At 65.0% G+C, this 56,235-nt stretch carries 53 protein-coding genes, 1 tRNA gene and 2 pseudogenes (1 of these 56 only partly in view); 13 read left to right on the top strand and 43 right to left on the bottom strand.

The genetic code is table 11. The features are described 5' to 3' along the window. The 5 genes from HUX88_RS11450 to HUX88_RS11430 form a co-directional block, all read right to left on the bottom strand. Window positions 1-640: the beginning of a GGDEF domain-containing protein gene (locus HUX88_RS11450; protein ID WP_176361871.1), read on the bottom strand. The gene continues 653 nt to the left of window position 1, outside the view; only the first 640 of its 1,293 coding nucleotides appear in the window; the start codon lies at window positions 638-640; its stop codon lies off the left edge, out of view. Beyond that, window positions 630-2,015: an AAA family ATPase gene (locus HUX88_RS11445; protein WP_176361870.1), complete on the bottom strand. Its 1,386-nt coding sequence runs from the start codon at window positions 2,013-2,015 to the stop codon at window positions 630-632. Before HUX88_RS11445 ends, HUX88_RS11450 begins: the two co-directional genes overlap by 11 nt. Before the next feature lie 542 nt (window positions 2,016-2,557). Beyond that, the gene (locus tag HUX88_RS11440) at window positions 2,558-2,827 is read right to left on the bottom strand and encodes a hypothetical protein (protein WP_217916301.1); all 270 of its coding nucleotides are present in this window, start codon (window positions 2,825-2,827) and stop codon (window positions 2,558-2,560) included. A 47-nt stretch (window positions 2,828-2,874) separates the two neighbouring features. Next, window positions 2,875-3,105: a hypothetical protein gene (locus HUX88_RS11435; RefSeq protein WP_176361868.1), complete on the bottom strand. Its 231-nt coding sequence runs from the start codon at window positions 3,103-3,105 to the stop codon at window positions 2,875-2,877. 157 nt (window positions 3,106-3,262) lie between these two features. Beyond that, a complete protein-coding gene (locus tag HUX88_RS11430; protein ID WP_176361867.1) occupies window positions 3,263-4,129 on the bottom strand; it encodes a phage integrase N-terminal domain-containing protein in 867 nt (288 codons plus the stop codon). Between the two features lie 607 nt (window positions 4,130-4,736). On the opposite strand from HUX88_RS11430, the gene HUX88_RS33085 reads away from it, so the two are divergent. Continuing rightward, window positions 4,737-5,222: a helix-turn-helix transcriptional regulator gene (locus HUX88_RS33085; protein ID WP_373886781.1), complete on the top strand. Its 486-nt coding sequence runs from the start codon at window positions 4,737-4,739 to the stop codon at window positions 5,220-5,222. 95 nt (window positions 5,223-5,317) lie between these two features. On the opposite strand, the gene HUX88_RS11420 is transcribed toward HUX88_RS33085, so the two are convergent. After that, a tRNA-Pro gene (locus tag HUX88_RS11420) sits at window positions 5,318-5,394 on the bottom strand. Between the two features lie 117 nt (window positions 5,395-5,511). On the opposite strand from HUX88_RS11420, the gene HUX88_RS11415 reads away from it, so the two are divergent. Continuing rightward, entirely contained in the window at window positions 5,512-6,348 is an 837-nt protein-coding gene (locus tag HUX88_RS11415) for a Sir2 family NAD-dependent protein deacetylase (RefSeq protein ID WP_176361866.1), read from the top strand. Window positions 6,349-6,353: 5 nt separating this feature from the next. Here HUX88_RS11415 and HUX88_RS11410 read toward each other — a convergent pair whose 3' ends face one another. The 5 genes from HUX88_RS11410 to HUX88_RS11390 form a co-directional block, all read right to left on the bottom strand. Continuing rightward, window positions 6,354-7,061, bottom strand: coding sequence for a fumarylacetoacetate hydrolase family protein (locus tag HUX88_RS11410; RefSeq protein WP_117014993.1), 708 nt, complete (start codon window positions 7,059-7,061; stop codon window positions 6,354-6,356). A gap of 85 nt (window positions 7,062-7,146) precedes the next feature. Further along, entirely contained in the window at window positions 7,147-7,761 is a 615-nt protein-coding gene (locus HUX88_RS11405) for a TetR/AcrR family transcriptional regulator (protein ID WP_176361865.1), read from the bottom strand. 125 nt (window positions 7,762-7,886) lie between these two features. Beyond that, the gene (adeC, locus tag HUX88_RS11400) at window positions 7,887-9,323 is read right to left on the bottom strand and encodes an AdeC/AdeK/OprM family multidrug efflux complex outer membrane factor (RefSeq protein WP_176361864.1); all 1,437 of its coding nucleotides are present in this window, start codon (window positions 9,321-9,323) and stop codon (window positions 7,887-7,889) included. 2 nt (window positions 9,324-9,325) lie between these two features. Next, the gene (locus HUX88_RS11395; protein ID WP_176361863.1) at window positions 9,326-12,460 is read right to left on the bottom strand and encodes an efflux RND transporter permease subunit; all 3,135 of its coding nucleotides are present in this window, start codon (window positions 12,458-12,460) and stop codon (window positions 9,326-9,328) included. Between the two features lie 12 nt (window positions 12,461-12,472). Further along, window positions 12,473-13,660 (bottom strand): efflux RND transporter periplasmic adaptor subunit, encoded by a 1,188-nt coding sequence (locus HUX88_RS11390; protein WP_176361862.1) that lies wholly within the window; start codon window positions 13,658-13,660, stop codon window positions 12,473-12,475. 198 nt (window positions 13,661-13,858) lie between these two features. Here HUX88_RS11390 and HUX88_RS11385 point away from each other — a divergent pair, with 198 nt between their 5' ends. From HUX88_RS11385 to HUX88_RS32210, 4 genes and pseudogenes are all read left to right on the top strand, one after another. After that, window positions 13,859-16,015 carry a diguanylate cyclase domain-containing protein gene (locus tag HUX88_RS11385; protein ID WP_217916300.1) on the top strand — a complete coding sequence of 719 codons (2,157 nt, stop codon included), beginning with the start codon at window positions 13,859-13,861 and terminating at the stop codon, window positions 16,013-16,015. A gap of 132 nt (window positions 16,016-16,147) precedes the next feature. Beyond that, a complete protein-coding gene (locus tag HUX88_RS11380) occupies window positions 16,148-17,635 on the top strand; it encodes an ATPase domain-containing protein (protein WP_176361861.1) in 1,488 nt (495 codons plus the stop codon). A gap of 5 nt (window positions 17,636-17,640) precedes the next feature. Further along, window positions 17,641-18,660, top strand: a pseudogene (locus HUX88_RS33080) (sensor histidine kinase); the annotation flags it as partial. Continuing rightward, window positions 18,650-19,168 (top strand): response regulator, encoded by a 519-nt coding sequence (locus HUX88_RS32210; protein WP_308937123.1) that lies wholly within the window; start codon window positions 18,650-18,652, stop codon window positions 19,166-19,168. The pseudogene HUX88_RS33080 and the gene HUX88_RS32210, both read left to right, overlap by 11 nt. A 6-nt stretch (window positions 19,169-19,174) precedes the next feature. Here HUX88_RS32210 and HUX88_RS11370 read toward each other — a convergent pair whose 3' ends face one another. The 3 genes from HUX88_RS11370 to HUX88_RS11360 all read right to left on the bottom strand — a co-directional run bounded on the left by HUX88_RS11370 (window position 19,175) and on the right by HUX88_RS11360 (window position 23,116). Then, window positions 19,175-21,067 carry an MFS transporter gene (locus HUX88_RS11370; protein WP_176361860.1) on the bottom strand — a complete coding sequence of 631 codons (1,893 nt, stop codon included), beginning with the start codon at window positions 21,065-21,067 and terminating at the stop codon, window positions 19,175-19,177. 120 nt (window positions 21,068-21,187) lie between these two features. Next, window positions 21,188-22,474, bottom strand: a complete 1,287-nt coding sequence (locus tag HUX88_RS11365; protein ID WP_176361859.1) for an ATP-binding protein — start codon at window positions 22,472-22,474, stop codon at window positions 21,188-21,190. Window positions 22,475-22,477: 3 nt separating this feature from the next. Further along, the gene (locus HUX88_RS11360; protein ID WP_373886780.1) at window positions 22,478-23,116 is read right to left on the bottom strand and encodes a response regulator; all 639 of its coding nucleotides are present in this window, start codon (window positions 23,114-23,116) and stop codon (window positions 22,478-22,480) included. 152 nt (window positions 23,117-23,268) lie between these two features. Here HUX88_RS11360 and HUX88_RS11355 point away from each other — a divergent pair, with 152 nt between their 5' ends. Further along, complete coding sequence (locus HUX88_RS11355) at window positions 23,269-23,898, top strand: energy transducer TonB (protein WP_176361858.1); 630 nt, start codon at window positions 23,269-23,271, stop codon at window positions 23,896-23,898. Between the two features lie 8 nt (window positions 23,899-23,906). Here the strand turns inward: HUX88_RS11355 and HUX88_RS11350 are convergent, their stop codons facing one another. After that, window positions 23,907-24,641 carry a class I SAM-dependent methyltransferase gene (locus tag HUX88_RS11350; RefSeq protein ID WP_117014981.1) on the bottom strand — a complete coding sequence of 245 codons (735 nt, stop codon included), beginning with the start codon at window positions 24,639-24,641 and terminating at the stop codon, window positions 23,907-23,909. 105 nt (window positions 24,642-24,746) lie between these two features. On the opposite strand from HUX88_RS11350, the gene HUX88_RS11345 reads away from it, so the two are divergent. Continuing rightward, window positions 24,747-25,604 carry a polysaccharide deacetylase family protein gene (locus tag HUX88_RS11345; RefSeq protein WP_373886779.1) on the top strand — a complete coding sequence of 286 codons (858 nt, stop codon included), beginning with the start codon at window positions 24,747-24,749 and terminating at the stop codon, window positions 25,602-25,604. Here HUX88_RS11345 and HUX88_RS11340 read toward each other — a convergent pair whose 3' ends face one another. From HUX88_RS11340 to HUX88_RS11240, 21 genes are read right to left on the bottom strand one after another with little or no spacing between them, the layout of a single operon-like run. Continuing rightward, window positions 25,605-26,219: a 4'-phosphopantetheinyl transferase superfamily protein gene (locus HUX88_RS11340; protein ID WP_176361857.1), complete on the bottom strand. Its 615-nt coding sequence runs from the start codon at window positions 26,217-26,219 to the stop codon at window positions 25,605-25,607. It abuts the gene before it with no gap. After that, window positions 26,219-26,803, bottom strand: a complete 585-nt coding sequence (locus tag HUX88_RS11335) for a hypothetical protein (protein ID WP_176361856.1) — start codon at window positions 26,801-26,803, stop codon at window positions 26,219-26,221. Before HUX88_RS11335 ends, HUX88_RS11340 begins: the two co-directional genes overlap by 1 nt. 49 nt (window positions 26,804-26,852) lie before the next feature. Continuing rightward, window positions 26,853-27,296, bottom strand: coding sequence for an excinuclease ATPase subunit (locus HUX88_RS11330; protein ID WP_176361855.1), 444 nt, complete (start codon window positions 27,294-27,296; stop codon window positions 26,853-26,855). Between the two features lie 10 nt (window positions 27,297-27,306). Next, on the bottom strand, window positions 27,307-28,539 hold the full coding sequence (locus HUX88_RS11325) for a beta-ketoacyl-ACP synthase (RefSeq protein WP_117014976.1): 1,233 nt from the start codon (window positions 28,537-28,539) through the stop codon (window positions 27,307-27,309). Further along, on the bottom strand, window positions 28,536-29,273 hold the full coding sequence (fabG, locus tag HUX88_RS11320) for a 3-oxoacyl-ACP reductase FabG (RefSeq protein ID WP_117014975.1): 738 nt from the start codon (window positions 29,271-29,273) through the stop codon (window positions 28,536-28,538). Before fabG ends, HUX88_RS11325 begins: the two co-directional genes overlap by 4 nt. After that, window positions 29,270-29,731 (bottom strand): hotdog family protein, encoded by a 462-nt coding sequence (locus tag HUX88_RS11315; protein WP_176361854.1) that lies wholly within the window; start codon window positions 29,729-29,731, stop codon window positions 29,270-29,272. Before HUX88_RS11315 ends, fabG begins: the two co-directional genes overlap by 4 nt. Beyond that, window positions 29,728-30,912, bottom strand: a complete 1,185-nt coding sequence (locus HUX88_RS11310; protein ID WP_176361853.1) for a beta-ketoacyl-ACP synthase — start codon at window positions 30,910-30,912, stop codon at window positions 29,728-29,730. Before HUX88_RS11310 ends, HUX88_RS11315 begins: the two co-directional genes overlap by 4 nt. A 9-nt stretch (window positions 30,913-30,921) precedes the next feature. Then, window positions 30,922-31,461 carry a DUF3261 domain-containing protein gene (locus HUX88_RS11305; RefSeq protein ID WP_176361985.1) on the bottom strand — a complete coding sequence of 180 codons (540 nt, stop codon included), beginning with the start codon at window positions 31,459-31,461 and terminating at the stop codon, window positions 30,922-30,924. Then, window positions 31,461-32,699, bottom strand: a complete 1,239-nt coding sequence (locus HUX88_RS11300) for an NAD(P)/FAD-dependent oxidoreductase (RefSeq protein WP_176361984.1) — start codon at window positions 32,697-32,699, stop codon at window positions 31,461-31,463. Before HUX88_RS11300 ends, HUX88_RS11305 begins: the two co-directional genes overlap by 1 nt. A gap of 4 nt (window positions 32,700-32,703) precedes the next feature. Beyond that, window positions 32,704-35,055 (bottom strand): MMPL family transporter, encoded by a 2,352-nt coding sequence (locus tag HUX88_RS11295; RefSeq protein WP_176361852.1) that lies wholly within the window; start codon window positions 35,053-35,055, stop codon window positions 32,704-32,706. Next, window positions 35,052-35,660, bottom strand: coding sequence for an outer membrane lipoprotein carrier protein LolA (locus tag HUX88_RS11290; RefSeq protein ID WP_176361851.1), 609 nt, complete (start codon window positions 35,658-35,660; stop codon window positions 35,052-35,054). The genes HUX88_RS11295 and HUX88_RS11290 overlap by 4 nt, the downstream gene beginning before the upstream one ends. Further along, on the bottom strand, window positions 35,657-36,091 hold the full coding sequence (locus HUX88_RS11285; protein WP_176361850.1) for a thioesterase family protein: 435 nt from the start codon (window positions 36,089-36,091) through the stop codon (window positions 35,657-35,659). Before HUX88_RS11285 ends, HUX88_RS11290 begins: the two co-directional genes overlap by 4 nt. Beyond that, window positions 36,078-37,649, bottom strand: coding sequence for a histidine ammonia-lyase (gene hutH / locus HUX88_RS11280; RefSeq protein WP_176361849.1), 1,572 nt, complete (start codon window positions 37,647-37,649; stop codon window positions 36,078-36,080). The genes HUX88_RS11285 and hutH overlap by 14 nt, the downstream gene beginning before the upstream one ends. Continuing rightward, on the bottom strand, window positions 37,636-38,577 hold the full coding sequence (locus HUX88_RS11275) for an acyltransferase (RefSeq protein ID WP_176361848.1): 942 nt from the start codon (window positions 38,575-38,577) through the stop codon (window positions 37,636-37,638). Before HUX88_RS11275 ends, hutH begins: the two co-directional genes overlap by 14 nt. Further along, window positions 38,574-39,323 (bottom strand): glycosyltransferase family 2 protein, encoded by a 750-nt coding sequence (locus HUX88_RS11270; RefSeq protein ID WP_176361847.1) that lies wholly within the window; start codon window positions 39,321-39,323, stop codon window positions 38,574-38,576. The genes HUX88_RS11275 and HUX88_RS11270 overlap by 4 nt, the downstream gene beginning before the upstream one ends. Beyond that, on the bottom strand, window positions 39,316-41,067 hold the full coding sequence (locus HUX88_RS11265; protein ID WP_176361846.1) for an AMP-binding protein: 1,752 nt from the start codon (window positions 41,065-41,067) through the stop codon (window positions 39,316-39,318). Before HUX88_RS11265 ends, HUX88_RS11270 begins: the two co-directional genes overlap by 8 nt. Beyond that, entirely contained in the window at window positions 41,060-41,605 is a 546-nt protein-coding gene (locus HUX88_RS11260; RefSeq protein WP_176361845.1) for a hypothetical protein, read from the bottom strand. The genes HUX88_RS11265 and HUX88_RS11260 overlap by 8 nt, the downstream gene beginning before the upstream one ends. Before the next feature lie 5 nt (window positions 41,606-41,610). Further along, window positions 41,611-41,880, bottom strand: coding sequence for an acyl carrier protein (locus HUX88_RS11255; protein ID WP_229213384.1), 270 nt, complete (start codon window positions 41,878-41,880; stop codon window positions 41,611-41,613). An 11-nt stretch (window positions 41,881-41,891) separates the two neighbouring features. After that, the gene (locus HUX88_RS11250) at window positions 41,892-42,146 is read right to left on the bottom strand and encodes a phosphopantetheine-binding protein (RefSeq protein WP_043481206.1); all 255 of its coding nucleotides are present in this window, start codon (window positions 42,144-42,146) and stop codon (window positions 41,892-41,894) included. Beyond that, window positions 42,139-42,924 (bottom strand): 1-acyl-sn-glycerol-3-phosphate acyltransferase, encoded by a 786-nt coding sequence (locus HUX88_RS11245; protein ID WP_176361844.1) that lies wholly within the window; start codon window positions 42,922-42,924, stop codon window positions 42,139-42,141. The genes HUX88_RS11250 and HUX88_RS11245 overlap by 8 nt, the downstream gene beginning before the upstream one ends. Further along, the gene (locus HUX88_RS11240; RefSeq protein ID WP_176361843.1) at window positions 42,917-43,648 is read right to left on the bottom strand and encodes a beta-ketoacyl synthase chain length factor; all 732 of its coding nucleotides are present in this window, start codon (window positions 43,646-43,648) and stop codon (window positions 42,917-42,919) included. Before HUX88_RS11240 ends, HUX88_RS11245 begins: the two co-directional genes overlap by 8 nt. Window positions 43,649-44,030: 382 nt before the next feature. Here HUX88_RS11240 and HUX88_RS11235 point away from each other — a divergent pair, with 382 nt between their 5' ends. After that, a complete protein-coding gene (locus HUX88_RS11235) occupies window positions 44,031-44,588 on the top strand; it encodes an outer membrane beta-barrel protein (protein WP_176361842.1) in 558 nt (185 codons plus the stop codon). 63 nt (window positions 44,589-44,651) lie between these two features. On the opposite strand, the gene HUX88_RS11230 is transcribed toward HUX88_RS11235, so the two are convergent. The 5 genes from HUX88_RS11230 to HUX88_RS11210 form a co-directional block, all read right to left on the bottom strand. Next, the gene (locus tag HUX88_RS11230; RefSeq protein WP_176361841.1) at window positions 44,652-45,722 is read right to left on the bottom strand and encodes an ABC transporter ATP-binding protein; all 1,071 of its coding nucleotides are present in this window, start codon (window positions 45,720-45,722) and stop codon (window positions 44,652-44,654) included. Window positions 45,723-45,760: 38 nt separating this feature from the next. Further along, window positions 45,761-47,536, bottom strand: a complete 1,776-nt coding sequence (locus HUX88_RS11225; protein ID WP_176361840.1) for an iron ABC transporter permease — start codon at window positions 47,534-47,536, stop codon at window positions 45,761-45,763. 81 nt (window positions 47,537-47,617) lie between these two features. After that, window positions 47,618-48,706, bottom strand: coding sequence for an ABC transporter substrate-binding protein (locus HUX88_RS11220; RefSeq protein WP_117014958.1), 1,089 nt, complete (start codon window positions 48,704-48,706; stop codon window positions 47,618-47,620). 35 nt (window positions 48,707-48,741) lie between these two features. Further along, window positions 48,742-49,713, bottom strand: a complete 972-nt coding sequence (locus tag HUX88_RS11215; RefSeq protein ID WP_117014957.1) for a tripartite tricarboxylate transporter substrate binding protein — start codon at window positions 49,711-49,713, stop codon at window positions 48,742-48,744. Between the two features lie 89 nt (window positions 49,714-49,802). Then, window positions 49,803-50,870, bottom strand: coding sequence for a porin (locus HUX88_RS11210; RefSeq protein ID WP_117014956.1), 1,068 nt, complete (start codon window positions 50,868-50,870; stop codon window positions 49,803-49,805). Between the two features lie 219 nt (window positions 50,871-51,089). Between HUX88_RS11210 and HUX88_RS11205 the strand changes: the two genes are divergently transcribed. Genes HUX88_RS11205 through HUX88_RS11190 form a run of 4 tightly spaced genes read left to right on the top strand, consistent with a single transcriptional unit; the run spans window position 51,090 to window position 53,876 of the window. Beyond that, on the top strand, window positions 51,090-51,815 hold the full coding sequence (locus tag HUX88_RS11205; protein WP_117014955.1) for a response regulator: 726 nt from the start codon (window positions 51,090-51,092) through the stop codon (window positions 51,813-51,815). A gap of 23 nt (window positions 51,816-51,838) precedes the next feature. Then, complete coding sequence (locus HUX88_RS11200; protein WP_176361839.1) at window positions 51,839-53,317, top strand: sensor histidine kinase; 1,479 nt, start codon at window positions 51,839-51,841, stop codon at window positions 53,315-53,317. Between the two features lie 57 nt (window positions 53,318-53,374). After that, entirely contained in the window at window positions 53,375-53,530 is a 156-nt protein-coding gene (locus HUX88_RS11195; protein WP_217916299.1) for a hypothetical protein, read from the top strand. Window positions 53,531-53,534: 4 nt separating this feature from the next. After that, on the top strand, window positions 53,535-53,876 hold the full coding sequence (locus HUX88_RS11190; RefSeq protein WP_176361838.1) for a ribonuclease E inhibitor RraB: 342 nt from the start codon (window positions 53,535-53,537) through the stop codon (window positions 53,874-53,876). 18 nt (window positions 53,877-53,894) lie between these two features. On the opposite strand, the gene HUX88_RS11185 is transcribed toward HUX88_RS11190, so the two are convergent. Together HUX88_RS11185 and HUX88_RS11180 are read right to left on the bottom strand one after the other, a co-directional pair. Beyond that, a complete protein-coding gene (locus HUX88_RS11185) occupies window positions 53,895-55,880 on the bottom strand; it encodes a serine hydrolase (protein ID WP_229219294.1) in 1,986 nt (661 codons plus the stop codon). Window positions 55,881-55,897: 17 nt separating this feature from the next. After that, window positions 55,898-56,235, bottom strand: a pseudogene (locus tag HUX88_RS11180) (alpha/beta hydrolase); the annotation flags it as partial.

Below are 56,235 nucleotides of genomic sequence, written 5' to 3'. Positions count from 1 at the left end.
TTGGCTTATAAAAAAATAATACTGATTTAATAAGATCAAGTCCCAACCGCCCATCAAATTCCGTCAACAATGAGCGAGCTTCCCTAACATTAATCTCAGCCAATAATGTTTTTACTTCATCGGATATAACGGCCCCGTAGTCGTTCTCTAGTTGAGACATCGAAAACTGTAACGTTGTCCAATTAATGTAATTCAGCCCATCTATCTTATAGGCCATATTAAGTCTATTTAACAACCAAGAAATGGAAATTATGTTTTCGAAAAAAGTACTTTTACACGTACTTTCGTACGAGTTTAACCAATCACTCCCGCCGAGTTGTAGCAAAACCTTATTCAGATTGCTTGATACGAGCAAAAGGGAGATTGCATCGCCTACTGCAGGTCGAAACACAGCGTCGCCTTCAACTTCGGGAGTATCCCTAACTAGTGCGACAACTCCTTGCGTTCCGCGTTGGTGAGAAATGGCAATAATTTCGCGGGCGGCCTGCTGCGTTGGAACCAAATAGGCGCTCTCATGGCAACAATTCTCGTAAAATCGCCCTTCATTATCGTCGTCCACTAAGACAATGGCACCTTTCACTCCTGCACGCATCATCGAAACCCAATTAGTGATCGCGGGCACTCCAATACTATCGCGCATCAATGCCTCCATCATCGACCAGCTCAGGCCCAGATAGTTCTTTTGTGATGTCCCACCGAGTACCAATTATCACTGGAGAATGAGTGGCTACTATGCCATAGGAATCAGTTAGAGCAAGAATACCCATGAGGTCTTTTAGAAAACGAGATTGCCAAGCGACGTGCAGAGAAATCTCAGGTTCATCGACCAACACCAGTCCATTCTTGGGGGCTCTGAAAAGGAGCTCATATAGCACTACTAACTCGTGCTGCTCGCCAGAAGATAGCTCTTCGATTTTGACAGGCTCGCCAGCAGTTGAACGAAGGCGGAAACCGTACTCGCGTTGAAGTGTCAGAGTTTTATATTTAAAACGGTCATTTACAATATCCATCAATCGGCCAACGCGATCTGCAAGATCATCAAAGACTGCGAGCTTAAGCTTTACGTCATCAACGTAAATAGTTAATGCTTCAGCAGCGCGCCGAACATCATCTTCCGTTAAACCATGCAATCCAACTTCGCTGTCTAGAAAACCAAAACTTATTAACCGCTGACGTTTTGTCTCAAGCTCCTCCATTAATCTTACAATCTCCTTCTCAGGTAGCGGCCTATTACCATCACGGATAAACCGAACAAGCCTCTCCGGAAATGTTCTATCCCGCTCTTGCGAACTTCTAGCATAGTTACCAAGCGCAGCTTTTATGCGCTGGACAATATCTTTCGAATATTGCTCAACCCGCAAACTTTTACTCTGAACCGGCGCATCTTCATCTTCAAAGAAATCTAGCTCTTGATGTAACCGAGTGTCCATGCTTCGAGTTGAAATTTCTGCATCAAGCCTTTTTGTCTCTACGAAAAAAACCTCTAATCCCTCGAAAAGAGGAATTGGAATTGTCCTATATTTTTCTGGCAGATGTGTTATCACGCTCGGGAAACGATCTAGTATCTGATCAACGCTATAAAGTTCAGAAGTGTTAGTGTTTACCCATCCACCGCCGGTTCTGCTAAACGGACTTGGAATAAATCGATCAATCCCATCAAGAACATGCCGAGGAAGTTCTGGCTTTGCAACCTCTACTGCAGACAATTCATTTCCTTGTTGATCTTTAACAATTATACTAGCCTTCCTGATAGCATCCTTTTTCTTGGATAAAGGCTCCGGCGGGCGAACATAGATAGTCGAACCATTATCAAGCCTCGCAATAAACTCCTCGAAAGGTACGCTTGCAAAGATTGAAAGCCGTCCAACAATTAATGATGAGATCATTTTAAGCATCATCGTTTTTCCATAGCCGTTGGGCCCATGGATAATCGTTACCCTATCTGAAAATGCTAATGGAATAATATGGTTAAAAGTTCCGAAAAGGCCTTTAACTTCGATTTCCAATAATTTCATATCTATTCCTAAATTATATAAATATATATTTTTTAATGACTAATCGCCAATCTCTCAGCATACATGATTAAGTAATAATTTAAATGCAAATTAATCCAGAAAGAAAAAATTTAACTTTAACATTGTTGGCTTTTTCAATGAAATCTGCTGAACAAGTTCAGTCATCACAAACGCAGGAGCTTACGGTTACATATCAATAGATCAACTTCATCTAGCACAGAAACGACACCAGCTCCAGCTTGCGTAGCGCTTTTCTCTAATTTTCCAATTATCCATGTCTGCTCTCGGCTGTGGTCGTCACGTTATTTCTTACCCTCTAAGGATCCCTTCGAGCTTATATCAACCCAACTTGGGCGGAGCCCTTTAGCGAACTCTTCCCGGACCTTGGATAAAGACTCGCCACCCATGTCGGCTTCAATTTCACCGATACAGCCCCAACAATCTCCATCGCAGTCAAGGGGCAACGGGTCGTCTTTCCAGTCCAGTCTTCCGCCGCATATGCCGCATGCATTAGACATCTTCAAATCTCTCTCCGATTAATCCTATCCGTCAGATTCTTCTATGATTGCTATCGCATTCTTTGCCGCTTCCATCAGATAAACATCGACATTAGGTGCATCAATAAGCCAACGTACTAACGCCAAGGCACGGGCGTGCTTGCGTCGGGCCAACAAGACTACAGCAACAGTTGCACATGACATTTCCATAAAATATGTCTCTACAAGTTCAACAAGAACCTCGTCAGGTACGGTTGCCCAATCTAGCTCCACAGGAAAAATCATTTGGATTTCCTCTGCTGGAGACACTTTCATCGTTGTCGGCATCAAAACCATTCTAAGCGGACGGCAGTTTTTGGCCGCTAGCGGCGTTCATTACGGCTTAACACATAAAATGCATTCAAAAAGTCTTTTGGTGCACTTGAATTCTCGGCAAGCCCATTAGCAGCAGTGTTAACGTAGAAATCCAAGAACTCGGAGACTGCGCCATCACCGCGCGTGACATAGACCTCAATAAACATTTCCATGCAACGATATGCATCCCGGAGTGAAACCATTTGGTCGAATTCAGAAGCGTTCAAATCAGTATTCATAGTTTCGATGGGTTAGTAAAGGAAAGCATCTGGCCAAACGCAGCCTGTCGAGTGGATATCAATTCTGCGCCCAGCATAGCATTCTTGCCACCAAGGAAAATTCACAATTTGTCACAGCAGCCTGACTAACGCAAACCCGAGAGCAAAACGTCCTGTTTTAACGCCCCAAGTACACCGCCGTAATTTGCTCTCGGCCGTGGCCCATTTCTTCCGACAGTAGCAAGCGCGCCGAGAGATCAGATTGCCTTTGCTCCGGCCCTAGCTGAGATGACCGAGGCCCACCTCGTGCTGGGCATTGCCAGCCGGTGAGCTGGCGGTAGCGTTCCTGCGCGTAGTCGTGGCGCAGTCCATGTACACCGTGAATTCCCACCTTATCGCACTGTGCTCGAAAGCGCTGAAGCTGATCGCGGTAGCGCAGGTTAGCCAGGATGAGACTACCGCCAGCAACAAGCCGCTTGGCCTCATTGAGCACGGTGCGTTGTTCAGGCGTGCGGATGGCGATCTCGCGATACTTGCCGCCCTTGGTCCAGGTGTCTTTAAGTTTAAGTCGATCGCCGCCATCGGCCCACGCCGGCACGATCTTGATGCTCTCCTCGCGCCTCAAGCCAAACGCGGATTGCAACCGCAGGGACATGGCCGTGTAAACATCCGTGATCTTCGCCAGGCGCGCATCGTCAAGCACCTTGGCCTTGGAGATATTGGTGACAAAGGTGCGCTTGTCGATGTCATAGCTGCCGTTGTCGCGCGCGATGATGTTGTCCTTGCCGATCTTCTGCGCCCACCATCGCATGGCACTCATTCGGTTCTTCATCGTGCCGGCGCTGATGCCATCAGCCTTCCACTGCTGCACCAGCGCATCCACATGCTTGGGGCGCAGACTGTCAGCATTCATATGGCGATATCCAAGATCGTGCAACTGGTTCGCCACGTGCGAGAGTATCCGCGCGCGGTCGGACTGCGTGGCGTAGCTGCCATCGCGATTGCGGTCACATAGCTGCTTGAGTTGATAGTTCAAGTCGCGCATCGCATGCTCCTAAAATCAAACCTGGTGTGATCGAGTCAGATGAGTGTTTCTAGCCACCGTGCTTGCCGCAGCAAGGACGGGTTGTAAAGGCTCCGGGACACCACTCCCGTGTATGCGGTATGTTCACTGCTTGCCCGCGCCGCATGCGCGTATGGCGCCGCGATCCGCTCCTTGTAGAAGCCTGATCACGGTGGGACCAGTTACCCAGGGTCCATGGGGTGTGCCTCGCACACGTTGTCGGCCCACGAGGGGCATGGTTGGCAAGCAGCGTTCTGCTGCGCTGATAGCGGTAGATCCGCTGTCACTGGCCGCCGTCACTGAGAAAACAGCGGCGCAGCCCATATAGCGCTTGGTTGCTAGCGCGTCGTCACTGGCAGCAGGCCGCCAGTAACGACGCGCGGTTTGCGCCGCAGACTAGGGCGGCATATCGACATGCACGCGGCGGCAGATCGCAGCGTAAGGTGGGGACGGTGCGTGAATGCGCACGATGTGACGCGCAGCTCCCTCGAGGGAAGGATGCGCAATATGGATGCAGCCTATCCAGGCTGATCGCGGGCTCGCTCAAAGGCGAAGCCAATCTAAAAACAAATGTGGAGACTAAGGGCGCGTGACGAGCGCTACGCCTGGCGTGATGCCAAGTTGCGCGAAGGGCGATCCCTTCGCGTCGAAAAGCATATTGTCCTCCACCTGGCATCGCGCCGGCATCACCGACTTAAAATTCTCATCGATTTATTTGTCGACGAAGCTGGCGAAGAATCGACACCAAAAACCGGGCCAATTTCGGGTCGCACTTGCGCGGCAGTTGGAGGACAGTGCTGGCAGCACATGGACAACGGAGGAAGACATGAAACGATCACCCCTGCCCCGCACCACACGAATGATCCGCCTGCCGGAAGTGATGGCGATCTGCGGGCTGTCGCGCAGCACCGTCTACGCCTACACCAAGCGCGGCGAATTCCCGGCGCGGGTTAAGATAACCAGGCACGCTTCGGCATGGGTTCGGGATGAGGTGCTGGCCTGGGTAGAAAGCCGTATCCAAGCCAGTCGCGGTTGTACCCCAACACCGGCAGAAAATCGTGAGACTGGGGTTTGACCGCTAAAAGAAGTTTGTTGGGGTATTTGTTGGGGTACAGACTTGTAAAAACAACAAAGGCCAGTCCGAAGACTGGCCTAAGCTGTTGATTCTATTGGTCGGGGCGAGAAGATTCGAACTTCCGACCCCTTGCACCCCATGCAAGTACGCTACCAGGCTGCGCTACGCCCCGACGAATTTGAGATTATAGCAGCCCCTTTAAGTATTTGTCATGTTTGCTTTCGCGTGGCCGCAACACCCCGCCCGGCAGGAGTAAGATGAGAATTTTCCGCCCTCCATCGAAACCCGCATGCACTCCCCCGCCGAACTCGCCGCCCTGGAACAAGCCGCCGATCTCGTCCGCCAGGCCGATGCCCTGATCGTCGCCGCCGGCGCCGGCATGGGCGTCGATTCCGGCTTGCCCGACTTCCGCGGCAACGAGGGCTTCTGGAAAGTCTACCCCGCCCTCGGCCGCGCCGGCATGGAATTCGCCAGCGTCGCCACGCCCTACACCTTCCGCTCCGATCCCACGCTGGCCTGGGGCTTCTACGGCCATCGCCTGCAGCTCTACCGCGATACCGCGCCGCACGCCGGCTTCGCCCTGCTCAAGGCCTGGGGCGACAAGATGGATGCCGGCTACGGCGTCTTCACCAGCAACGTCGACGGCCACTTCCAGCGCGCCGGCTTCGACCCGCAGCGCATCTACGAATGCCATGGCTCCATCCATCACCTGCAATGCATGGAACCCTGCGGCCCCGATATCTGGAGCGCAGACGGCTTCGTGCCGCAGGTCGATACCGAGGCCTGCCGCCTGCTGAACGCCGCGCCGACATGCCCGCACTGCGGCGGCATGGCGCGGCCGAATATCCTGATGTTCGGCGATTGGGGCTGGAACGAGCGCCGCGCGATGATGCAGGAGGCGCGGCTGGAAGCTGTGCTGCAAGCGGCGCAACGTCCGCTGGTGATCGAACTGGGCGCGGGCGCCGTGATACCGTCGGTGCGCAATTTCAGCCAGCGCGTGATCGTCAAGTACGGCGGCCGCATGATACGGATTAATCCGCGCGAGCCGGATGTCGCCAGCCCGCGCGATGTCGGCCTGGCGATGGGCGCCCTGGCAGCCCTGACGGCGATCGCCGCCTTGCTATAAACGGTTTATACCAATTTGACCGCAATGCCGGACAGGCCGTCCACCGCGCCCACCAGCGTCTGCCCGCGCACAACCGCGCCCACGCCTTCCGGCGTGCCGCTGAAGATCAAGTCCCCCGGCGCCAGGGCGAACAGCGTGGACAAATTGGCGATGGTCTCGCTGATCGACCAGATCAGGTGATCGATGGTGGCCGACTGTTTGGTCACGCCATCCACCTCCAGCCGGATCGCCGCGTGGTTGATGTCGCCCGCTTCGGCCGCGCGGTGGATCAGGCCCACCGGTGCCGAGTAGTCGAAGGCCTTGCCGATTTCCCACGGACGTCCGGCGTCGCGCATCTTGAATTGCAGGTCGCGCCGCGTCATGTCCAACCCCACCGCGTAGCCGAAGATATGCCCGGCCGCGTCTTCCACGGCGATGTCGCTGCCGCCCTTGCCGATGGCGACCACCAGCTCGCACTCGTAGTGCAGGTTGTTGGTCACCTGCGGATACGGCAGCTCCAGCACCGCGCCCGGCGCCACCGGGATGACCGCTTGCGCGTCATTCGGTTTGCAGAAGAAGAACGGCGGTTCGCGGTCAGGGTCGAAGCCCATCTCGCGGGCATGCGCGGCGTAGTTGCGGCCGACGCAGTAGACGCGGCGTACGGGGAACAGCTCTGAAGTGCCGGCGACCGGCAGGCCGACGATGTCGTGGGCGGGAATAACGTAGGATGGCATGATGCTCCGATAGCTGGAATGGGAGATCAGGCATGGTACAACAGCCTCCGCCCGCGTGCAGCGGACGGAAACAATACGAGACAAATCAGGTCATCAGCAGCGCGCGCATGGCGACGCGGAAGGCATCCGCCAAGCTGGCGCGGTCCATGTCCGGCCGATACAGCGCACGTATCGTCAGGCCGTGGAAGTAGGAGATCAGCGTGTCGAGGCGGCCGTCCAGCAGCACGTCGTCCACCGGCAGGTTGCGCTGTTCGCGCCCACGCTTGACCAGCGCCCGCAACTGCGCCCGCGAGACTTCCTCGTTCTCGCGCATCTTGGCGGCGATGACCGGATTGCGCGAGGCCTCGGCAAACATCTCCAGCGGCACGCTCCACGGCTGCGGGTCGAGCGACTCGTCGATGTGGATGGGCGCATCTTCCAGGATCGCTTCCAGCGGATCCTCGCGCGAGGCCAGGTCGCGCAGCAGGCCCGATACATGTTCGGCCTCACGCGCCACGAAGGCCAGGATGATGGCGTCCTTGCCGTCGAAGTAGTTGTAGATATGGCCGGCGCTCATGCCGGCCTGCTTGGATATCTCGGCCATGCTGGCGCCGTGGAAGCCGCTGCGCGCAAAGCAGACAGCGGCCGCTTCCAGCACCTGGTTGCGCCGGTTCTGCGCCCGTTCCGGGTCGGTACGTCGTTTTGCGATGGGTGCGGTCATGGGGTCTTCCTTGGGTAACGGTCTTGCCTGAGGCGGTACTGTGGCGAAGGCTGCCACTTTTGTCAATTTATCAGCGACCGGAGGCGGCGGGCGCGCAACACTCGCCGCCCGCCGCCCCAACCGCGCTAGCCCCGCTGTGGCGAGACTTCCGGCTGCCAGCCGCCGCCCAGCACCTTGTACAGCGTGACCGCGTTGCTGGACTTGCCCAGCCGCGCGGTGATCAGCCCTTGCTGCGCCGCGTACAGCGCGCGCTGCGACACCAGCGCGTTCAGGTACGAGTCCGCGCCCTTGCGGTAGCGCGCCTCGTGGATGCGGAAGCTCTTGTCGGCCGCGTCGACCAGCGCCTGCTGCGAAGCGATGCGTTCATCCAGCGTGCCGCGCTGGGCCAGCGCGTCGGCCACCTCGCGGAACGCCACCTGGATCGCCTTCTCGTACTGCGCCACCGAGATGTCGCGATTGGCCTTGGCGATATTCAGGTTGGCGCGATTGACGCCGCCGTCGAAGATCGGCAAATTGATCTGCGGGACGAAGCTCCACGTCGACGATCCCGCCTTGAACAGACCGGACAAATTGCTGCTCGCGCTGCCGCCCGACGCCGTCAGCGATATGCTGGGGAAGAAGGCGGCGCGCGCCACGCCGATGTTGGCGTTGGCGGCGCGCAGGGCGCGTTCGGCTTCCTGCACGTCGGGCCGCGCCTGCAGCAGGTCCGACGGCAGGCCGGCCGGAATCGCGGCCAGCTGCGTCACCGCGCCCGGTTCGCCCGCCGGCAGCAGGTCCGCAGGCACGCCGCTGCCGACCAGCAGCGTCAGCGCGTTCTGGTCCAGCGCCACCTGCGCCGTGTAGACCGCCATGTCGCTGCGCGCCGATTCCACGCTGGTCTGCGCCTCGTACATGTCCACGCCGGAGGTGACGCCCGAATCGAAGCGTTTTTTGCTCAGGTCATAGGAAGTCTGCTGGCTGCGCAGCGTTTCCGCCGCCAGCTTCAGGCGCTGCTGGTCGGCGATCAGCGTCAGGTAGGCGTTGGCCACCTCGGCCACCAGAGTGATCTGCTGCGCGCGGCGCGCCTCCTCGGTGCCGAGGTAGGTCTGCAAACCCGCCTCGGACAGGTTGCGCACCTTGCCGAAGAAGTCCAGCTCATACGACGCCATCGCCAGCCCGCCGCTGTACTGACGGTTGATGGCCGCCTCGCCGGTGCCGGTCATGTTTGAGGGCGTGCGCGATGCGCTCTGACTGACGTTGGCCGACAGCTTGGGCAGCAAGGCCGCGCTGTCGATGTTGTACTGCGCCTTGGCCTTCTCGATGTTGAGAACCGATACGCGCAGGTCGCGGTTGTTGGCCAGCGCCAGCTCGATCACCTTGCGCAGGCGCTCGTCGGCGAAGTATTCGCGCCACTGGATTTCGGACACCGGCTTGGCATCGGCCGCCGCTGCCGGCACACCCTTGTAGGCATCGCCGGCCGGCCAGGCTTGCGCCACCGGTTGCGCCGGACGTTCATACACCGGCGCCAGGCTGCAACCGCCCAGCATCGCCAGCGCCGCCATTGTGAGTAAGGATTTTTTCATGATTAATGCGCCTCCACAGCGGCAACAGGAGCGGCGGCCTTCTTGCTGAAGAAGCCGCGCACCAGTACAAAGAACACCGGCACAAAGAAGATGCCCAGGAAGGTGGCGGACAGCATCCCGCCCAACACACCGACGCCGATCGCGTTCTGGCTGCCGGAACCGGCACCGCTGCTGATCGCCAGCGGCAGCACGCCGAGGCCGAACGCGATGGACGTCATCAGGATAGGACGCAGCCGCAGGCGCACGGCCTGCAGGGTCGCCTGCTTCAGCTCCACGCCCTGCTCCTGCAGCTCCTTCGCGAACTCCACGATCAGGATCGCGTTCTTCGCCGCCAGGCCCACCACGGTCAGCAAGCCGACCTGGAAGTACACGTCGTTCGACAGCTTGAACACGAACGTCGCCAGCACCGTGCCGATCACGCCCAGCGGCACGATCAGCAGCACAGAGAACGGAATCGACCAGCTTTCATACAGCGCGGCCAGGCACAGGAACACGATCAGGATCGAGATCGCATACAGCTGCGTGGTCTGCGAGCCGGAGTCGCGTTCCTCGGTCGACAGGCCGGTCCACTCGAAGCCTATCCCCGGCGGCAGCTTGGCCGCCATCTTTTCGATTTCCGCCATCGCGGCGCCCGAGCTCTGGCCCGGCGCCGGCATGCCGAGGATCTCGGTCGACGGCAGGCCGTTGTAGCGCTCCAGGCGCGGCGACGCAAAGATCCATTTGCCGGTCGAGAAGGCCGAGAAAGGCACCATCTCGCCGTCGGCGTTGCGGACGAACCATTTGCCCAGGTCTTCCGGCGACATGCGCGAATCGGGCTGGCCCTGCATGTACACCTTCTTCACGCGGCCACGGTCGACGAAGTCGTTGACGTAGGCGCTGCCCCAGGCGGTGCTCAGCACCTTGTTCACATCGGCGATGGACAAGCCCAGCGCGGTGGCCTTCTGCTGGTCGACGGTGATCTTGTACTGCGGCGTGTCTTCCTGCCCGTTAGGACGGACCGCCATCAGCACCGGATTCTTGGACGCCATGCCCAGCATCTGGTTACGCGCCGCCATCAGCGCATCGTGGCCAACGCCGCCCTGGTCCTGCAGCTGCAAATCGAAGCCGCTGGCGTTACCCAGTTCCAGCACGGCCGGCGGCGCGAAGGCGAACACCATCGCGTCCTTGATCTGCGAGAAGCTGCCCATGGCGCGGCCGACGATGGCACTGACGCGCTGGCCGGCGCCCTTGCGCTCGGACCAGTCCTTCATGCGCACGAAGGCGATGCCGGTGTTCTGGCCGTTGCCGCTGAAGCTGAAGCCAGCCACCGCGAACACCGACGCCACCGAATCCTTTTCCTCGGTCAGGAAGTGCTGCTCGACTTTTTCGATCACCTTCAGCGTGCGCTGTTGGGTCGCGCCGGTCGGCAGCTGGATCTGCGAGAACAGCACGCCCTGGTCTTCCTCCGGCAGGAAGGAAGTCGGCAGGCGCACGAACACGAAGGCCAGCACCGCCAGCAGCAGCGCGTACATCACCAGCGAACGTCCGCTGCGGTTCAGCAGCGCGCCCACCCAGCCTTGGTACTTGAAGCTACCGCGGTCGAAGCTGCGGTTGAACCAGCCGAAGAAGCCGGTATTGATCGCGGCGTGTCCCTTGGCCACAGGCTTGAGCAAGGTCGCGCACAGCGCCGGCGTGAAGATCATCGCCACCAGCACCGACAGCACCATCGCCGACACGATCGTCACCGAGAACTGGCGGTAGATCACGCCGGTGGAGCCGCCGAAGAAGGCCATCGGCACGAACACCGCCGACAGCACCATGGCGATGCCCACCAGCGCGCCGCTGATCTGGCCCATCGACTTGCGCGTCGCCTCGATCGGGGACAAGCCCTCCTCCGTCATCACGCGCTCGACGTTCTCCACCACCACGATGGCGTCGTCGACCAGCAGGCCGATCGCCAGCACCACCGCGAACATGGTCAGCGTGTTGATCGAGTAGCCCAACGCCGACAGGATCGCGAAGGTCCCCAGCAGCACCACCGGCACCGCCATCGTCGGGATCAGCGTGGCGCGGAAGTTTTGCAGGAACAGGTACATCACCAGGAACACCAGGACCACCGCCTCCACCAGCGTCTTGACCACTTCCTCGATCGACAGCTTGACGAACGGCGTGGTGTCGAAGGCGATCACCGCCTTCATCCCGGCCGGGAACTGCTTCTCCATGACAGCGATGCGCGCCTTGACGGCGTTGGCGGTATCGAGCGCGTTGGCGCCGGTGGCCAGCTTGATGGCGACGCCGGTGGCCGGCTTGCCGTTGTAGCGGGCCAGCACGTTGTAGTTCTCGCTGCCCAGCTCCATGCGGGCCACGTCGCGCAGGTGCACGGTGGCGCCGCTGCTGGCGGTCTTCAGCAGGATCGCGCCGAACTGCTCGGCGGTCTGCAGGCGGCTCTGCGCCGACACGGTGGCGTTGAGCTGCTGCCCCGCCACGGCGGGCGCGCCGCCCAGTTCACCGGCCGACACCTCGGTATTCTGCGCGGTGATGGCGGCGGTGACGTCGGCCGGCGTGAGTTGATAGCTTTGCAGCTTGGCCGGATCGAGCCAGATCCGCATCGCGTACTGGGCACCGAACAGTGTCACGTCGCCCACGCCCTCGATGCGGCTGAGCGGATCGATGACGTTGGCGGCCACGTAGTCGCCCAGGTCGGCCTGCTTCATGCCGCCATCCTCGGACACGAAGCCCAGCACCATCATGAAGTTCTTGGTGGCCTTGGCCACCACCAGGCCTTGCTGCGTGACGATGGCCGGCAGCAGCGGCGTCGCCAGCTGCAGCTTGTTCTGCACCTGCACCTGGGCGATGTCCGGATTGGTGCCGCTCCTGAAGGTCAGCGTGATGCTGATGCCGCCGGTGCCGTCGCTCGACGAGGACATGTAGCGCAAGCCGTCGATGCCCTTCATCTTCTGTTCGATGACCTGGGTGACGGCGTCTTCCACCGTCTTGGCGGAGGCGCCCGGATACGAGCCGCTGATCGAAATCGACGGCGGCGCGATGCTTGGATACTGCGCGATCGGCAGGCCGAGGATCGCGATCACGCCCGAGAGCATGATGACGATGGCGACGACCCACGCGAAGATCGGGCGGTCAATAAAGAAACGTGACATGGCGATGCTCCTTTATTGGGCGCTCTTGGCGCTGGACGGCATGGCGCCGCCCACGGCCACGGCGGCGGCGGGCTTGGCTGCGTTGGCCGGCGCGCCCGGCTTCACCTTCTGCACGCCTTCGACGATCAGCAGGTCGCCCGCGTTCAGGCCGGACTTGACCAGCCAGCGATCGCCCATGGTGCCGCCCGTGACCAGCATGCGCTGTTCGACCTTGCCTTCCTTGTTGAGCACCAGCGCGGTCGCCTCGCCCTTGGCGTTGCGGGTCACGCCCTGCTGCGGCACGGCGATGGCCTGCTCGTTGACGCCCGATTCCACCACCGCGCGCACGAACATGCCGGGCAGCAGATCGTGCTTCGGATTCGGGAACAGCGCGCGCAGGGTGACGTTGCCGGTGCCGGTATCGACCGTCACATCGGAGAACTGCAGCTTGCCGCTTTCGGCGTACTTGCTGCCGTCCGACAGCAGCAGCGTGACCTTGGCCTGGCCGCCGGACTGTTTCAGGCCGCCGCTTTCCAGCTCGCGCTTCAGGCGCAACAGGTCCTCGCTCGATTGCGTGACATCGACATAGATCGGATCCAGCTGCTGCACGGTGGTCAGCGCGGTGGACTGGTTGGCCGTCACCAGCGCGCCCGGCGTGACGGCCGAGCGGCTGATACGGCCGCTGATCGGCGCGTCGACGTGCGTGTATTTGAGGTTGATGGACGCCTGCTCCAGCGCGGCGGCGGCCGATTCCACGTCGGCCTTGGCCTGCTCGTTGGCGGCGACGGCGTCGTCGTAGTCCTGCCGGCTCACGCCCTCGATCGCCACCAGGTCCTTGTAGCGCGCCACTTTCGGGCCGCTGGTCATCAGGTTGGCTTTGGCCTTGGCCAGCGCCGCCTTGGCCGAGTTGTAGGCCGCCTGGTAGCTGGCCGCGTCGATCTGGTACAGCGCCACGCCGGCCTTGACGTCGGCGCCCTCGACGAACAGGCGTTTTTGTATCAGTCCGCTGACCTGCGGGCGCACTTCGGCCACCTGGAAGGCGGCGGTGCGGCCCGGCAGTTCGGTCGTGATGTGCAGCGCTTCCGGCGCCACCTTAAAAACGCCCACTTCCGCCACCGGTGCGCTGTGAGCGCCCGGTGCCTCGGTCGTGGATGGGGAGCAGCCGGCGGCGAGCGCGGCTGCGGTGATCAGGGCTGCGGTCCTGCAGAAAAGAGCTTCCATGGTGGGACTTCCTGTATAAAAATTGTGCATAGGCTCGTAGAATGAACGATCATTCTAATTAAGTCAAGCAAGTTTTTTGTCCATGACACGACAGATCGTGGCGATTGAAGGGGAATTTCTTCCTCTGACAGGGCATGCGCCACGCCCGGTGCTACAATGAATTTAATTTCTTTCGGACATCATTTTTTGGCCCGAACCATGACCTCGCAGCCCATCCCACGCACGGCCCGGCCGCGCCTCACCACGCTGGTGACAGCGGGAGTGGCCGCGACGGTGCTGATGTCGGTGCTGTCGCTGCTGGTGCTGGTCGATCACTTCGCCATCGACTACGCCGAACGCGAAGCGGGCCTGCGTTTGCAGCAGCTGTCGTGGCAGACGCGCGATGCGCTCAACCGCGTGGTGCAGAAAGCCACCGGCGACGTCCAACTGCTCACCGAGCTGCCGCAGATCCGCGACGCCCGCTCCCCCGCCGAGATCCGCCAGGTGCTCGAAAGCCTGCAAAAAACCTTTCCCGACTACGCGTGGATCGGCCTGGCCAATCCCGACGGCAGCGTCTACGCCGCCACCCAGGGCCAGCTCGAAGGCCAGGACGTCGGCACGCGCGCCTGGTTCAAGGGCGGGCGCGAAAAGCTCTACGCCGGCGACTTCCACCCCGCCCCGCTGCTCGGCAAGAAGCTGCCGTACAACGCCGACCCGTGGCGCTTCGTCGACGCCGCCGGCCCGGTGCGGCGCAGCGACGGCAGCTACCGCGGCGTGCTGTGCGTGCACATGAGCTGGAACTGGGCGCGGCGGCTGGCGCTCACCATCCTCACCCCGGCCGACCAGCAGTATTCGGCCGACATCTACGTGGTGCGCGCCGACGGCACCGTGATGCTCGGCCCCAAGGGCACCGAGGAGACCACCATCGCCGCCACGAGCCTGGCGCTGTCGCAAACCGGCGCGCCGGGATCGCTTAAGGAAACCTGGCCCGACGGCCACAGCTACCTGACCGGCTTCTCGCGCACCGGCGACGCGAACAATCCCGCCACGCTGACCTGGTCGGTGCTGGTGCGCCAGCGCGAGGACGTGGCGCTGGCCGGCGCCCGCGCGCTGGAGCGCCAGATCCTGCTGCTGGGCGCCATCCTCGGCGCGGCCATGGCGCTGGCCGCGTCGGCGGCGGCGCGGCGCCTCACGCGTCCGCTCAATGCGCTCAGCAAGAACATCGAGGAGCGCTCGGCCGCGCCGGCCGACACCCCGTCCGACGCGCTGCCGCCCATCCCGCTGGTCGACAGCTTCCACGAGGCGCAGGTGCTGTCGCGGGCGCTGGCCGACCTGGTGAGCAACGAGCAGGGCCACCTGGCCACGCTGCGCCGCATGAACGAGCAGCTGGAAACCACGGTGGGCGAGCGCACCCGCGAGATCGCCCGCAAGGCGCTGCTGCTGGAGCGCGCGCTGGCGCAGGAGCAGAGCACGCAGCTGCTGCTGCAGGAACGCGCGGCCGAGCTGCGCGCCATCCTGGACAACGCGCACGACGCCTTCATCGCCCTCGATCCGGGCGGCGTGGTGCTGGACTGGAACCGCCAGGCCGAGAAGCTGATCGGCTGGAGCCGCGCCGAGGTGATCGGCCAGCCGCTGGCGGCCATGGTGCTGCCGCCGCTGCTGCGCCGCGCCTACGAGCGCGACATGCGCCAGCTGGCCGAGTGCGGCGGCGACACGGTGCTCAACCGCCGCATCGAGCTCACGCTGCACAACCGCGCCGGCCAGGAGCTGCCGGTGGAGGTGTCGCTGGCCTACGTGCCGCGCAGCAGCGGCCACCTGTTCATCGCCTTCCTGCACGACATCAGCGAGCGCAAGTCGCTGTTCGAATCGATGGCGGCGATGGCGCTGCGCGACACGCTGACCGGCCTGCCCAACCGGCGCGCGCTGATGACCGCGCTGGCCGAGGCGGTCCAGCGCGCCAGCCGCCTGCGCCACAGCTGCGCCGTGTTCTTCCTCGACCTCGACCGCTTCAAGCAGGTCAACGACCAGTACGGCCACGAGGAGGGCGACGAGCTGCTGCGCCAGTTCGCGGTGCGGGTCCAGCACACCGTGCGCAAGACCGACACCGTGGGCCGGCTGGCGGGCGACGAGTTCATCGTCATCCTGGAGAACCTGCACAGCGACACCGCCGCCCAGGAGACCGCCGACAAGCTGCGGCCGGCGCTGCTCCAGCCGTTCCGCCTCAAGACCGCCACCGTCTCGCTGAGCGCGAGCATCGGCATCGCCATCCACCATCCCGACGATCCGCAGGACATCGAGATGCTGCTCAACCGCGCCGACCGCGCCATGTACGCCGACAAGCAGCGCCATGCCGCCGCGTCCCCGAGCGTCGCCTAGCCGCCCGGCAATTATGTTCGCCAGCGTACGCACGCTTGCATATCGAAAATCCCGCGCCGCCTGTTTCAGGTAGTATCAGGCGAAAATACGCTGCGGGCGTGCTCCGCGGCGGCCACATTTCGGAGCATGGCCATGCAAGCCCAAAACAGCGTCACCACCCTCTTTCTATCCTCCGGCGTGCCGGGCCTGGACGAGATCCTGGCCGGCGGCCTGACCCGCGACCGCCTGTACCTGGTCGAGGGCGAACCGGGCACCGGCAAGACCACGCTGGCGCTGCAGTTCCTCAACGAGGGCGCGCGCCACGGCGAATCCGTGCTGTACATCACCCTGGCCGAGACCGCCGTCGAACTGCGCAGCGTGGCCGAGTCGCACGGCTGGACCATGGAGGGCATCCACATCGAGGAGATCCTGCCCAACGAGGACGTGCTCGACCCGGAACAGCAGTACACCATCTTCCACCCGTCCGAGATCGAGCTGGGCACCACCACCCAGCGCATCGTCGCGGCGATCGACAAATACCGCCCGCGCCGGGTGGTGCTCGATTCGCTGTCCGAGCTGCAGCTGCTGGCGGAAAGCCCGCTGCGCTACCGCCGCCAGGTGCTGGCGCTCAAGCAGTACCTCACCAGCCGCAGCTGCACCACCATCTTCCTCGACGACCGCACCGCCCTCAGCACCGACCTGCAGGTGCGCAGCGTGGCGCACGCGGTGCTGACGCTCGAGCAGGTGGACCAGGCCTACGGCGCCGAGCGGCGCCGGCTGCGGGTGGTCAAATACCGCGGCATCGCCTTCCACGGCGGCGCCCACGACTACAAGATCGCCAGCGGCGGGCTGAAGGTCTTCCCGCGCCTGGTGGCGGCCGCCACCCGCGCCGGCGGCGCGCGGCGCCAGCTCTCGAGCGGCCTGCCGGAGCTGGACCAGCTGATCGGCGGCGGCCTGGAGGAAGGCATGAGCACGCTGATCTCCGGCCCGCCCGGCACCGGCAAGTCCACGCTGGCGGCGCAGTTCGTCCACGCCGCCAGCGAGCGCGGCGAGCCGTGCGCCATGTTCCTGTTCGAGGAGGCGCGCAACAACATGCTCAACCGCTCCACCGGGCTGGGCATGAAGCTGGCGCAGGCCATGGAGCGCGGCCTGCTGACGATCCAGCAGATCGACCCGGCCGAGCTGGCGCCGGGCCAGTTCACGTACGCGGTCACGCAGGCGGTCGAGCGCGGCGCGCGCATGGTCGTCATCGACAGCCTGAACGGCTACCTGAACGCCGTGCCGGACGAGCGCTTCCTGTCCATCTACCTGCACGAGCTGCTGACCTACCTGGGCCAGCGCGGCGTGGTCAGCATCGTGGTCGGCGTCCAGCAAGGCATGATCGGCAGCGGCATGAGCACCACCATCGACGCCAGCTACATCGCCGACAACGTCATCATGCTGCGCTACTTCGAGGCGCAGGGCGAGGTGCGGCAGGCGATCTCCGTGTTCAAGAAGCGCGGCAGCGCGCACGAGCGCACCATCCGCAGCTTCCAGATCGGCCGCGAGGGCATCCGGGTCGGCCCGGTGCTGCAGGACTTCCACGGCATCCTGACCGGCGTGCCCACCTACGACGGGCCCAAATCCCGCAAAGCCGACTGACCGCGATGGAAACGCGCATCCTGATCTACGCGCCGACCGGCCAGGACGCCCCGCTGGCGGCCAAGGTGCTGGCGATGGCCGACCTCCACAGCCACGTGTGCCGCTCGCTGGCCGAGCTGGCGTCGCAGCTGGAGCTGGGCGCGGGCGTGGTGCTGACGGTGGAGGAGGCGCTGGCGCCGGGCGGCTACAAGCTGCTGCAGGAGTTCGTCGCGCGCCAGCCCGACTGGTCCGACCTGCCCATCATCCTGCTGACCCATCGCGGCGCCGATTCGCCGGCGGTGCGCCAGGCGGTCGCCGGCCTGGGCAACCTGAGCCTGATGGAGCGGCCGGTGCGCTCGCTGGCGCTGATCACCGCCCTGCAGGCGATGCTGCGCGCGCGCCGCAAGCAGTACCAGGTGTGCGAGGCGGCGCGCCGCAAGGACGAGTTCCTGGCCAGCCTCGGGCACGAGCTGCGCAATCCGCTGGCGCCGATCCGCACCTCGGTCTCGCTGCTGACCCACATGTATCCGGACGCGCCGCCGGTGGCGCGCATCCGCGACATGGTCGAGCGCCAGGTGCGGCTGCTGACCCGGCTGGTGGACGACCTGCTGGACGTGGCCCGCATCACCAGCGGCAAGATCAAGCTGCAGCGCCAGCAGGTGGGCCTGAACGCGGTGATGAACCACGTCAGCGAGCTGTGCCTGCAGGCCGCCGGCGCCAAGCGCATCCACGTGGCCTGGCAGCTGCCGCCCGAGGACATCGTGCTCGACGCCGACTACGCGCGAGTGGTGCAGATCTTCGCCAACATCGTGTCGAACGCGGTCAAGTTCACGCCGCAGGGCGGCAACGTGGTGGTGCGCGCGGCGCGCCGCGGCGGCGAGCTGCTGGTGACGGTGCGCGACAGCGGCATCGGCCTGGACGCCGAATCGATCGCGCGCATCTTCCGCATGTTCGAGCAGAGCAAGACGGTGGCCGGGCAGTTCTCCAGCGGACTGGGGATAGGCCTGAGCCTGGCGCGCCAGTTCGCCGAGATGCATGGCGGCTCGGTCGAGGCGCGCAGCGACGGTCCCGGCCAGGGCAGCGAATTCACTATCCGCCTGCCGGTGGTCAGCGCGCCGCCGAGCGCGACGCCGTGCCGTGGCGCAGGCCGCCGGCGCCGACGGCCGCAAGATGCAGGTGCTGGTGGTGGACGACAACCGCGACGCCGCCGATTCGCTGGCGGCGCTGCTGGAGCTCGAGGGCTTCGACGTGCGCCCCGTGTACGACGGCGCCGGCGCCGTCGCCATGGCGGCCGAGCAGCCGCCCGACATGATCATCATGGACCTGGGCATGCCGGGCATGGACGGCTACGAAACCGCGCGGGCGATACGCCAGCGTCCCGGCGCCGAGCGCATCTTGATGATCGCGCTGACCGGCTGGGGCCAGAGCGACGCCCGCCGCCGCACCGGCGAGGCGGGCTTCGACCACCACCTGGTCAAGCCGGTGGAGCTGGAGCAGATCCTGCGCCTGGCCGGCGCGCGGCAGAACCGCGAGCAGGTGCAGGCGGCGCGCTGACGCGGCCTACTTCCAGTCGCCGCGCAGCGCCAGCACGCGCTCCTTCAAGCCTTCCGGCGTGACGTCCTGCGGCGCCACCGGCGCGCCGACCGCCAGCGCCAGGCGCGAACGCAGGCCGCTGCGGAAGGCGCGCCCGAACACGTTCTCGCCGCTGCGGCTCAGCAGATGGCCCCACAGCCCGCGCAGCGCCATCGGGATCACCGGCACCTTGGAGCGCTCGACGATCTTCGACACGCCACCCTTGAACTCATTGATCTCGCCGGTGCTGGTCAGGCGGCCCTCCGGGAAGATGCACACCAGGTCGCCCTCGTGCAGCGCCTGCGCGATGTCGACATAGGCCTTCTCCATCAGCCACGGGTCTTCCTTGGCCGGCGCGATCGGGATGGCGCGCGCGGTGCGGAAGATCCAGCCCAGCAGCGGCAGCTTGAAGATGCGGTGGTCCATCACGAAGCGGATCGGGCGCGGGCTGGCCGCGCCGATGACGATGGCGTCGACGTAGCTGACGTGGTTACACACCAGCACCGCCGCGCCCTCGTCGGGGATGCGGTCGGCGTCGATCAGTCGCACGCGGTGCACGGTGTGGATCAGCATCCAGGCCAGGAAGCGCATCAGGAACTCCGGCACCAGCGAGAAGATGTACAGCGCCACCACCGCGTTGAGCAGCGCCGTCACCAGGAACAGCTGCGGGATGGTGAAGCCCTGCCCCAGCAGCACGATGGCCAGGCCGGCCGCCGCCACCATGAACAGCGCGTTGAGGATGTTCATGCCGGCGATGGTGCGCGACATGTGGGCCGGATCGCAGCGGGTCTGGATCAGCGCGAACAGCGGCACGATGAAGAAACCGCCGAACATGCCGATCAACAGCACGTCGCACAGGATGCGCCACATGCCGTGCTGCGCCATCATGGCGAAGGCGTCCAGGTGTGGCCCGGTGGCGGCGACGATGCCGTGGCTGGCGAAATACAGGTCGGCGCCGAACAGCGACAGGCCGATGGAGCCGAACGGCACCAGGCCGATCTCCACCTTGCGGCCCGACAGGCGCTCGCACAGCAGCGAGCCGCTGCCCACGCCCAGCGAGAACACCGTCAGAAGCAGCACGAACACGCTGTGGTCGCCGTGCAGGTAATCCTTGGCGTAGACCGGGAACTGCGCCAGCACCAGCGCGCCGTAGAACCAGAACCACGAGTTGCCCAGCATGGACAGGAACACCACGCGGTTCTTGCGCGAGAAGCTCAGGTTGCGGAACGATTCGCCGATGAAGTTCCAGCTCACCTTCAGCTCCGGCGCCGGCGCGGGCGCCAGCGGGATGCGGTAGCTGGCCACCAGGCCGAGCAGCGCCACGGCGATGGTGGCGACGGCCTCGAAGGCGATGCCGTTGGGCTTTTGCACCACCAGCACCGCGCCCAGGATCTCGCCCAGCAGGATGCCGACGAAGGTGCCCATCTCGGTCACGCCGTTGCCGCCGATGAGTTCATCGGGCTTGAGCTGCTGCGGCAGGTAGGCGTACTTGACGGGGCCGAACAGCGTGGAGTGCACGCCCATGCCGACCACCGCGGTCACCAGCAGCCACAGCGTGTGCGTCATCCATCCGAGGCCGGCGATGCACATGATGGCCACCTCCAGCCACTTGACGAAGCGGGTCAGCCCGGACTTCTCGAACTTGTCGGCCAGCTGGCCGGCGGTGGCCGAGAACAGCACATAGGGCAGGATGAACAGGCCGGGGATCAGGTTGGTGATCAGCGACGGCGACAGCGTGGTCCAGCTCATCGCGTCGAAGGTCAGCATGACCACCAGCGCGGTCTTGAACAGGTTGTCGTTGAAGGCGCCGAGGAACTGGGTCCAGAAAAACGGCGCGAAGCGGCGTTGCGTCAACAGGGAAAACTGATTGGGCTGGCTCATGTCTGCGGCATCCGTTCTGATGGGTGGTACGGAAAGGTTGAACGGATTATAACCTCATGCCGCCCCGCACAAACATGCCAACAAGCAACAACCTAGCGCCAGATCAATCCAGCCATGCGTTCAGGATGCCGGCGCGGCATGCGGGATGAAGATGGCGATGCGGGTGCCGGCGCCGAGGGCGGTGGCGATGTCGATGCGGCCTTCGAACGCGGCCACCCGCTCGCGCATGCCGACGATGCCGATGCCGGCCGACGCCAGCGCCGCATCGTAGCCGCTGCCGTTGTCGGCGATCTCCATGCGCAGGCCCGCCGCGTCCAGCGTCAGCGCCACCGTCACCTGCGTCGCGCGCGCGTGCTTGGCGATGTTGGACAAGGCCTCCTGCACGATGCGGTAGGCCGAGATGCCGATGCCGCTCTCCAGCCGCGCGAAATCGCCGTCGGCGCGGAACAGGTAGCGGCAGCCGGCGTGCGCGCGGTCGTAGTGGCGCACCATCTCCTCCACCGCGCCGTCCAGTCCCAGCATGTCCAGCACCTCCGGACGCAGGCGCCGCACCAGCGTGCGGCCGCTGTTGTAAAGCCCCAGCGCCAGCTTGATGATCGACTGCGCGCGCTCGCGCACCTCGCCCTCCTCGCTGACGTCGACGATGCGCTGCGCCTCCAGCCGCGCGGCGATCAGCGTCGCGTTCAACTCGTCGTGGATCTCCAGCGCGATGCTCTTGCGCTCATCCTCGACGGCGGTGTTGACCTTGCGGATCAGGCGGCGCTTCTCGGCGTCGGCCGCGCGCAGCGCCTGCATCGACGCCTGCAGCGAGACGTTCAAGCCCTGCGACAGCTGCCACGCCAGCAGCGCGCACACCAGCAGGCCAAGGCTGGCCACCAGCAGCTCGACATAAAAGCGGCGGGTCTGTTTCACCAGCAGCGCCGACGGCGACATCGTCACCCGCACATAGCCCATGGTCTCGACCGCGCTGCTGCTGCCGGCCGGCTGGTCCTTCCGATAGGGCTTGCCGTCGGCCGCCAGCATGGTCACGAACATCAGGCGCTTGAGGATGGGCGCCTCGTAGTAGCGGGCATCCGGCCGGCCCGGCGCGGGCGCTAACGCCTGCACCAGCGCATGCCGCTGCGCGTCCAGCACCTCGATGCGGTCGATGCTGGCGTCCGATTGCAGCAGGCCGTTGACGGTCAGATTGAGATCATCGTAGCGGTGCGTCAGCAGGCTGAATTCACTGCTCTGCGCCAGCACCTTGGCCACCAGCGGGCCACGCTCGGCCATCTCCTCGCGCACCTCGGCCAGGCGCGAATGATAGGCGTACCAGACGAAGGTGCAGAACATGTAGGCCAGCGGGATCAGCGTGACGCACAGCAGCCGCGCGCGCACGCTCCAGTGGCGCCAGAAGTCGAGACGCATCCGCTACGGCTCGATCAGGCCGTGCTTGACGGCCAGCCGCGTGATGTAGGCCGGCCGGTGCACGCCCAGCTTCTCCTTCACCGCCTGGCTGATGTTGCTGATGGTCTTGGTGGAGACGTCGAGCTTCTCGGCGATCTCCGCGTTGGTCAGGCCCTCGGCCATCAGCGTGAAGATCTCCAGCGCGCGCTCGTCCAGCTGCGACTGCGGCGACAGGTCGCCGCGCACCGACAGGTTGGCCAGCCGCTCGGCGATGTGCGGCAGGAAGTACAACTCGCCGTCGTGCGCGCGCCGCACCGCCGCCGCCAGGTCGGCCGGATCGCAGTCCTTGGTCATGAAGGCGCGGCCGCCGAGGCGGTAGGTTTCCTTGATCAGGCTGTCCTGGTCGAACTGGCTGAGGAAGACGATGGCCGCGTCCGGCGCGTGGGCCAGGATCTGCCTGGCCACGTCCAGCCCAGTCAACTGCTCGCCGAAGCGGATATCGAGCACCGCCACGTCCGGCTTGTGGCGCTGGTACTGCTCCAGCGCCTCCTCCGGCGTGCGCGCCTGCGCCACCACGTGCAGCCCCTGCCCTTCCAGCGACATCGCGAAGCCCGTCATCACGATCGGATGATCGTCCGCCAGCATGACCCGTATCTTTTTCACTTGCTACCTCCAGGAATATTTACTACTCGATGGTGGAAGCATACCACAGCAGTTCGGCGTAAAAAATTCCACAAATCGCCTTTTATTTTGCCATAACATGGAATAGTATACTTCCAACACATAGCAATACCCACCACCACCAAGGAGCAAATATGCATCAGAAAAAGAATCTCACCGGCCTGACTGTCGTGGCCGTGTTGCATGTGGCGCTGCTGGCCGCCTTCCTGCATGGCTCCAAGCTGACTGTGTTCAGGGTGAAGGAAGCGGTGATCGACCTGACGCCCACTACGCCCGAGCCGCCGCCGAAAGTGCTGCCGCCTGACGTACCGCTGCCCAAGCTGGCGCCGCCGGACATCTTCGTGCCGCAAGTGGAGACACCGGTGCTGCCATCGACTCCGCCGCCGGTGACGGCGCGTCCGGCGAGCGAGGCGCAGCCGGCCCAGCCGACGCAGGCGGGCATCGCCGAGCCGGGAGCCAAGACGGTGGTGAAAGCCGCGCCGCAGCTGGTTCCGGCAGTGGTGGACGCCAAGGCCTGCGCAAAGCCGGACTATCCGAAGTCCGCGCTGCGCAACGGCGACACCGGCACCGTCACGCTGTCACTGCTGATCGGCACCGACGGCCGGGTGGCCGATTCGAAAGTGGAGAAATCCAGCGGCTTCCGTGAGCTGGACCGCGCCGCGCAGGTCGGGCTGGGGCTGTGCCGCTTCAAGCCCGGCACCGTGGACGGCGTGCCGCAGCAATCGTGGACCAAAATGCAGTACGTCTGGAGCCTGGACGAGTAAGCCGGGGATTAACTCGGTCGCGGCTTGACCGCGACCAGGTTAATCAGCGTTTCCTCCCGCACGGCGGGCGGCTTGATGCGCAGCGCCGTCTCCACCAGGCCCAGGTCCTCGCGGCTCCACCACAGGAAGGGATAGGAAACCGCGCTGTCCGGCACCGAGAACCCGGCGTCGCGCACCATCGCCAGGTATTCCGGCGCGGTCTTCTGCACATCCATCGGATGGCGGAACAGCGCGCGGATGATCCACGAATGGATATAGCGCTTGGTCGACTCGGCGAACAGCAGCACGCCGCCCGGCTTCAGCACGCGGTAAAACTCCGCGATGGCGCGTTCCTGATCGATCAGGTGGTGGAAGGTCTGGTGGCAGAACAGCAGGTCCACCGAGCTGTCTTCCAATTTGATGTTGGAGCTGGAGCAGCAGATAAACTCGGCGTCGATCTTCAATGCCGCCGCTTCCCTGGCCGACTCGCGCAGCATGTCGGGATCGATGTCCATGCCGATCAGGCGCCGTGGCGCGTAGCGCCGGTGCAGCTTGCCGAGCGAGCGGCCAAAGCCGCAGCCCACATCCGCCACCACCTCGAAACTGCGCGGCTGGTCCGCCGGCATCAGGCGCTGCAAGTCCACCAGCGCGCGCTCCAGCACATGCACGGTCCACGTCTCGGTGCGTAGGAACCACTTGCCGAACGCCGTCTCCGGCACATGCGGATCCGCTGGTGGCTGTAATACATCCAGGTTGGCGCTCATAAAACCCTTTGTTGTTCCATAGTTTACAAATTCCCAATACTGCGACCCCACCGGCAAAAAACTCGTACAATATTCGTCCTGTTCCGTACGCCATGCCGACTGTCCGTGTCCAACCATCTTTTCCGCCTGCTGCTTGTACTCTGCTCGATGATGCCGAGCCCCTGCGCCATGGCCCAGGACACGCCACCCGCGCCGATACGCTTCCTGCTGACCTTCGACGACGGCCCAGCCGCCGCCGACAGCGGCAATCCGACCGTGCATATCCTCGAAACGCTGGCCAGCAATCCGCTGCAAGACCACATCAAGGCCGTCTTCTTCACCCAGACCCGCGCCTGGCATGGCGGCGGCACGGAGGTCGGGCGCGGCCTGATACGCCGCGAATACGACGAAGGCCACGTGGTCGCGCTGCACAGCGCCACCACCTTCCACTCCAACCACCGCTTCATGAGCCGCGCCACGCTGGACGAATCGATGCAGCGCGGCGTCGACGACCTGACCGCCATCACCGGCGTCGCGCCCAAGCTGGTGCGCCCGCCGTTCTGGGCCTACGATGCCGGCACGCTGGAGTCCTACCACCAGCACGGCATGCGTATGCTGCTGACCGACCTGAATGCCAACGACGGCAAGATCTACGGCGTCAACTTCAGCTGGCACAAGCGCTCCAACATGCTCACCCACCTGGCCGAGACCCGAAAACGCTGGGCCGCCGGCGCCATGCCCGTGGTCGACGGCAGCACGCCAGTGGTGGTCACCTTCCACGACGTGAACACCTACACCTCGCGCCACATCCAGGAATACCTGGAGATCCTGCTCGACGTCGCGCACGAACTCGACATGCCGCTGGCCGCCAAGCCGTTCTACGACGACCGCGCGGAACTGGAGCGCGCCGCGCTGGCGAGCACCGTCGATGACGCGAGCGTCAAGCAGCACCTGCCAGGCCTGTGGGGCTGGCTGTGGCAGTGATCACGGCAGCGTCACCAGTTTTATCCGCGGCAGCTCCGTCAGCGGCAAGGCGCTGCACAACACCACCGACAATTCCTCATGCGGCAGATCGACGCGATGCGCCTGCGCCGCGTCCCCCAGCTTGAAGCGCGCTTCCTTCCCGCTCCACAAACTGTAAAAGCCGACGACGCGGCGCGCCTCGTCCAACGCCATCCACTGCGCCATCTCGTCCGCATCGAAGGCCTGCGCGGCCAACGCCGCCAGATCGCGCTGCGGATCGCGCATTTCGATATCCAGTCCCAGCGCCGTCTGCGCGCTGACGGCGCAAGCCACCCAGCGGCCGCTGTGCGCGATGCTGAAGCCCGGCGCCGGGCCACGCAGCACGGGCGCCTTCAGCAAAGGCGCCGCGCCGGGCCGGTCCTCCAGCTCGACATCGCGCGGCGCCACGCCCTGCAAGGAGCCCAGCGCCATGCGCAACAAGATCCGTCCCGCGACAAACTGGCGTTGCCGCTGGACGCGCACAAACCGCCCACAGCGCGCCAGCTCGCTCGCGGACAACCAATCGCGCAGGCGCGGCAGATCCTCGTCCGCCATGCCGTCGATGTCGGCCATCCAGAGCGAGGCGGCGACTGTCATTAGCGGGCCACCGCCTTGTCGTCGGCGCCGGTCGGGCCGCCAACAGGCGTGTCGTAGTTGGCCATCACATAGCCGGCGGCGAGCTTGCCGACGCGCGTCAGCATCAGGTTGTCATGCGCGCCGAAGGTGAAGCCCGCACCCATCGCGTCGGCACGCTGGAAGAACTCCGGGTTGGCGACCACGGCGCCGCTGGCATCGTGGATAGCCACGTGCATCAGCACACCCGAGCTGCCGGCCAAAGGCCCCAGCAGCACGCGCTTTGCGCCATGCTTGAACGACAGCTCGTCGATCACCGGCTCGATCACCAGCGTGCGGCCGTTGGCGGGACGCTGGTTCCAGCGTGCCAGCGATTCCGCCAGGTCGGCGCGGAAGTTCTCGTCGATCTTGGCCAGGCCGGAGGCGTCGCCAACGTAACCTGCCTTGAACACGACGGGTTTGATTTCGATGCGGCCATAGGTGGCGAAAGCTTCCTTAGGTGGAGGATTCTGGGCGCTGCTGGCCTTGATCCTGGTCGCGCAGCCGGTCGTCAACAGCGCGCCACCGATGGCGGCTACCAGCACGGCGTTACGGAAGTTCTTATTCATGGCTATCTTTCGATGGGTTGGTAAAACAGTGAGGTGCGTTGGCACCGGATTATTTGGCGAACTTGACGAAGTCGCCCTTGAGCGCGACGCCGGCCATGATGGCGCCGTCCGCACATTCGAACTCGGTCTGGCTGGCCATTTCCTTGTCATTGAAATTGCTGACGATGTTGACCACGCCATCGGCGCCCACTTCCTGCGCGCGCTTCTGCAGCGACAGCATCGCCGACAGGAACACCCAGTTGCAGGCCTTCTCGGCCGACTTGCCGAAGCCATTGGTGCGCAGGCTGGTCCTGTCGCTGGTGATCTTGGTCTGCACCTTCGGCGTAGGCTGGTCGGCGAAGTAGAACTTGACGCCGACGTCCAGGCGCTGTTGCGCGTTGTTGGCGGCCATGGCGCCGGCGATCGGCAGCAGGACCATCTTGTCGGCGGCCGAGGCGCACAGCGGCGCGGCGGCCAATACCAGCAGTGCCATCACAGAATGCAGTTTCTTCATTATCGGGTTCCTATTTGACGTACCGTTTGAAAATCAGCGACGTGTTAATGCCGCCGAAAGCGAAGTTATTCGACATCACGTACTCGCATTGCAGTTGCCGGCCTTCGCCGGCGATGTAGTCCAGCGCAGCGCACGCCGGATCGATTGCATCCAGGTTGATGGTCGGCGCAAACCAGCCCTCGCGCATCATCTCGATGCTGATCCAGGCTTCCAGCGCGCCGCACGCGCCCAGCGTGTGGCCCATGTAGCTCTTGAGGGAACTGATAGGCGTCCGATCGCCGAACACCGCCAGCGTCGCCTGCGACTCGGCGATGTCGCCCTGGTGGGTGCCGGTGCCGTGCGCGTTGATGTAGCCGATGTCCGACGCCTGCAAGCCGGCGTCCTCCAGGGCCAGCCGCATCGCCTTCTGCATGGTGGCCGCGTTGGGCTGGGTGACGTGGCAACCGTCGCTGTTGGTGCCAAAGCCGACCAGCTCCGCGTGGATCGTGGCGCCGCGCGCCTGCGCGTGATCCAGGTCTTCCAGGATCAGGCAACCGGCACCCTCGCCGATCACCAGGCCGTCGCGGCCGCCGTCGAACGGACGTGGCGTGGTGTGGCCGGCGTCGTTGCGGGTGCTGGTGGCGAACAGCGTGTCGAACACCGCCGCCTCGGTGGCGCACAGCTCCTCTGCGCCGCCGGCCACCATCGCCAGCTGCTTGCCGCCGCGGATAGCCTCGTAGGCGTAGCCTATGCCCTGGCTGCCGGAGGTGCAGGCGCTGGACGTGGTGATCACGCGGCCGGTGATGCCGAAGAAGACGCCGATATTCACCGGCGCCGTATGCGCCATCATCTTGATGTAGGTGGTCGCGTTGATGCCCTTGGTGGTGCGCTCCTCCATCATGCGGCCGAAATCGCCGATGGCGCTGGGCGTGCCCGCCGAGGAACCGAAGGACACGCCCATGTCGCCGCTCTTGAGCAGCGGGTGCTCCAGCAATCCCGCATCGGCCAGCGCCAGTTCGCTGGCGCGCGTGGCCATCAGCGCGACCCGGCCCATGCTGCGAATCGCCTTGCGGTTATAACGCTCGGTCAGCGAGAACGGCGCGGCGGGCGCGCCGAGGCGCGTGTTCAGGCCCTCGTAGTCCTCCCAGTCCGCCATCCGCACGACGGCGTTGCGGTACTGGCCCAGGCGATCGCGGATCGCGGCCCAGTCGTTGCCGATCGGGCTGATGCCGGCCATGCCGGTGACGGCGACGCGGCGGCTCATGCCAGGCCACCGTTGACGGAAATGACCTGGCGCGTGATGTAGCCCGCCTCCTCGCCGATCAGGAAGCTGACGGCGGCCGCCACCTCCTCCGGCTTGCCGACGCGGCGCGCAGGTATCATCTTCAGCGCTTCCTCCATCGGCACCTCGCTGGTCATGTCGGTCTCGATCAATCCAGGCGCCACGCAGTTGACGGTGATGGCACGCTTGGCCAGCTCCAGCGCCAGCGCCTTGGTGGCGCCGATGATGCCGGCCTTGGCCGCGCTGTAGTTGACCTGCCCACGATTGCCGATCAATCCCGACACCGACGCCAGCGTGACTATGCGACCCGGCTTGCGGCGTTGGACCAGCGGCATCACCAGCGGATTGAGCACGTTGTAGAAGCCGTCCAGGTTCGTCTTCAGCACGATGTCCCAATCCTCGCCGGACATCGCCGGGAAGGCGTTGTCGCGCGCGACACCTGCGTTGCACACCACGCCGTAGTAACAGCCATGCTGCCCGATGTCCGCCTCCAGCGCGGCGGCGGTGGCGGCGCGGTCGCCGATATCGAACTGCAGCACGCGTACCGCGCGGCCCATTTCCGCGATCTGCTGGGCGACCGCGTCGGCCTCGGCGCGCTGGCTGCGGCAATGCAGCACCACGTCGTAGCCGTCGCGCGCGAGGCGCAGCGCAATCGCCTTACCGATGCCGCGCGACGACCCCGTCACCAGCACGCTCATGGACTTATTCTGATTCATACTGCGTTTCCATCTTTGAGAAATTGATTGACATTATCCGGCTGGAACACCGTCACCGTGGCCGTCGCCACCGCGCTTGCGCCACCGGCGACGTCGATGCGGCAGTCGAACGCGCCCAAGCCGTTTTCACCTTGCAGCACCCGCTGCACATGCACCAGCAGCACGCTGCCCGTGGCGAACAGCGGCACGCTGGACGCATACTTGCGCGATCCAAGCAAGAAGCCCACCTTGACCGCCTCGCCGCGTTGCAAGGCCAGCCAGCCGGCATGCGCGGCAATCGCCTGCGCCATGTATTCGATGCCGACCCAGGCGCCGACGCCCTCTTCGCCAGCGAGCATGCTGCCGGCGTGGATACGCACTTCCGCGCACAGGTTGTCGTCGTCCGCACTCAGCACGCGGTCGAGCAGCACCATCCGGCCGGAATGCGGCACCAGTTCACGCACGTCGGGCATCGTCATGCTGTCCTCCCCAGCAGCAGCGCCGCGTTGGAGCCGCCGAAAGCGAATGAGCTGCTCAACACATGGCGCAGCGGACGGCCCAGCGCCGCGCCGCGCGCCACCAGGTTCAGCGCCGGCAGCGCCGGATCGGCCACGCCGTCCCACAGGTGCGGCGGCAAGCGGCCCTGCGGGTTATCGTCCTGCATGGCGAGCCAGCACAGCGCCGCTTCGATCGCGGCCGCCGCGCCCAGCGTATGGCCGGTGAACGGCTTGGTGGAACTGACCGGCACTTCGAGGCCGAACAAGGCCGCGATCGCGCCCGACTCCATCGCGTCGTTCTGCCGCGTCGCCGTGCCGTGCATGTTGATGTAATCGATTTGCGCCGCCGTGACGCCGGCGCGTTCCAGCGCCTGCGTCATCGCCAGCCGCGCGCCCACGCCGGCCGGGTCGGGCGCCGACATGTGGTGGCCGTCCGACGATTCGCCCCAGCCCAGTAAGGCCACCGTGGCGGGTTCGCCGCTCATCAGGAACAGCGCCGCGCCCTCGCCGATGTTGATGCCGTCGCGGTTGGCGCTCATCGGATTGCACTGCGCCGCGCTGACCGAATCCAGCGCGCCGAAGCCGGCCACCGTGAAGGCGCACAGCGAATCGGCGCCGCCGGTCAGCACCGCGTCGCACAAGCCCATCTTGATCAGCCGCGCGGCGCCGGCCATCGCCTTGGCGCTCGACGAGCACGCGCTGGAATGCACATAGGCCGGACCGGCCAAGCCCAATTCCCAGGCCAGCATTTCGGCGGGCGATCCCATCTCCTGGTGGCCGTAATGGAAGTCCGGCGGCAGCGCGCCGTCGGCCACCTGGCGGGCGATGGCCAGCTCCGTCTCGCCGATGCCGGAGGTGCTGGTGCCGAGCACCACGCCGACGCGGTCGGCGCCGTAGCGCGCGATGGCAGCATCCACCTGGGGACGGATCTGCGCCAGCGCCGCCAGCGCCAGCGCGTTGTTGCGGCTGCGCTGCGACGGTGGCAGGTGCGCCACGGACGGCAGCTCCGTCCTCACGCGGCCCAGCGGCAGCTCGCGGCCAGGCGAACAGCTGTCGGTCGCCGCCACGCCGGTCTCGCCCGCATAAAGGCGCGCCTTCACCTGCGCCGGGTTGTCCCCCATCGCGCACACAATGCCGCAAGCGTTCAGATAAAAATTCAGCATTCGTCGGTCTCAGTCGGTGGGCACGGCAAACTGTATCGTCAACTTGTAGTGATACCGCAGATTATCCAGCACCACGGTGCCGCTCCAGCGCGGCGTGCCGCTGTAGGAGATCTGCATGATCGGTTGCTCGTCCAGGAACAAGGTGCGGTGGGCGCCCTGCTCGGCGATGCGCCAGCCCTGCGGCAGCGCGGCGGCGATTGCCTCGGCCGGCCACAGGGTCAGCTGCATGTCTTCCAGCACATCCTCGGCGCGCACCTGCGACGGCAGCATCACATGCCGCCACGAGGTCAGTTCCTTGCCGTCGTAGTGCAACGTCAGCACACGCTGGCTGAACGCCAGGCCGACGACGTCGATCGCGTCCGGCTCCACCTGCAGCGCGACGTCGAGATCATCGGTGCGGCCGTTGCGCTCCACCTTCAAATGCTGCTGCACGCTGATCGACGTGCCCAGCGCCGCCGGCGCCAGCTTCAGGCCCAGGCGGGCCTGCGGTGGCCGCGTGGTGGCGCAGGCGGCCAGCAGCAAGGCCGCCAGCAGCGGTGCGCGGCGCATCAACCCTGTGAGCACAAGGCCTCCAGCGCCGCCAGCCGGCGCGGCGTCTCCTTAACGAAGGGATTGGTCAGGTCCCAGGCATAGCCGGCCAGGATCGCCGAGATCATGCGCCGCACTTCCGGCTGCTGCTTGTCGTGGAAGATGATGGTCTGGAAGCCGCCGGCATACCACGACTCGACAAAGGCGCGGAAGGTGTCCACACCCTTGCGCAACGGCGCGCCGAAGTCGGCCTGCCAGTCCACCGGCTCGCCGGCGAACTGGCGTTGCAGCGCGGCCGCGGCCAGGCTGGCCGACTTGAAGGCGATGGTCACGCCCGATGAGAACACCGGATCGAGGAACTCGCCCGCGTTGCCCAGCAGGGCGTAGCCCTCGCCCCACAGCTTGTCGACGTTGGCCGAGTAGCCGACGATCTGGCGTGCCGGGGTATCCCACTTGGCGTTCTCCAGCAACGCCGACAGCGACGGCTCCTCCGCCACGATGGCTTGCAGGCGCTCGGTGGCGCTGCCCTGGTAGGTGTCAAGGAAGCTGGTCTCCGCCACCACGCCCAGCGAGCAGCGGCCGCCGGCGAACGGGATGGTCCAGAACCACACGTTGCAATGCTTCGGATGTACGGTCACGCGGATCTTGGTGCGATCGAAACCGCCGCCGTGGATGCCGTCTTCGATGTGGGTGAAGATCGCGCCGCGCACCGGGAAGTTGGACGGCGTCTCCAGCTTCAGGAGGCGCGGCAGGATGCGGCCAAAACCGCTGGCGTCGAGAATGAAGCCGGCGCGTACCTGGTACTGCGCGCCATCCTCGCCCTTGACCGTGACCAGCGCGGGCGCGCCGTCCTTGCCCAATTCAATATCCAGCACTTCATGACGATAGCGCACCTCGGCGCCAAAGCGCTCCGCTTCCTTGGCCAGCACATGATCGAAGACAGCGCGCTGCACCTGGTAGGTGGTGCCCCACCCCGCCGAGTGCTTGTCGCGAAAATCGAAATCGGTATAGCAGCCGTTGCGCATGAACGCCGCGCCGTTCTTGAACTGGAAGCCCGCTTCGACCACGGCCTGCAACATGCCGGCCTGCTCCAGGTAGGCCATACTTTGCGGCAGCAGGCTCTCGCCGATGGAGAAGCGCGGGAACTGTTCGCGCTCGATCACCAGCACCTGGCGTCCCTGCTGCCGCAGCAGCGCGGCGGCCACGGATCCCGCAGGACCGGCGCCGACGATCAGGATTTCAACGGCTTCGATGTTCATTGCATCAGTCATTGGAGCTTTCTTTAGTGGAGCCAAAACAAGGGACGATCAACCAGACCAGCGCTGTCCCCAGCAGCATCGTCAGGCCGAACGCCTGCAACGCCGGAGTGGAACTGAGTCCCAGCAAACCGAAGGACAAAATCGTATTCGCCGCCGACATGCCGACCGCCAGCCACGGCGTGCGGTCGCGCCGGTCGGGATGCTCCTGCATGAAGATGCCGTAATCGACGCCGACGCCCAGCAGCAGCATCAGCGCCAGCACGTGGAACAGCTGGAGGTTCTGCGACGCGAAGCCGAGCAAGGCCAGCGTGGCGATGCTGGCCAGCGCGGTCGGCGCCAGCACGCGCCAGGTCCGGCGCCGGTAGCGCGGGAACAGCAGCGCGAACACCACGGCATAAGCGCCAAGCACCACCCAGCTCATATACTCGCGATAGCGGCCCAGCACCGACGAAATCTCGGCCACCTTGTCGACCCACTGCACGCCCTGCAATCCATCGGCGGCCAGCCGCACCTGCGGCACAGCGGCGCCGGACAGGCCGCGCAAGGCGACGATGCTGGCGTAGACGCCTTTTACTTCGCCCAGCCACAGATGGCGCCATGGCTCGCTGGCCGGGGCTTTCAGGAAATCGTCCAGCGTCAGCGGCGCCGCAGCGGTACGCAGGCCGGCGGCGGTGGCGGCGATCCACTGCGCGTCCTCGCCGGTCTGCGCGGCGACGGCGTGCAGCGGGCCGCCGGCGGCCAACAGCTTGTCCTCGATCAGTTGGCGGCGCGCGGCCTGGGTGCGCGCGGACGGCACCCAGTTGGACATCGCCTGGTAGCCGCCGATGCGCCCCGCTGCAGCCATCAGGTCCAACCGCGCCTTCAACGCCTCTTCGCGCTGCAGCACCGTCTCGACGGAGTCGCCGCGCACCAGGAAGTACTGCACCGGCGTCGGCGCGTCCAGCAGCTTGCTCAATTTGAGCTGGTCGGCGATCAAATGCTTGGGCGGATTTTGCAGCAGGCGGATATCGTCGTTGGCGCCAAGGCGGCTGACGCCATAACCCGCCGCCAGCGCGAACGCCACGGCGGCCAGCAGCGTGGCGCGGTTCATGCGCAGCAGCGGCCAGCGCTGCAGGGCCGCGCCATAGCCGCGCACCAGCGCCCCGCTCTTCAGCGTGCGGCCGCCGATCAGCGCCGGGAACCAGCACACCACCGTCAGCCAGGCGAACACCAGGCCGAGCGCGGAGAACACCGCCATCTGGCGCAGACCGGGGAACGGCGTCAGCGCCAGTCCCATATAGCCGATCACCGCCGCCAGCAGGGTCAGGCCCAGGCCGGGCAGCAGGCGTTTCAGCAAGGCCGGCGATGCCAGCTTCTCGTCCGCCGCGAGGCGGTTGCACAGAAAGTAGATGCCGTAGTCCTGCGCCACGCCGATCAGGCTAGCGCCGAACACCAATGTCATCAGGTGCACGCGGCCGAACAGCAGCCAGCACACCGACAGCGCGCCAAGACAGCCGATGCCGATCGACAGCAGGATCAGCGAAATCGGCTTGAACGAATGGAAGGCGAACCACATCAGCAGCACGATGCCCAGCAGCGAGCCGATGCCGATGGTGGACACCTCGCCGCTGGCCTGGGCGCTGGCGTTGGCCGCGTGCAGGATCACGCCGGCCTGTATCAATTCAACTTGCGGGGTCGCCTTGCGGGCGGCGTCGCCGGCCTGCTTCAGCAAGGGCAGTACGGTTTCCTGCGCCGTCATCGACAGCGCGGGCACCTTCAGCGTCAACGGCAGCAGCACGTACTGGCGCTTGGCATCTGCGACGAACAGATGGCCGTCGCGCGGACGCACCGGCGTTTCCTGCGCACGCTCCTGCAACCAGCCGGCGAACAGGCCGAAGGGATCGTCGCGCCACGAGCCAACATTGGGGCCGCCGAATGGGCTATACAGTTTGCCGAGCGCCGCCTCAAGCCAGAACTGCGCCGGCTGCGTGCGCAGTTGCGCTTCCTGCTGCGCCGTCAGCAGCACCAGGCGATGGCGTTGGAACAGCGACAGCCAGTCGCTCTGCGTTTGCTCGCCGATCGGCGTCGCCTCGAAGATATCCTTGCGGGACGCGAGCACCGCGCTGTAGGCGTCGGCCGCTCGCTTGGCGTCCTGCCAGTCGGCCGCGCCGACCAGCACCACCACGCGCTGCTGCGCCGCGTCGACCATGTGGCTGAACGACTGCTGGAGCAACGGATCGCGCTCCTGCACCGGCAGCAGCGCCATGATGTCGGTGTCCGGCACGATGCGCTGCACCAGCCACAGATAGGCGTTATGCCCCAGCAGCAGGCAGACAGCAAAGGCCCACAGCAGCGCGAATTGGCGGGTACGATTCAAAACAGCGCCGCCTCTTCCTTGCTCATCGCGGCGTCGCCGGACTGGATCGCGGAGAACACGATGGTGGTGCGATCGCCGCCGGCGTCGCCCATGACGATGGTCTTCACGTACGCGCCGCCATCGAGCTTGATGGTGCCGATGGCCTTCTCCAGCGCCGGCTGGCGCGGCTTGAGCACCACGTTCCAGCTGCTGGCGTCAACCGTGCCGTCCACCTCGAACAGCGTCTCCAACTGTGCCAGGTCGCCGGACAGCAGCGAGAACAGCACGTTGTTGATCATGCGGACCGTCGGCTCGGTCTTGGCGTCCAGGCGCATCGCCACGCGGTCGCCCTGGTAGTTGACGATCTCGTCGCGCGTCAGGCGCAGCGTGCTGGGGAAAGGCTGCAAGGTGCGCCACAACACGCCCTTGCCGGCGACCACGCAGAAGCGGCCGTTGGCGGCCAACGGTTTCTTCATGCCGGCCAGCTGCTTGCTCTGGTCGAAGTGGCCGCACATCACGGGCGGCTTGGCCAGCATGGACTGGATCTTCGCCACCGGTACGGCGGCATGGACCTGCCCCAGCGCGGCCAGCGCGGTCGCCAGCAAGATTGTTTTCATCGGCTTCATACTGGTTCTATCCCCAATTTTTCAAACAGCACAGGAGGCGACACGAAGCACATCTCCTTGGTGGCGATATCGACGGCGACCATGGTGGTGCTGGCGCGGTTCAGGCGCTTGCCGGTGGCGGCGTCGGTGATCAGGTAGTCGATCTTCAGGCGGTTCTCCCACTCGACGATGTCGGCGCGCAGCTTGAGGGTCTGGCCGAAGGTGGCCGAACCGATGTAGCGCAGCTGCATGTCGATCACCGGCCAGGCGTAGCCGGACTCCTTCATCTGCGGGTAGTTGTAGCCGATCTTGTCCAGCAGCGCGCAGCGCACCACCTCCAGGTACTTGACGTAGCGGCCGTGCCAGACGATCTCCATCGGATCCAGGTCGAAGAACTGCACCTGCATCTCGATCTCCGCGAACCAGCGGCTTTCCTTGTTAGTTCGGCGCATACAAATCCCATGCCTTGGCGCGGATACGTTCCAGCAGCAGGCGCAAGTCCGGCTCCAAGCGACGGTCTTCCTCCACCGGCTTGATGTCGGAGCCCAGCGTTTCCTGCATCGCCGCCAGCGCGGCCTGCGGTTGCAATTCCGGGCTGACCTGGCAACGCAGCCACACGCCCTGGCGCACGGTGATCAGCAATGCCGCCACCACCTGCTCCGTCAGCTCCAGCACGCGCAGGCAGTCGCGCGCGGCGATGGTGCCCATGCTGACCTTGTCCTGGTTGTGGCACTCGGTGGAACGCGAGAACACCGAAGCCGGCATGGTCAGCTTGAGCGCTTCCGCCGTCCACGCCGAGGCGCTGATCTGCAAGGCCTTCAGGCCGTGGTTGATCGGCGCGCGCGCGCCGGTGGCGCCGGACAGGTTGGCCGGCAGGCCGTGGTTGTAGCGGCTGTCGACCAGCAGCGCCATCTGGCGGTCCAGCAGGTCGGCCAGGTTGGCGACCGCGTTCTTCATGCCGTCCATGGCGAAGGCGATATGGCCGCCGTAGAAGTGGCCGCCGTGCAGCACACGTTCATTGTCGGCGTCGATCAGCGGATTGTCGTTGGCGCTATTGAGTTCATTCTCGATCGACGAACGGAAGAACGGCAGCGCATCGGCCAGCACGCCGATCACGTGCGGCGCGCAGCGGATCGAATAGCGGTCCTGCAGGCGCTTGCCGTTGCGTTCCCACTGGTCGGTCGGCAGGTCGCTGCGCAGCCACGCCGCCACCTGCTGCATGCCGCCGTGCGGCTTGACAGAGAACAGCACCTCGTCGAAGTGGTGGGCGTTGCCGTCCATCGCGAACGAGGCCATCGCCGTGATGCGGGTGGTCAGCCGGACCAGGTATTCGGCGCGGTCGTAGGCCATGCAGGCCAGCGCGGTCATGACGGCGGTGCCGTTCATGATCGCCAGCCCCTCCTTCGGCCGCAGGCGCAGCGGCGCGATGCCGGCTTCCTGCAAGGCCTGCGCGGCCGGCACCTGCACACCGTCGCGCCACACTTCGCGCTCGCCGCACAGCACCGCCGCCAGGTAGGACAGCGGCGTGAGGTCGCCGCTGGCGCCGACCGAACCCTCGGATGGAATCAGCGGCAGCAGGCCGGCGTCGAGCAGGCGCGTGATCTGCAGCAGCAGCTCAACGCTGACGCCGGAATAGCCCTTGCTCAGCGACGCCAGGCGCGATGCCAGGATCGCCCGCGTCTGCGCCGGCGTGAAGTACTCGCCCAGGCCGACGCCGTGGTAGGTGTACAGATGATGAGGCAGCTCGGCCACCAGCTCCGGCGGCACCACCACCGTGCAGGAGTCGCCGTAGCCGGTGGTGACGCCGTAGACGGTGCCGTCCTCGCGCAGCAGGCGGTCGAGGAAGTCGGCGCCGCGCGCGATGGCGGCGCGGAAGGCTGGATCATCCGACAATTCGGCGACGGCGCGGCCTTGCGCGATGTCGACGATGTCCTCGATCGTCAGGCGGCTCTGGTCGAAGCGTACGGCGCGCGGCGCGGTGCGGAGTTGGGCTATGTCAGCGAGGTGCATCGGATCGTTCCAATTGGGGTAAGTGCCAGAAATCGTAAAAATTAAACCACTGCAGCGGCGCGCGCAGGCAGTAATGCTCCAGGCGCCGCGCGTAATCGTTCGCCAGTTGCTGGAACGCGGCTTCGCGGCCCTGGCGCGGAATGCGTATGACGTCGCGGAAGGCCTCGAAATACAGCGCCGGGCGCTGGCCGTCGCGGATGGAGAACAACAGGAACACCGGGCATTGCAGGATATTGGCCAGCACATAGGGGCCGACCGGGAACGGCGCCGGCGCGCCCATGAAATCGGCCAGCGCCACGCGCGGATTGTGCGACACCGGCACACGGTCGCCGGCGATGACCACGAACTCGCCGCGCGCCACGCGCTCGGACAGCAGGATGGCGGTGGCCGGCGACATCTCCGTCACCTGCATCAGATTCAGCTGGCTCTCCGGATTGAGACGGGCGAGCATGTCGTTGAAGGCCTGCGCGTGCTTGGTGTGCACCAGCACCGTCATCTTGATGTCGCGGCGCTGGCGCGACAGCACGCGGCACAGCTCCAGGTTGCCCAGGTGGGCGCAGATCAGCAGGCCGCCCCGCCCGGCCGCCGCCGCGTCGGTGATCAATTCGCTGCCGTGCAGGTCCACCGTATCGAGCTTGAACAAGCCGCCCCACAGCAGCATCTTGTCGAGGATACTCTCGCCGAAGGCGGCGAAGTGGCGCAGCACGCCCGGCATGGCGGTCGACGTGTAGCCGGCCACGCGGCGCAGATACGCCTGCGAAGCACGGCGCGGCCGCGGCTTGCTCAACACATACCAGCCCAGCACCGGATACAGCACCACGCGGAACGGCCAGCGGCCGAACACACGGGCGATCCAGAACAACAGGCGCATGCCGCCGACGAAACTGATCTCGTTGATGGAGGCCCAGTGCAGGCTGCGCGCGGTCATCGGACCTGCCTTTTACGCGCCAGCAGGCGGGGAATACGTGGCAGCATGCCGAAGAACAGCTTCGTATGCATCCACGAGATCCGCACGTTGTCGCTCCAGACGCGGAAGTGCGATACGCCGTCCGACGGATAGCTGACGCGGGTCGGCAGGTTCACCACTTGCAGGCCGTCCCAGAACAGCCGCACCAGGATGTCGGTGTCGAAGTTCATGCGCGCGCCGATGGCACTGCGCGCCGCCAGCGCATTGACCGGCGCCACCGGATAGACGCGGAAGCCGCACATCGAATCCTTGATGTCGAACGACAGCGTATTAATCCACACCCAGATGTGGGTGGCGTAGCGGCCGTACAGGCGCGCCTTCGGCACCGATTCGTCGTAGACCGGATGGCCGGCGATAATGGCGTCCGGACAGGCGACGGCTTGCGCCAGGAACTTCGGCACGTCGGCGGTTTCGTGCTGGCCGTCGGCGTCGATCTGCAGCACATGGGTGTAGCCCAGTTCCGCCGCGCGGCGGAAGCCGCTCAACACAGCGACACCCTTGCCCTGGTTCTGCGCCAGCCGCACCAGCGAGACCGTGCCTGCATGCTGCCGCGCCAGCGCGTCCAGCACGGCGGCGCAGGCGGCGCTGCTGCCGTCGTCGACCAGGATGCACGGCGCGCCGTGGCGCAGCAGTCCGGCCACCACCGCGCCGATCGCGTGTTCGTGGTTATAGACCGGCACCACGATGCAAGGTTTGAAATCACGCATCCGCGTCTCCCAGCATGACGCGGCCGCTGGCATGCTGGCCCGCCTCGGACAGGTAGCGGAACTGCAGGCAGCCCTTGGCCACATCGTGCAGCAGCTCCAGTCGCACCGGGGTCTCCGGCTGTATCACCTGCTGGAACTTGAGCGCGTTGATGCCCTTGAACTGCAAAGGCAAACTGAAATACCGGCGGCCGTAATGGATCGCCCAGTCGACCTGCACCACGCCCGGCAGGATGGGCGCGACGTCGAAGTGGCCGTCGAAATACAGCAGGTCGGCCGGCGCGCTCACTTCCAGCAGCACGCGCAGCGGCTCGCGTTCCAGTTCGCGCACCTGCGGCAGGCGTGGGCGGCGGGCGGCCGCGCCCTCGTCGCCGTCGAGCAGCGCCAGCAAGGCGGCCAGCGTGGTCTTGCCCTGTGCGTTGACCGGCATCTGGTCCAGGTAGCGCCAGCGGCGCGGCAGCGCGACCGCGTCCACCACCGCCGCCAGCACGGCGCGCAGGCGCGCGTTGAATGCTGGCTTGCCTTCGGCGTCCAGCTGCGCGCGGCCCGCCGGCGTCGGCACGATGAACGCGGCCAGCCGCTGGCGTTCGCCGGCGCCCGGTTCGCACAGGACGATGCGGACCTCGGCGGCCATGCCGCACGCCAGCAGCGCCGCTTCCATCGCGCTCAGCGAGATGCGCTTTTCCTCGATCTTGACGATGCGGTCGCTGCGGCCCAGCAGCAGGAAGCGCTGCTCGCCGACGCGCGCGGCGCGGTCGGCCAGCGCCAGCCAGTTGTCGTCGGCCAGGTGCGGCGAGCGCACCTCCAGCGTGTCGTCCGCCGCGCCGAGGCGCCATGCCACGGTGGGGAAAGGCCGCCAGGCGTCGTCGGTGATGCCGCTGCGCTGGCGCCAGGCCACGCCGCCCGTCTCCGAGCTGCCATAGACTTCCACCGGCACGCTGCCCAGCAAGCGTCCCGCGGCCAGCGCCGTTTCCGCCGCCAGCGGGCCGCCGGACGAAAACACCGTCCGCAACATGCCGGCCGCGCCGCGCCAGTCCAGGTGCTCCGGCAACCGCTTCAGGTGCGCCGGACTGGCCACCAGCACGCACGGGCCGGCGGCCATGCCTGCCGCCAGTTCCTCGGGATAGGTGATGCTCAGCGCATGGATCGCGCGGCCGGTACTGAGCGGCCACAGGACCTTGAACAACAGGCCGTAGATGTGCTGGTGCGAGACGGTCGCCAGCACGGCGGCGTCGCCGGCGGTGGCGCCGAACAGCACATCGAGCGTTTCGACTTCGCTCGCCAGCTGCGACAATTTTTTAGGAATGGCTTGCGCCGCGCCGGTGCTGCCGGACGTGAACACGACCAGCGCCGGCAAGTCGGCGGACAAGGCGCCGCCCATCCGCAGCGCCGTGGATACCTCGTCCGTTTCGGCGGGCTGCATCGGCCGCAGCTCCGCGGGGAACTGGCCGAGGAAGCCGTCCACCGATGGGCGCAGGGCGGCGCAACTGGCCTCCAGCGTATCGGCGCTCAGCCAGACGGTTTTGCCGGCATGCCAGGCGCCCAGCAGGGCCGCGCTGAATTCCAGGCTGTCGTCGAGGTACAGCGCGAAATCGCTGCCCTGCTGGCCGCGCAGCAGCGCATGCCATGCGTGCGCGCGCGCCAGCCAATGCGCGTTGTCGATGGCCGCGCCGGCGCGCCAGCCGGCCAAGCCGCCGGCGGGCCGCGCCGCGATGGCCGCGTACAGATTTTCGATCCGGTCAGACATGATGCAGACGCTTGAAACGCAGGCGCACCAGATACTCGCCGCCGAACAGCAACGCCATCAACCCGTACGAGATCACGCCGGTGTACAGCGACCACACGGCCTCCGACATCCACAGCGCGGTGGCGAAGGCGATCAGGCCGTTGACGACAAAAAAACCGCACCACACCTGCGTCACCTTGCGCATATAGGCTTGCGCCACCGGCGGGAAGTCATCGCCGCGCAGGCGCGCCATGCGCTCGACCGCCGACATCGGCGTCGCCAGGCTGTAGCCGAAGCCCGCCAGCAGCGCCGCATTGACCAGCACCGGATACAGCTTCAAAGGCAGCAGCAGATTGCTCCAGACCGCGCACGCCATCAGCACCAGCGCGCCCGCCGTCGACCAGCGCGCGACGCCGCTCAACCTGAGCGCGGGCAGGCGCGTGGCCACGGCCAGCAACAGCAGGCCGGCCAGCCAGCGCGGCTCCACCTGTCCATGCCCGAACCAGATCGCCAATGGATACAGCAGCGTCACCGCCACCGTCAGGACAGTCATCGGCATCGTACTTACGCCGCCTGCTCCGTCATGCCCGCCAGCGCGTCGACCACGTCGCCGATGGTGCGGATGGTCTTGAACACTTCCGGCTGCAAGCGCTTGCCGGTCAGCTGCTTGAGCTTCACCGCCAGGTCGACCGCGTCGATGCTGTCGATGTCCAGGTCCGAGTACAGGTTCGAGCCGGCGCTCAGGTCGGCCTTGTCGAGTTCAAACATCTCGGCCAGCAGATCGACCACCCAGATCTGCAACTGGTCTTTGCTCATGTCGTTCAAATCAATCATGTGCAGCTCCCTTATTTCTTTCTATGGCTATCGATCATCGCCGCCAGCGCCTGCACCGAGGCGAAATGGCGCCGGGTGTCCTCCGAATCGGCGGACAGCGAAATCCCGTACTTCTTCTGCAAGGCGACGCCCAGTTCCAGCGCGTCGATCGAATCCAGGCCGAGGCCTTCGACGAACAGCGGCGCCGCGCTATCGATATCGGCGGGCGTGATGTCCTCCAGCTGCAGCACATCGATGATCAGTTCTTTCACTTCCAGTTCAAGCATGGTTTTGGCACTTCCCGGTAAAATAGTTCTGTAAAAATTCAGTCAACTGGCGCGCCGCCATCACATCGCTGGCCGCCCCCTCGGTGAATGCCGCCACTTCCAGGTCGTCCTGGACCTCGATGCTGATCGACACGCGGCGCGGCGGCACGCGCCACCACTTGTCGCCCTTGCCCAGCGTGGCCGGCTCGCAGCGGATCAGCACCGGCGTCATGTCGCGCGCGCCGCGCACCGCGATGTTGGCCGCGCCGCGCTTCATGCTGATCACGCCGTTGGCCGGCGTGCGCGTCCCTTCCGGGAACACGATCAGGTTATTGCCGCGCCGCAGAGAGGCGATGCAATCGTCCACCAGTTCCGCCCCGCCCTCGTTGTTGATGTAGCCCGCCGCGCGCACAGGTCCGCGCGTGAACGGATTGTTCCACAGCGCTCCCTTGACGATGCAATCGGCGTTCTTCACGAAGGCCATCAGGAACACGGTGTCGATCAACGTCGGATGGTTGGCCAGTATCAGCAGGCCGCCACGGTCCAGCTTCTCCACGCCGCGTATATCGTAACGCAGCACGCCCAGCGCGCGCATCAAATCCACATAGCTGCGAAAGGCCCGCCGTATCACCGTGCGCGCCGCCGTCACGCGCCGCTCCGGCTGGCGCACCACCACGTTCAGCGCCGGGAACACCAGCACCCGCAACAGCAAGCCGCCAACGCCGAACACCAGAAAACTCAATCCCGTGGCGAACACGCGCCAGTACCGCGACAGCGTGGCCGGCAGCCCGTCACGCATCGCGGCTCCAGCTCCAGCGCAGGCGCCCGTCGCAGCGCTCCAGCGCCCGTGCACCGCGCAGCTGGAAGCGCGCCACTTCCAGGCCGCCCGGCATGCCGGCCGACGGCGGCTCGGCGCTCGCGGTCCAGTTCAGCGATATCGCGTCGTCCGCCGCTGGCGTCAGCAGCCACGCCCACGCATACGGCTGTTCTTCGCAATCCTGGAACGGCGCAAACAACTCCGGCAAGGGGCAATCGCAGGCCACCAGCAGCACCTGGGACGCGCCGTCCGCCATCAGGCCGCAGGCCTCGATGACGGCATGCTCGATGGTGGCGGCGCCGGCGGCCAGCGCCAGTTGATTGGCGCGGTCGCCGCGGGCGATGCTCAGCAGCCCGGCGATGGCGTTATGCACCGACATGCTGAACGCCGTCGGCGACAACGGCTCGCCGCGCGCCAGATCGCTCAACAACTCCAGCGAACGCGCGACCTCGCCGTGGCGAGAGCAGAAGATCGTGGGGATATCGGTGCGGCCGTCGAGACATTGGTATGCCACTTCCAGCGCCATCTTACCGAGAAATCCGGCGCGGCGGCGCAGCATCGCCGGCATCGCCTGGACGCCCGGCTCCGCGCCCGCCTGGATCGCAAACGGCGTCTGCGCCCAGCGTTCCCAGGCTTCGGGGCCGGACAGTCCCGGCGCCCACGCCGCGTGGCGGGAAATAGAAAAACTGACACCGTTCGTACGCATGTTATCAAATAATCCAGAGCTTTGAGATTGAAAAAAGGTACGACCTCATGCTCACATGCCGCAGAAATGCCAGCCGACGTACTTTTCAAATTATAAACGACAGTTCTTGCACCCAGCGCAAACAAATAGACTTAGAGCAACAATTTTATCTATTTCTCCCAACTTTTGTGCAATTGACAGGGTGGATTCTCTCCAAAGATCACTTTTTTTAGCAGAAGTAAGCGGGGACGATAGGAAGCGAAAATACGGCTTCCAGCCCGCATGCCAGGGGCAACTTGCAGGATTTAGTATCAAACTGTATAATGTTGCTCCCGCGAAACGAAACAGCCGGTACATGCCGCTTGTTCCGCTTCGCATTTTAGCCACTTCAGGAACAAAAATAATGAAACAAATCACCGTATTCGCAATGATCGCCGCCCTGGCAGCTCCACTGGCAGTTCAGGCTGAAGGCTACTACGTCGGCGGCAACATCGGCCGCGCAGAACAAAAAGCGGACGTCGGTTCGGCTTCGTTCAAGGAAAGCGCTACCGCATACAAGCTGGTAGGCGGTTTCAACTACAACAAAAACTTCGGCGCCGAAATCGGCTATGCAGACCTGCGCGAAGTGACGGTTTCCGGCAACGGCGCATCGATCAGCTCGAAGCCGTCGGCGTTCTACGTCGCAGCCACCGGCACCCTGCCACTGAACGAACAGTTCTCGTTGTTCGGCAAACTGGGTATCGCAGCCGCCCACGAAAAACTGACCGCCACCTACGGCCGTTTCACCGACTCGGGCACCGACAACCGCACCACCCCGTACATCAGCGTTGGCGCAGCGTTCGTGCTGAACAAGCAAGTAAGCTTCGTAGCTGAATACGAAAACTTCGGCAAGGTCGCCAAAGACGGTTCGGCCAACATCAAGGCCGACATGTTCTCGGCTGGCGTACGTTACAGCTTCTAAGCTCGCGCAAATAAAAAAAGCCCCCATAGGCACCAGTGCCGATGGGGGCTTTTTTTTAAACCGTCAGAACACCCAGAGTTTATCGGCCGGCATCTGCAGCCAGTACCTGCCTGCTTCCAGCTTGTACTTGGAGTAGGCGCGCAAACTCATCTCCGGTCCGTCCTCGCTCTTGAACAGGCACTCGAAGCGGTCGCCCAGGTACATGCAGGTCAGCAGCGGCAGCTCGATCGCGTTCTCCACCGGCGTCGCGCTGATCTTCACTTCCTCCACGCGGATGATGGTCGACGGCTCGCCGCCGCCGGCGCCGCGCGCGGTGCCACGCAGCGGCGTGGAGCCCACAGACAGCGTCACGTTGGCGCCGTCGCGCTGCACCACCTTGGCCGGCAGGCGGTTGTTACTGCCCATGAATTCGGCGGTGAACAGCGTGTCCGGCGTTTCGTACATGCTTTGCGGCGTGCCTTGCTGCTCGATCTTGCCGTTGTTGAGCAGCAGGATGCGGTCCGAGATCGCCATCGCCTCGGCCTGGTCGTGCGTGACCATCAGCGCCGACAGGCCCAGTCGCACGATCAGCTCGCGCAGGAAGGCGCGCGCCTCCTCGCGCAGCTTGGCGTCCAGGTTGGACAGCGGCTCGTCCAGCAGGATCACCGGCGGGTTGTACACCAGCGCACGGGCGATCGCCACGCGCTGCTGCTGGCCGCCCGACAGCTGGTGCGGGAAGCGCTCGGCCAGGTGGCCCAGGCCCAGGTTCTTCAGCACGTCGGCGACTTTGTCCTTGATTTCGGTGGCGCCCATCTTGCGCAGCTTGAGGCCATAGGCGACGTTGTCGAACACCGTCTTGTGCGGCCACAGCGCGTAGGACTGGAACACCAGCCCCAGGTTGCGGTGCTCGGCCGCCATCTCGAAGTTTTTCGCGCCGTCGAACACATTGCGGTCGCCGATGGAGATGGTGCCCCGCTTCGGGCTTTCCAGTCCCGCCACGGCGCGCAGCAGCGTGGTCTTGCCGCTGCCCGAAGGCCCCAGCAGCGCCACCACTTCGCCTTTTTGCAGGTGCATGGACACGCCCTTCAGAATCTGGTTGGCGTGGGCGCCGGTGCCGTAGTCCAGGTGCAGGTCGTTGACGGTCAGTTCATTCATGATGAGGTCTCGTTTCATAATTTTTATCAGTTATGCACTCAGTTGTGTAACTTCACGCCAAAGCGCAGGGCCACGCCCAGGCCGATGGCCACCAGCGAAATATTGATGAACGATAGCGCCGCCACCAGGTCGGTGGAACCGGTGGCCCACAGCGACACCAGCATCGCGCCTATCACCTCGGTGCCCGGCGAGAGCAGGTACACGCCGGTCGAATACTCACGCTCGAAGATCAGGAACACCATCAGCCACGCGCCCAGCAGGCCGTATTTGACCAGCGGGATGGTGACGTCGCGCGTCACCTGGCCGCGCGATGCGCCGACCGCGCGCGCCGCCTCCTCCAGCTCCGGGCCCACCTGCAGCAGCGCGGTCGAGATCAGGCGCATGCCGTAGGCCAGCCACACCACCGAATACGCCAGCCACAGGGCGAAGATGGTCGAGCGCACGGAGCGCAGCAGCGGTATCGCGTTCTCGCTCAGCCACAGCGCCACGCCGTTGTCCATGCCCTTCAACATGCCATCGAGCCAGCTCGGGACGAACAGGAACACCCACAGGAAGGACAGGCCGGCCAGCAGGCCGGGCACGGCGCGCGGCACCAGCACGCTGTAGTCCAGGAAGCGGGTCACGCCGTCCGGCTTGCGGTGCATGGCCAGCGCGATGGCGCAGTAGCAGATCACCGCGAAGGCGCCGCCGATCACGCCGATCAACACGGTGTTGAGGATGCCGCGCATCAGCGCCGGCTGCTCCATGATTTCGCGGAAGTGCTGCAGCGTCAGCACGTCGCGCAGGTTGACGCCCTCGCCCCAGTACTGCACGAAGGAGCGCAGCACGATGCCCGACATCGGCATGATGATGGTGAACATCAGCCAGCCGAAGATCAGCGCGAAGGCCAGCCATTTCCATTTACCGAGCGGCATGGACTTCGAACGCGCGCCCTTGCCCTTGATCGACACGAACTTGTTGGCCGACTTGAGCAGCCAGCGCTGGATCATCACCAGCGGCATCGTCACCATCACCAGGCAGACGGCGACGGCGGCCATCAGGTGGTAGGACGGCGTGCCCAGTTTGTTGGTCAGCTTGTACAGATAGGTCGCCAGCACCAGGTGGCCCTCCGGATCGCCCAGCACCAGCACCAGGCCGAACACCTCGAAGCCGAGGAAGAACACCAGCACCGCCGCATACGCCAGCGCCGGGGTGATCATCGGCAGCGAGACGTTGAACATCACCTGCAGCGGCGAGGCGCCGGTCACGCGGGCCGCCTCCTCGACGTCGGAGCCCAGGCTTTTCAGCGCGGACGAGGCGTACAGGTAGACGTGCGGCACGTGCGTCAGGCCGGCGATCACCACGATGCTGGTGAAGGAGTAGATGTTCCACGGGATGAAGCCGAGGATGTCCTTGGCCCACAGCGAGTAGAAGCCCACGGGGCCCATCGAGACCACGTAGCCGAAGCCCATCACCATCGGCGAGACGAAGATCGGCACCAGCAGCATCGGCGCGATGAAGCCGCGGCCCGGCAGGTCGGTGCGTATCATCAGGAAGGCCAGCATGCCGCCCAGCGGCACGGCGATGGCGGTCAGACCGGCGGCCAGCAGGAAGGCGTTCTTGAAGGCCACCGAGAAATCGGGATCCTCGAAGATGAAGCGGTACGCGTCCAGCCCCAGTTCCTTGGCGGGCATGAAGAACGGCGCGTTCAAAAAGCTTTGGTAGAAGATCAGCAGCAGCGGCAGGAAGATGGCGGTGGCGGCCAGCGTCACCACCACGCCGCGCGTCCAGTTGATGCCGCGCCGGCCGGAGCCGGAGAGAGTCAGAGTTTGCATAGGAATTCCGTTTTGTACGTACGCGTGCGGGCACCCGGCCCGCTGGTCGGCGGGCGGGTTTTACGGCGGGTGAGACGTTGCTTACTTCTTACCTGCGGTTTCTTTCCACTGCTTGAGGAAGGCCATGCGTTTGGCCGGTCCCAGGAATTGCAGCACGATAGGATGAACCGGCACCGGCTTGATGTTGTCCTTGCCGATCTGCTTGATCAGGTCCGCCGACGTGGTCTCGCCGGTGACGTCGGCGCGGATCGCGAACAGCTTGGAGTCGTTGGCGATGATGGTCTGGCCGCGGTGCGACAGCATGTAGTCCAGCCACAGCTTGGCGGCGTTGACGTTCTTGGCGGCCTTGTTGATGAAGAAGACGCGCGACAGCACCAGCGTGTAATCCTTCGGCAGCACCACGCCGATCGACGGATCGGTCTTGGCGCGCACCAGCGCGTAGGAGCCCAGCACGTTGTAGCCGATCAGGTTCTCGCCCGACGAGATACGCTCCATCATGGTGCCGGTGGACGACTGCACGCGCACCTTGGCCATGCCGAAGGCGTTTTCCAGATCCAGGAACTTCGGATTCTCGCGCGCGTCCTGGGTCATGAACATGAAGCCGACGCCGGATTTCTCGATGTCGTAGGTGGTGACCTTGTCCTTGAATTTGGGCTGCGTAATGAGCTTGGCGAAATCGGCGTGCGTCTGCGGCACTTCCTTGGCGTCCATCAGGCGCTTGTTGTAGACGATGGCGGCCGGCTCGAAGGTGGTGCCGTAGGCCTGGTCGTCCCACACCGCCCAGCCGGGGATCTTGGACGTCTCGACCGATTTGTATTTGAGCGCGTAGCCGTCGGAGGCCAGGCGCATCTGCAGGTCCATCGCGGAGGACCACAGGCCGTCGGCGGTGTTGCCGCCGGCCGCCACTTCGGAGATGAAGCGGTTGTACACCTCGGTGGAGTTCATGTCGTTGTATTCGACGGTGATGCCGGGGTAGAGCGCGTTGAAATCCTTGATCAGCGGCTGGGTGGCCTTGCTGTCCGTGGCGCCGTAGATCACCAGCTTGCCCTCTTTCTTGGCGCCGTCGATGATCTTCTGGTAGTCGGCGGGATAGCCGGCCGGCACCTGTGCGAAAGCGGCGCTTGCAAACAGGGTGGCGCATGCAGCGGCCAAAGTCGTTTTCAACATCATTTTTTTTGTCTCCGTCGTTTTATAGGTATTGGTGTTCAGCGCACCAGACCGAGTTCGGCGGCGCGCCTGCCGTAATCGTCCACGGCCTTTTTTACATATGCTGCCAGCGCATCGCCGGTCAGCCCAAACGGGAACAGACCCGACGCCGCGCGCATTTGCGCGAACTGCGGACTGGCCAGCACCCGGTCGAAACTCGCGACCCAGTGCCGATAATCCGCATCCGACACTTGTGGCCCCATCCACAGACCCCGGATGATGGGCCACACCACATCGATGCCCTGCTCGCGCGCCGTCGGCACATTCGCCAACACGCCCGGCAGGCGGTGCTCCGCCAGGATCGCCAGCACCCTGGTATTGCCGCCGGCCGCGTACAGCGTCGCCTCGCTGGCGTCGCCGGACACCACCTGCACCAGGTTGGCGTGCATCGCGGCGAAGGCCTCTCCGCCGCCCTCCAGCGCCACGAAGCGCAGCACCTTCGGATCGACGCCGGCGGCCTTGACCACCATCGCCATCTTCAGCCAGTCCTGGCTGCCGATGGTGCCGGACACGCCGATCAGCACCTTCTCCGGATGATCCTTCAGCGCCGTCACCAGCTGCCCCAAGGTCTTGTAGGGCGAATCGGCGCGCACCGCGATCATGCCGTAGTCGGCGCCCAGCGCCGCCACCCAGCGTACATCGGACGACGTGGCCTTGCCGAACTTGCCCTGCGCCAGATTGAGCAGCGAGCCGCCCGAAAAAGCCACCAGCGTGTTCGGCTCCGCGCGCCGCTGCGACACCAGCGAGTGCCAGGCCACCGCGCCGATTCCGCCCGGCAGATAGCTGATGTGCATATCCGACGGCGGCGGCTTCGGCGTGCCGCTCAAGCCCTGCAAACCCTTTTGCGCCAGCTTGCAGGTGAGGTCCATCGCGCCGCCCGGCTTGGACGGCACGATGCACTCCAGGCCTGCCGCTTGCGCTGCAGCGCTTAGCAAGAGCGCGGCAATCAAAGCCAGCAAAACTTTAGTCATCTTGGTAGGTATCTTAGAACGGTGAAGCTTTCAAAGCGCTTTCAGAACGCGGCATTTTTCGTGAAAAACGCCGCGCTCTTTTCCTCGGCTTAGAAGCGGTGCTGCATGCCGACGACCAGGCCGTGCTGGCTGGTGCCGAAGCCGGCGTCGTCGCGCGACAGGCCGGTCAACTGGCCATTCTTGGCCTTGGCGTAGGCGGCCGACACATGCACGTCGGTGCGCTTGGACAGTGCGTAGCGATAGCGCAGCACGTACATGGTTGGATCGGCGTCCTTGCCGGCGGCGACGTTCTTGACGTTGACGTGATAGACAGCGCCGGTCAGCGTGGTCACCTCGTTGGTCTTGTATGCGATACCGGCCCAGGTGGTGGTGGCGTCGACGTCGGCGGTCAGCGCCTTGCCGGCGACCAGTTTGTAGTCGCGCACCACGCCCCACAGTTTCAGCGGACCGTTCTCATAGTTCGCGCCCAGGTGCCAGACGGTGTTCTTGTCACGGTTGCCGGTGGCTGGAACGGTGTTGCCGTTGTTGCGCTCCCAGGTCGCCATCAGGTTCACGGCGCCCAGGTTGTAGGCGCCGGTGAAGCCGTATTTGGCGCTGTCCTGCGCGCCGGTGGTCTGCTCGCCGGCGGCGTAGTTGGCGCCGAACTTGAAGTCGCCGACGGTGCCGGAGTACTTGATCAGGTTATCGTAGGCGGTGGTGAAGCCGTATTTGCTAGGACCGGTCGCGGGACCCGAAGTGGCCCACGAGTAGTAAGGTGCGAAGCCCATTGGATCGTAGGCGATCACGGTGTCGTACACGCTGCTGAACGAACGGCCGATGACCACGCGGCCAAAAGCGCCTTCCAGGCCGACGGTGGCCTGGCGCTTGAACAGCACGCCGTCCTGCGCGCCGGTGTCCATCAGGATGCCGCCTTCCAGGTTGAAGATGGCTTTCAGGCCGCCGCCCAGGTCTTCGCTGCCACGCAGGCCCCAACGCGAAGTATTCATGCCGCCCGAGATCACGCTGGTCTGGCTGCCGCCGGTTGCCGATTTGTTATTGGCCGATTCCATGCCAACGTCCAGCAAGCCGTAGACCTGCACGTTCGATTGGGCGTGGGCGGCGCCGCCAGCGGCTGCCGCCAATGCCATGATAGCGAGGGTCAACGAGGTTTTCTTCATGTATGTCTCCAGAGGGATATAGTTATTTGTGACGCCTGATCGGTGCAATCAGGCTGCCACTATAGGAGTCACTTCCTTTCAATTACCTTTCACTGCTACTTCGGCGAGGATTCCTGTCGTCCATGCACCACAAATCAGGCGGGGACTTCCCTTTTGAGGCGGCTGCGCCCATGATTCTGGCCTTACACTGAACTTATTTCATATGGTTGGCAAGAATTTATGCGTATTCTGTTAGTTGAAGACCACACCGAGTTGTCGCATTGGCTGTCCAAAGCCCTGCGCGACGCCAACCTGACGGTGGAATGCGCGGACAACGGCGCCGACGCCGACGCCCTGCTGCACACGCAGGATTACGCGCTGGTGATCCTCGACCTGACCTTGCCGCGCATGGACGGCCTGGAAGTGCTCAAGCGCCTGCGCGCGCGCGGCGGCCCGCGCGGCCAGACTCCCGTGCTGATACTGACCGCGCGCGGCGGACTGGAAGACCGCGTGCAGGGCCTGAACCTGGGCGCGGACGACTACCTGGCCAAACCCTTCGAACTGGCCGAGCTGGAGGCGCGCGTGAAAGCGCTGCTGCGCCGCAGTGTCGGCAACGAGTCGCTGGTGCACAGCTGCGGCGCGCTCAGTTTCGACACCGTCACGCGCATGTTCACCTACGCCGGCGTTCCGCTGGCGCTGACGCCGCGCGAACACGCGGTGCTGGAGACGCTGATCACGCGCTCCGGCCGCGCGGTCTCGAAGGAGAAGCTGTTCGACGAAGTGTTCGCGCTGGCGGACGACGCCAACATCGATGCGATCGAGCTGTATATCCATCGCGTGCGCAAGAAGCTCGACATCGCCGCGCCGGATGCCGCCGTCATCACCACGCTGCGCGGCATCGGCTACCTGCTGCAACCACGGCCCGCGCCCATCCCCGCGCCGGCCGGCGGCGCCAAGGGCGGCTGACGTTGACCGGGGCCGGCCTCCGCATGCCATTGCTGGCCAGGCTGGCGCGCCGCTTCGGGCCAAGCGCGCCGCTCGGCAGCCTGCGCGGCCAGCTGCTGCGCTGGTTGCTGGGGCCCTTGCTGGTGCTGGTGGCGTTGAACACCCTGTCGGTCTACCACAACGCGCTGGACGCCGCCGATGTCGCCTACGACCGCTCGCTGCTGGCCTCCACGCGCGCGCTGGCGGAGCGCGTCTCCATCGTCGACGGCAAGGTGGTGGCGGACGTGCCCTACGTGGCGCTGGACAGCTTCGAGACCGATACGCTGGGCCGCATCTACTACAAGGTCACCGGCATCAACGGCGAGACCGTGTCCGGCTACGCCGACCTGCCGCCGGTGCCGGCCAACGTGCCGCGCTCGGAGGCCTATCCGGCGCTGGTGCGCTTTTATCACGCCAACTACAACGGCCAGCCGGTGCGGATCGCCGCGCTGCTGCAGCCGGTGTACGACAGCTCGATGCGCGGCATCGCGCTGATCCAGGTGGGCGAGACGCTGGAGGCGCGGCGCGGCCTGTCCAACCAGATCCTGTTCGACACGCTGGCCTGGCAAGCCTTGCTGCTGCTGGCGGTGGCGCTGCTGGTGTGGTTCGCCGTGCGGCTGGTGCTGCAACCGCTGATGCGGTTGAAGATCGCGGTGGAGACGCGCAGCCTCAATGATCCGTCCGACGTCGATCCGACGCTGGTGCACAAGGAGGTGCGGCCGCTGGTGGCGGCGATGAACAGCTCCCGTTCGCGCCTGCACATCCTGATCAGCAGCCAGCGCCGCTTCATCGCCGACGCCTCGCACCAGCTGCGCACACCGCTGACGGTGTTGAAGACCCAGGCCGAACTGGCGCTGCGCGAATGCGACCGGCCCGGCGCCGATCCGCAGGCCACGCGTGCCGCGCTGCGCGAGATCGTCCACAGCATCGCCGCCACCACCGATTCGACCGTCAACCTGGCCAACCGCCTGCTCACGCTGGCGCGCATCGAACATGGCGGCGACGCCGACGGCGCGGCGGCCCAATCGGAGCCGGTCTCGCTGCGCGACGTCGCGCGCCAGGTCGGGCTGGAGATGGCGATGGCGGCGGTGGCCAAGCAGATCGACCTGGCGCTGGAGGCCGACAGCGAATGCGTGGTGCGGGGACAGGCCCTGCTGCTGCACGAGATGATCGCCAACCTGGTGGACAACGCCTTGCGCTACACGCCGCAGGGCGGCACGGTGACGCTGCGGGTGCTGCCCTACATGAGCGGCGTGGTGCTGGAGGTGGAGGACAGCGGCCAGGGCATCGCGCCCGCAGAGCGCGAACGGGTGTTCGCGCCCTTCTACCGCGCCGCCGCCACGCTGGAGCGCAACCCCGGCGGCGCCGGCCTGGGCCTGGCCATCGTGCGCGACATCGCCACGCTGCACGGCGCCGCCATCGCGCTGGACGACGCCAGCGGCGGCCAGGGCCTCAAGGTCACCGTCACCTTCTCCCGCGCCTGACCCGCCACCGCCGCTGCGGTAAAATACGCCCAACAACGTTAGCGTCAGGGGCAAATCATGAGCGAGCAGGACATCCGCTGGCTGCAGCGCCTGTCGAATTACCGGCGCGCGCTGACGCAGCTTAAGAAATTCGTCGATCACGGCCCCCTGAACGAGCTTGAGCAGCAAGGCCTGATAGTGGGCGTGTCGTTCTATCACCGCAAGAAGGAATAAGTAGATGATCACCAAAGAAGACATGGTCGAGCTGTTTGCCGACATGAAGCAGAACGCGCCGTGGGATAGTGCCAAGCCGCTGTTGTGGGGCTATTTTTTCGCCGACCCGACCAAGAGCAAACTCGAAGGCGCCTCGGCCCAGTTGAAGGCCAAGGGCTATCAGGTGGTCGGCATCTACGACTCCAAGCCGGAAGCGGAAACGCCGGCGCTGTGGTGGCTGCACGTTGAAAAAGTCGAGAAGCACACGGCCGACACGCTGCACGCGCGCAACCAGGAGTTCTACAAGTTCGCCGAAGAACACCAGCTCGAATCCTACGACGGCATGGACGTCGGCCCCGCGACCTGATAGGCGCGGATATCCACCTCACATCTCGGTGAACAGGTACTCGCGCTGGCCGTCGTGCAGGGTCAGCGTGCGTTTGCTGTCCTTGCTCCCGACGACCAGCTCGAAGAAGTCCAGGCCCGGCGTAATCGTCAGCAGCGACACCGTGCCATCCGCGTTCGCATGCGTGGCGACCGCGGTCTTCCACTCCCCGGCGTCGACAAAGGTCTGCTTGCCACGCCGGCTCACCACCAGCTCACCCAGTTCATCGCTGTGGTAGCGGCTCGCCAGCCTGGACGCCACCGCGGGCGCGGCCGGCACCGTGTAGCGCGCGCGGCCCGCCGCGTGGCCGGACCGGCTGGCCGCCGCAGCCAGCCGCAGGTCTTCCAGCGCTTCCGGCTTGCCGTCATATAGCACTTCGAGCAGGTAGCGCTGGAAGACCGGCAGCAGCGCATAGCCCTCGTCGGCGTTGAGCATCAGCACGGCGCCGACACCGGCCTCCGGCAGCAGGTAGAAATTGCTCTTGAATCCGGGCAGGCTGCCGCCGTGGTCGATCACCTGCACGCCGTTCACCTTCATCACTTCGAGTCCCATGCCGTAGCTGGTGTCGTCGCCGGCGGCCACCTGGGGAGCGCGACGCGCCAGCAGGTTGGCGCTCGACACCAGCTGCCGGCCGTCCTCCAGCCGGCCCTGGTTGGCCTCCAGCTGGACGTAGCGGATGAAGTCGTGCGCCGAGGTCCATGCGCCGCCGGCGGGCCTGTGCGGAACGATGCTGCCGTCCATCTCGGTGCCGGTGACGCGCAGCTGGTTGCTGTAATCGATGGTGTGCGGACTGGCGTGGTTGCCACCGGTCGCCCTGGCCATGTCGAAGGTGGTGCCGCGCATGCCGAGCGGTGTAAAGATCCGCTCCTGCATCGCCCGGTCGTAGGCCGCGCCCAGCTCCATGCCGGGGTGCGCCAGCGCGCCGCCGATGTAGCCGGCCGCCGACGCCATCAGGTTGCTGTACTGGTACAGTTCGCCGAAATTGCTGGTCGGCTTCATGTTGGCCAGCAGGCCGATCGACGAGGCCGGGCTGGCCTGGCCAAACTCGAACATCATCTCCAGATTCTGCTGCGGCAGGCCGGTGCAGGCGCACACCAGATGCTTGAAGCGCACCCTGGCGGTGGTGTCCGCGTCGCCCAGCCTGAAGCTTGGGTAGAGCTCGGTGACGGACTGTTCCCAGCGCAGCTTGCCCTCGTCCGCGAGCGAGGCCAGCAGCAACGTCGTCATGCCCTTCGTGTTGGACGCGGCCATGAACAGCGTGTCGGCATCCACCGGTTCCGGCCGCCCGTGCCGGCGCACGCCGACGCCGCCCTCGTAGACGACCTGGCCATGATCGAGCAAGGCCAGCGCCGCGCCGGGAATGCGCAACTGCCGGATGCCGTCGGCGACGAAGGCGCGCAGGCGCGCGATGCGGGCGGCGTCCAGCGGATGCGGCTGGCGTCCGGCGAAGGACTCCGGCTTGTAGCCCGGCGGGTGCACGCTGCCCCGCATCATCTCCAGCGCGGCACCGCGCTTTTGCACGGTCGCCACGCCGCCGTCGAGCGCGACCACGGTCCATTTGCCGCCGCTGCGCAGCGCGACCGCGTTGGCGACCCTGCGTTCGTTGGCGGGCAGCTCATAACCGGCCGCGACGCGCTCGTCCCAGCCTTCGCGGGCCGGCTCGCGCGTCAGGCTTGCGGCCACGCGTTTCACCCCGGGCCGGAAGCGCGACCAGGCCGCTTTGAGCGCGGCGGCGGCATTGGGCGCATCCACCTCGATCAGCGCCAGGGCGGCGTCGAGCTCGGGCGCATCGAGCACGGTCATGCCTGCCTCGCGCCGCACGCTCCAGTCCAGGGCGCCGGTCAGCTGGGTTCCATGCCCGCTCAGCAGCGGCGCGTCGGCGTCGAGCTTGCCGGTGCGGACGGCGTCGGGCGCCGCAGCCAAGGCGATGGACGACTGCAGCAGGCCAAGCAGCGCAAGGCTGGTAAGTTGAAACGGTATGTTCATGCGGTTCCCTTTGGATTTCACTGTGCCAGCGCCTGCACGGCTTTCGCCAGGTTCGCCCGGAAGCCCGCCATGGCCTGCGGACTCTTGCCGCCGGCCGTCCCCAGTGCGACCGCCTGCTCGAACTGCGCCTTTGCCTGCAAGGGCTGCTTCAATTCGAGCAGCAGTTCGCCGTAGCTGTCATGCGCGTTGGCCGATGCCGGGAAGGTGTCGGCGTTGAATTTCATGACCAGCGCCGCCAGCTCGGGCTGTTTGCGTTTGCCCAGCACCATGTAACCAAGACCGTTGATCTCGCTCTCGCTAAAACGACTTTCCTTCAGCGCGCTGTCGACAAGCTGCCCGGCCTCGCCGCCGCGCT

The organism is Duganella sp. BJB1802 (genome assembly GCF_013369445.1).
Lineage (GTDB): Bacteria > Pseudomonadota > Gammaproteobacteria > Burkholderiales > Burkholderiaceae_D > Rugamonas > Rugamonas vulcania_A.
Note: the sequence above shows the minus strand (reverse complement) of the source record. Positions and strands in the feature narration are given on the sequence as shown.

Coding starts and splice junctions, on each gene's coding strand:
- HUX88_RS11445 (WP_176361870.1), bottom strand. CDS start 2,015: ATGAAATTATTGGAAATCGAAGTTAAAGGCCTTTTCGGAACTTTTAAC.
- HUX88_RS11440 (WP_217916301.1), bottom strand. CDS start 2,827: ATGAAAGTGTCTCCAGCAGAGGAAATCCAAATGATTTTTCCTGTGGAG.
- HUX88_RS11435 (WP_176361868.1), bottom strand. CDS start 3,105: ATGAATACTGATTTGAACGCTTCTGAATTCGACCAAATGGTTTCACTC.
- HUX88_RS11430 (WP_176361867.1), bottom strand. CDS start 4,129: ATGCGCGACTTGAACTATCAACTCAAGCAGCTATGTGACCGCAATCGC.
- HUX88_RS11415 (WP_176361866.1), top strand. CDS start 5,512: ATGCACTCCCCCGCCGAACTCGCCGCCCTGGAACAAGCCGCCGATCTC.
- HUX88_RS11410 (WP_117014993.1), bottom strand. CDS start 7,061: ATGCCATCCTACGTTATTCCCGCCCACGACATCGTCGGCCTGCCGGTC.
- HUX88_RS11405 (WP_176361865.1), bottom strand. CDS start 7,761: ATGACCGCACCCATCGCAAAACGACGTACCGACCCGGAACGGGCGCAG.
- adeC (WP_176361864.1), bottom strand. CDS start 9,323: ATGAAAAAATCCTTACTCACAATGGCGGCGCTGGCGATGCTGGGCGGT.
- HUX88_RS11395 (WP_176361863.1), bottom strand. CDS start 12,460: ATGTCACGTTTCTTTATTGACCGCCCGATCTTCGCGTGGGTCGTCGCC.
- HUX88_RS11390 (WP_176361862.1), bottom strand. CDS start 13,660: ATGGAAGCTCTTTTCTGCAGGACCGCAGCCCTGATCACCGCAGCCGCG.
- HUX88_RS11385 (WP_217916300.1), top strand. CDS start 13,859: ATGACCTCGCAGCCCATCCCACGCACGGCCCGGCCGCGCCTCACCACG.
- HUX88_RS11380 (WP_176361861.1), top strand. CDS start 16,148: ATGCAAGCCCAAAACAGCGTCACCACCCTCTTTCTATCCTCCGGCGTG.
- HUX88_RS32210 (WP_308937123.1), top strand. CDS start 18,650: ATGGCGGCTCGGTCGAGGCGCGCAGCGACGGTCCCGGCCAGGGCAGCG.
- HUX88_RS11370 (WP_176361860.1), bottom strand. CDS start 21,067: ATGAGCCAGCCCAATCAGTTTTCCCTGTTGACGCAACGCCGCTTCGCG.
- HUX88_RS11365 (WP_176361859.1), bottom strand. CDS start 22,474: ATGCGTCTCGACTTCTGGCGCCACTGGAGCGTGCGCGCGCGGCTGCTG.
- HUX88_RS11355 (WP_176361858.1), top strand. CDS start 23,269: ATGCATCAGAAAAAGAATCTCACCGGCCTGACTGTCGTGGCCGTGTTG.
- HUX88_RS11350 (WP_117014981.1), bottom strand. CDS start 24,641: ATGAGCGCCAACCTGGATGTATTACAGCCACCAGCGGATCCGCATGTG.
- HUX88_RS11340 (WP_176361857.1), bottom strand. CDS start 26,219: ATGACAGTCGCCGCCTCGCTCTGGATGGCCGACATCGACGGCATGGCG.
- HUX88_RS11335 (WP_176361856.1), bottom strand. CDS start 26,803: ATGAATAAGAACTTCCGTAACGCCGTGCTGGTAGCCGCCATCGGTGGC.
- HUX88_RS11330 (WP_176361855.1), bottom strand. CDS start 27,296: ATGAAGAAACTGCATTCTGTGATGGCACTGCTGGTATTGGCCGCCGCG.
- HUX88_RS11325 (WP_117014976.1), bottom strand. CDS start 28,539: ATGAGCCGCCGCGTCGCCGTCACCGGCATGGCCGGCATCAGCCCGATC.
- fabG (WP_117014975.1), bottom strand. CDS start 29,273: ATGAATCAGAATAAGTCCATGAGCGTGCTGGTGACGGGGTCGTCGCGC.
- HUX88_RS11315 (WP_176361854.1), bottom strand. CDS start 29,731: ATGACGATGCCCGACGTGCGTGAACTGGTGCCGCATTCCGGCCGGATG.
- HUX88_RS11310 (WP_176361853.1), bottom strand. CDS start 30,912: ATGCTGAATTTTTATCTGAACGCTTGCGGCATTGTGTGCGCGATGGGG.
- HUX88_RS11305 (WP_176361985.1), bottom strand. CDS start 31,461: ATGCGCCGCGCACCGCTGCTGGCGGCCTTGCTGCTGGCCGCCTGCGCC.
- HUX88_RS11300 (WP_176361984.1), bottom strand. CDS start 32,699: ATGAACATCGAAGCCGTTGAAATCCTGATCGTCGGCGCCGGTCCTGCG.
- HUX88_RS11290 (WP_176361851.1), bottom strand. CDS start 35,660: ATGAAGCCGATGAAAACAATCTTGCTGGCGACCGCGCTGGCCGCGCTG.
- HUX88_RS11285 (WP_176361850.1), bottom strand. CDS start 36,091: ATGCGCCGAACTAACAAGGAAAGCCGCTGGTTCGCGGAGATCGAGATG.
- hutH (WP_176361849.1), bottom strand. CDS start 37,649: ATGCACCTCGCTGACATAGCCCAACTCCGCACCGCGCCGCGCGCCGTA.
- HUX88_RS11275 (WP_176361848.1), bottom strand. CDS start 38,577: ATGACCGCGCGCAGCCTGCACTGGGCCTCCATCAACGAGATCAGTTTC.
- HUX88_RS11270 (WP_176361847.1), bottom strand. CDS start 39,323: ATGCGTGATTTCAAACCTTGCATCGTGGTGCCGGTCTATAACCACGAA.
- HUX88_RS11265 (WP_176361846.1), bottom strand. CDS start 41,067: ATGTCTGACCGGATCGAAAATCTGTACGCGGCCATCGCGGCGCGGCCC.
- HUX88_RS11260 (WP_176361845.1), bottom strand. CDS start 41,605: ATGCCGATGACTGTCCTGACGGTGGCGGTGACGCTGCTGTATCCATTG.
- HUX88_RS11255 (WP_229213384.1), bottom strand. CDS start 41,880: ATGATTGATTTGAACGACATGAGCAAAGACCAGTTGCAGATCTGGGTG.
- HUX88_RS11250 (WP_043481206.1), bottom strand. CDS start 42,146: ATGCTTGAACTGGAAGTGAAAGAACTGATCATCGATGTGCTGCAGCTG.
- HUX88_RS11245 (WP_176361844.1), bottom strand. CDS start 42,924: ATGCGTGACGGGCTGCCGGCCACGCTGTCGCGGTACTGGCGCGTGTTC.
- HUX88_RS11240 (WP_176361843.1), bottom strand. CDS start 43,648: ATGCGTACGAACGGTGTCAGTTTTTCTATTTCCCGCCACGCGGCGTGG.
- HUX88_RS11235 (WP_176361842.1), top strand. CDS start 44,031: ATGAAACAAATCACCGTATTCGCAATGATCGCCGCCCTGGCAGCTCCA.
- HUX88_RS11230 (WP_176361841.1), bottom strand. CDS start 45,722: ATGAATGAACTGACCGTCAACGACCTGCACCTGGACTACGGCACCGGC.
- HUX88_RS11225 (WP_176361840.1), bottom strand. CDS start 47,536: ATGCAAACTCTGACTCTCTCCGGCTCCGGCCGGCGCGGCATCAACTGG.
- HUX88_RS11220 (WP_117014958.1), bottom strand. CDS start 48,706: ATGATGTTGAAAACGACTTTGGCCGCTGCATGCGCCACCCTGTTTGCA.
- HUX88_RS11215 (WP_117014957.1), bottom strand. CDS start 49,713: ATGACTAAAGTTTTGCTGGCTTTGATTGCCGCGCTCTTGCTAAGCGCT.
- HUX88_RS11210 (WP_117014956.1), bottom strand. CDS start 50,870: ATGAAGAAAACCTCGTTGACCCTCGCTATCATGGCATTGGCGGCAGCC.
- HUX88_RS11205 (WP_117014955.1), top strand. CDS start 51,090: ATGCGTATTCTGTTAGTTGAAGACCACACCGAGTTGTCGCATTGGCTG.
- HUX88_RS11200 (WP_176361839.1), top strand. CDS start 51,839: ATGCCATTGCTGGCCAGGCTGGCGCGCCGCTTCGGGCCAAGCGCGCCG.
- HUX88_RS11195 (WP_217916299.1), top strand. CDS start 53,375: ATGAGCGAGCAGGACATCCGCTGGCTGCAGCGCCTGTCGAATTACCGG.
- HUX88_RS11190 (WP_176361838.1), top strand. CDS start 53,535: ATGATCACCAAAGAAGACATGGTCGAGCTGTTTGCCGACATGAAGCAG.
- HUX88_RS11185 (WP_229219294.1), bottom strand. CDS start 55,880: ATGAACATACCGTTTCAACTTACCAGCCTTGCGCTGCTTGGCCTGCTG.